The 56,519-nt window shown below is 61.2% G+C and carries 54 protein-coding genes, 1 tRNA gene and 1 pseudogene (1 of these 56 running past the window's edge); 47 read left to right on the top strand and 9 right to left on the bottom strand.

The window, feature by feature from the left end:
- The 20 genes from rpsQ to dsbD all read left to right on the top strand — a co-directional run.
- Nucleotides 1-8, top strand: the 3' portion of a protein-coding gene (gene rpsQ / locus IGS58_RS26180) for a 30S ribosomal protein S17 (protein ID WP_010394415.1). 265 nt of this gene lie to the left of the window's left edge; only the last 8 of its 273 coding nucleotides appear in the window; the start codon falls outside the window, past its left edge; its stop codon occupies nt 6-8.
- Nucleotides 9-261: 253 nt separating this feature from the next.
- Complete coding sequence (rplN, locus tag IGS58_RS26175; protein WP_008444317.1) at nt 262-630, top strand: 50S ribosomal protein L14; 369 nt, start codon at nt 262-264, stop codon at nt 628-630.
- Between the two features lie 9 nt (nt 631-639).
- On the top strand, nt 640-954 hold the full coding sequence (gene rplX, locus IGS58_RS26170) for a 50S ribosomal protein L24 (RefSeq protein WP_034753204.1): 315 nt from the start codon (nt 640-642) through the stop codon (nt 952-954).
- A gap of 6 nt (nt 955-960) precedes the next feature.
- The gene (gene rplE / locus IGS58_RS26165) at nt 961-1,500 is read left to right on the top strand and encodes a 50S ribosomal protein L5 (protein WP_010394421.1); all 540 of its coding nucleotides are present in this window, start codon (nt 961-963) and stop codon (nt 1,498-1,500) included.
- A 2-nt stretch (nt 1,501-1,502) separates the two neighbouring features.
- A complete protein-coding gene (gene rpsN, locus IGS58_RS26160; RefSeq protein ID WP_010394423.1) occupies nt 1,503-1,808 on the top strand; it encodes a 30S ribosomal protein S14 in 306 nt (101 codons plus the stop codon).
- A 14-nt stretch (nt 1,809-1,822) separates the two neighbouring features.
- Nucleotides 1,823-2,218 carry a 30S ribosomal protein S8 gene (rpsH, locus tag IGS58_RS26155; protein ID WP_034753208.1) on the top strand — a complete coding sequence of 132 codons (396 nt, stop codon included), beginning with the start codon at nt 1,823-1,825 and terminating at the stop codon, nt 2,216-2,218.
- A 10-nt stretch (nt 2,219-2,228) separates the two neighbouring features.
- Nucleotides 2,229-2,762, top strand: coding sequence for a 50S ribosomal protein L6 (rplF, locus tag IGS58_RS26150; protein ID WP_034778281.1), 534 nt, complete (start codon nt 2,229-2,231; stop codon nt 2,760-2,762).
- Between the two features lie 13 nt (nt 2,763-2,775).
- Nucleotides 2,776-3,138 carry a 50S ribosomal protein L18 gene (gene rplR / locus IGS58_RS26145; RefSeq protein WP_010394431.1) on the top strand — a complete coding sequence of 121 codons (363 nt, stop codon included), beginning with the start codon at nt 2,776-2,778 and terminating at the stop codon, nt 3,136-3,138.
- A 9-nt stretch (nt 3,139-3,147) separates the two neighbouring features.
- Nucleotides 3,148-3,666 carry a 30S ribosomal protein S5 gene (rpsE, locus tag IGS58_RS26140; protein ID WP_010394433.1) on the top strand — a complete coding sequence of 173 codons (519 nt, stop codon included), beginning with the start codon at nt 3,148-3,150 and terminating at the stop codon, nt 3,664-3,666.
- 10 nt (nt 3,667-3,676) lie between these two features.
- Nucleotides 3,677-3,856 carry a 50S ribosomal protein L30 gene (gene rpmD / locus IGS58_RS26135; RefSeq protein ID WP_010394435.1) on the top strand — a complete coding sequence of 60 codons (180 nt, stop codon included), beginning with the start codon at nt 3,677-3,679 and terminating at the stop codon, nt 3,854-3,856.
- Between the two features lie 30 nt (nt 3,857-3,886).
- Nucleotides 3,887-4,318: a 50S ribosomal protein L15 gene (rplO, locus tag IGS58_RS26130; RefSeq protein ID WP_034753211.1), complete on the top strand. Its 432-nt coding sequence runs from the start codon at nt 3,887-3,889 to the stop codon at nt 4,316-4,318.
- 32 nt (nt 4,319-4,350) lie between these two features.
- Nucleotides 4,351-5,685, top strand: a complete 1,335-nt coding sequence (secY, locus tag IGS58_RS26125) for a preprotein translocase subunit SecY (protein WP_010394438.1) — start codon at nt 4,351-4,353, stop codon at nt 5,683-5,685.
- 18 nt (nt 5,686-5,703) lie between these two features.
- The gene (infA, locus tag IGS58_RS26120; RefSeq protein WP_005663428.1) at nt 5,704-5,922 is read left to right on the top strand and encodes a translation initiation factor IF-1; all 219 of its coding nucleotides are present in this window, start codon (nt 5,704-5,706) and stop codon (nt 5,920-5,922) included.
- Nucleotides 5,923-5,964: 42 nt separating this feature from the next.
- The gene (gene rpmJ, locus IGS58_RS26115; protein ID WP_010394471.1) at nt 5,965-6,078 is read left to right on the top strand and encodes a 50S ribosomal protein L36; all 114 of its coding nucleotides are present in this window, start codon (nt 5,965-5,967) and stop codon (nt 6,076-6,078) included.
- A gap of 14 nt (nt 6,079-6,092) precedes the next feature.
- A complete protein-coding gene (gene rpsM, locus IGS58_RS26110) occupies nt 6,093-6,458 on the top strand; it encodes a 30S ribosomal protein S13 (protein ID WP_046681666.1) in 366 nt (121 codons plus the stop codon).
- A gap of 17 nt (nt 6,459-6,475) precedes the next feature.
- Complete coding sequence (gene rpsK / locus IGS58_RS26105; protein WP_010394475.1) at nt 6,476-6,880, top strand: 30S ribosomal protein S11; 405 nt, start codon at nt 6,476-6,478, stop codon at nt 6,878-6,880.
- A 258-nt stretch (nt 6,881-7,138) separates the two neighbouring features.
- Nucleotides 7,139-7,762 (top strand): 30S ribosomal protein S4, encoded by a 624-nt coding sequence (gene rpsD / locus IGS58_RS26100; RefSeq protein WP_010394478.1) that lies wholly within the window; start codon nt 7,139-7,141, stop codon nt 7,760-7,762.
- Nucleotides 7,763-7,870: 108 nt separating this feature from the next.
- Nucleotides 7,871-8,848, top strand: a complete 978-nt coding sequence (locus tag IGS58_RS26095) for a DNA-directed RNA polymerase subunit alpha (protein WP_008444343.1) — start codon at nt 7,871-7,873, stop codon at nt 8,846-8,848.
- A 148-nt stretch (nt 8,849-8,996) separates the two neighbouring features.
- The gene (rplQ, locus tag IGS58_RS26090; RefSeq protein ID WP_034753219.1) at nt 8,997-9,389 is read left to right on the top strand and encodes a 50S ribosomal protein L17; all 393 of its coding nucleotides are present in this window, start codon (nt 8,997-8,999) and stop codon (nt 9,387-9,389) included.
- Nucleotides 9,390-9,545: 156 nt separating this feature from the next.
- Nucleotides 9,546-11,492: a protein-disulfide reductase DsbD gene (dsbD, locus tag IGS58_RS26085; RefSeq protein ID WP_230523079.1), complete on the top strand. Its 1,947-nt coding sequence runs from the start codon at nt 9,546-9,548 to the stop codon at nt 11,490-11,492.
- Between the two features lie 96 nt (nt 11,493-11,588).
- Here the strand turns inward: dsbD and IGS58_RS26080 are convergent, their stop codons facing one another.
- The gene (locus tag IGS58_RS26080; RefSeq protein WP_170846394.1) at nt 11,589-12,122 is read right to left on the bottom strand and encodes a Spy/CpxP family protein refolding chaperone; all 534 of its coding nucleotides are present in this window, start codon (nt 12,120-12,122) and stop codon (nt 11,589-11,591) included.
- Between the two features lie 186 nt (nt 12,123-12,308).
- On the opposite strand from IGS58_RS26080, the gene IGS58_RS26075 reads away from it, so the two are divergent.
- The 5 genes from IGS58_RS26075 (at nt 12,309) to IGS58_RS26055 (ending at nt 19,913) form a co-directional block, all read left to right on the top strand.
- Nucleotides 12,309-13,037 carry a response regulator gene (locus IGS58_RS26075; RefSeq protein ID WP_034753223.1) on the top strand — a complete coding sequence of 243 codons (729 nt, stop codon included), beginning with the start codon at nt 12,309-12,311 and terminating at the stop codon, nt 13,035-13,037.
- Nucleotides 13,034-14,392, top strand: coding sequence for an ATP-binding protein (locus tag IGS58_RS26070; RefSeq protein ID WP_034778284.1), 1,359 nt, complete (start codon nt 13,034-13,036; stop codon nt 14,390-14,392). The genes IGS58_RS26075 and IGS58_RS26070 overlap by 4 nt, the downstream gene beginning before the upstream one ends.
- 88 nt (nt 14,393-14,480) lie before the next feature.
- Nucleotides 14,481-15,653 carry an efflux RND transporter periplasmic adaptor subunit gene (locus IGS58_RS26065; RefSeq protein ID WP_070259520.1) on the top strand — a complete coding sequence of 391 codons (1,173 nt, stop codon included), beginning with the start codon at nt 14,481-14,483 and terminating at the stop codon, nt 15,651-15,653.
- Entirely contained in the window at nt 15,650-18,760 is a 3,111-nt protein-coding gene (locus IGS58_RS26060; RefSeq protein ID WP_230523078.1) for an efflux RND transporter permease subunit, read from the top strand. The genes IGS58_RS26065 and IGS58_RS26060 overlap by 4 nt, the downstream gene beginning before the upstream one ends.
- A gap of 271 nt (nt 18,761-19,031) precedes the next feature.
- Entirely contained in the window at nt 19,032-19,913 is an 882-nt protein-coding gene (locus IGS58_RS26055) for a hypothetical protein (RefSeq protein WP_225317160.1), read from the top strand.
- A gap of 76 nt (nt 19,914-19,989) precedes the next feature.
- Here the strand turns inward: IGS58_RS26055 and yihA are convergent, their stop codons facing one another.
- Nucleotides 19,990-20,733 carry a ribosome biogenesis GTP-binding protein YihA/YsxC gene (yihA, locus tag IGS58_RS26050; RefSeq protein WP_034778293.1) on the bottom strand — a complete coding sequence of 248 codons (744 nt, stop codon included), beginning with the start codon at nt 20,731-20,733 and terminating at the stop codon, nt 19,990-19,992.
- A 186-nt stretch (nt 20,734-20,919) separates the two neighbouring features.
- Here yihA and IGS58_RS26045 point away from each other — a divergent pair, with 186 nt between their 5' ends.
- The 5 genes from IGS58_RS26045 to IGS58_RS26025 all read left to right on the top strand — a co-directional run bounded on the left by IGS58_RS26045 (nt 20,920) and on the right by IGS58_RS26025 (nt 26,799).
- Nucleotides 20,920-21,591 carry a c-type cytochrome gene (locus IGS58_RS26045; protein ID WP_230523077.1) on the top strand — a complete coding sequence of 224 codons (672 nt, stop codon included), beginning with the start codon at nt 20,920-20,922 and terminating at the stop codon, nt 21,589-21,591.
- 185 nt (nt 21,592-21,776) lie between these two features.
- The gene (locus IGS58_RS26040; RefSeq protein ID WP_034778297.1) at nt 21,777-23,873 is read left to right on the top strand and encodes a cytochrome c biogenesis protein ResB; all 2,097 of its coding nucleotides are present in this window, start codon (nt 21,777-21,779) and stop codon (nt 23,871-23,873) included.
- Between the two features lie 49 nt (nt 23,874-23,922).
- Nucleotides 23,923-25,074, top strand: coding sequence for a c-type cytochrome biogenesis protein CcsB (gene ccsB / locus IGS58_RS26035; protein WP_034778299.1), 1,152 nt, complete (start codon nt 23,923-23,925; stop codon nt 25,072-25,074).
- 84 nt (nt 25,075-25,158) lie between these two features.
- Nucleotides 25,159-26,136, top strand: a complete 978-nt coding sequence (msrP, locus tag IGS58_RS26030; protein ID WP_034778301.1) for a protein-methionine-sulfoxide reductase catalytic subunit MsrP — start codon at nt 25,159-25,161, stop codon at nt 26,134-26,136.
- 9 nt (nt 26,137-26,145) lie between these two features.
- Nucleotides 26,146-26,799, top strand: a complete 654-nt coding sequence (locus IGS58_RS26025) for a sulfite oxidase heme-binding subunit YedZ (RefSeq protein WP_230523076.1) — start codon at nt 26,146-26,148, stop codon at nt 26,797-26,799.
- On the opposite strand, the gene lptM is transcribed toward IGS58_RS26025, so the two are convergent.
- A complete protein-coding gene (gene lptM, locus IGS58_RS29110) occupies nt 26,796-27,020 on the bottom strand; it encodes an LPS translocon maturation chaperone LptM (protein ID WP_268989974.1) in 225 nt (74 codons plus the stop codon). The two genes, IGS58_RS26025 and lptM, sit on opposite strands and share 4 nt — an antisense overlap.
- Here lptM and cyaY point away from each other — a divergent pair.
- On the top strand, nt 27,019-27,348 hold the full coding sequence (gene cyaY, locus IGS58_RS26015) for an iron donor protein CyaY (protein WP_034778305.1): 330 nt from the start codon (nt 27,019-27,021) through the stop codon (nt 27,346-27,348). The two genes, lptM and cyaY, sit on opposite strands and share 2 nt — an antisense overlap.
- A gap of 175 nt (nt 27,349-27,523) precedes the next feature.
- Here cyaY and IGS58_RS26010 read toward each other — a convergent pair whose 3' ends face one another.
- Nucleotides 27,524-29,869 (bottom strand): penicillin-binding protein 1A, encoded by a 2,346-nt coding sequence (locus IGS58_RS26010; protein ID WP_046681678.1) that lies wholly within the window; start codon nt 29,867-29,869, stop codon nt 27,524-27,526.
- Nucleotides 29,870-30,170: 301 nt separating this feature from the next.
- Between IGS58_RS26010 and pilM the strand changes: the two genes are divergently transcribed.
- The 10 genes and pseudogenes from pilM (at nt 30,171) to IGS58_RS25960 (ending at nt 44,453) form a co-directional block, all read left to right on the top strand.
- Entirely contained in the window at nt 30,171-30,803 is a 633-nt protein-coding gene (gene pilM, locus IGS58_RS26005) for a pilus assembly protein PilM (RefSeq protein WP_230523074.1), read from the top strand.
- Nucleotides 30,800-31,372 (top strand): PilN domain-containing protein, encoded by a 573-nt coding sequence (locus IGS58_RS26000; RefSeq protein ID WP_230523073.1) that lies wholly within the window; start codon nt 30,800-30,802, stop codon nt 31,370-31,372. Before pilM ends, IGS58_RS26000 begins: the two co-directional genes overlap by 4 nt.
- A 2-nt stretch (nt 31,373-31,374) precedes the next feature.
- Nucleotides 31,375-32,412 (top strand): pilus assembly protein PilP, encoded by a 1,038-nt coding sequence (locus IGS58_RS25995; protein ID WP_070259532.1) that lies wholly within the window; start codon nt 31,375-31,377, stop codon nt 32,410-32,412.
- A 92-nt stretch (nt 32,413-32,504) separates the two neighbouring features.
- A pseudogene (locus tag IGS58_RS25990) lies at nt 32,505-33,830 on the top strand (type IV pilus secretin PilQ); the annotation flags it as partial.
- A gap of 112 nt (nt 33,831-33,942) precedes the next feature.
- Nucleotides 33,943-36,174 (top strand): Ig-like domain-containing protein, encoded by a 2,232-nt coding sequence (locus IGS58_RS25985; RefSeq protein WP_230523072.1) that lies wholly within the window; start codon nt 33,943-33,945, stop codon nt 36,172-36,174.
- A gap of 117 nt (nt 36,175-36,291) precedes the next feature.
- Entirely contained in the window at nt 36,292-37,911 is a 1,620-nt protein-coding gene (gene aroKB / locus IGS58_RS25980; protein ID WP_034778314.1) for a bifunctional shikimate kinase/3-dehydroquinate synthase AroKB, read from the top strand.
- Between the two features lies 1 nt (nt 37,912).
- A complete protein-coding gene (locus IGS58_RS25975) occupies nt 37,913-39,049 on the top strand; it encodes a deoxyguanosinetriphosphate triphosphohydrolase (RefSeq protein ID WP_230523071.1) in 1,137 nt (378 codons plus the stop codon).
- Nucleotides 39,050-39,406: 357 nt separating this feature from the next.
- Nucleotides 39,407-40,117 (top strand): sulfate reduction electron transfer complex DsrMKJOP subunit DsrO, encoded by a 711-nt coding sequence (gene dsrO, locus IGS58_RS25970; protein WP_230523070.1) that lies wholly within the window; start codon nt 39,407-39,409, stop codon nt 40,115-40,117.
- Between the two features lie 3 nt (nt 40,118-40,120).
- On the top strand, nt 40,121-41,233 hold the full coding sequence (gene nrfD / locus IGS58_RS25965; protein WP_230523069.1) for an NrfD/PsrC family molybdoenzyme membrane anchor subunit: 1,113 nt from the start codon (nt 40,121-40,123) through the stop codon (nt 41,231-41,233).
- A 10-nt stretch (nt 41,234-41,243) separates the two neighbouring features.
- Nucleotides 41,244-44,453: a molybdopterin dinucleotide binding domain-containing protein gene (locus tag IGS58_RS25960; RefSeq protein WP_230523068.1), complete on the top strand. Its 3,210-nt coding sequence runs from the start codon at nt 41,244-41,246 to the stop codon at nt 44,451-44,453.
- Here IGS58_RS25960 and IGS58_RS25955 read toward each other — a convergent pair.
- From IGS58_RS25955 to mutM, 5 genes are read right to left on the bottom strand one after another with little or no spacing between them, the layout of a single operon-like run.
- The gene (locus IGS58_RS25955; protein WP_034778325.1) at nt 44,450-45,073 is read right to left on the bottom strand and encodes a response regulator transcription factor; all 624 of its coding nucleotides are present in this window, start codon (nt 45,071-45,073) and stop codon (nt 44,450-44,452) included. The two genes, IGS58_RS25960 and IGS58_RS25955, sit on opposite strands and share 4 nt — an antisense overlap.
- Nucleotides 45,070-46,836: a sensor histidine kinase gene (locus IGS58_RS25950; protein ID WP_230523067.1), complete on the bottom strand. Its 1,767-nt coding sequence runs from the start codon at nt 46,834-46,836 to the stop codon at nt 45,070-45,072. The genes IGS58_RS25955 and IGS58_RS25950 overlap by 4 nt, the downstream gene beginning before the upstream one ends.
- Before the next feature lie 38 nt (nt 46,837-46,874).
- A complete protein-coding gene (mutY, locus tag IGS58_RS25945; protein WP_070259546.1) occupies nt 46,875-48,050 on the bottom strand; it encodes an A/G-specific adenine glycosylase in 1,176 nt (391 codons plus the stop codon).
- A 44-nt stretch (nt 48,051-48,094) separates the two neighbouring features.
- Entirely contained in the window at nt 48,095-49,996 is a 1,902-nt protein-coding gene (locus tag IGS58_RS25940) for a dynamin family protein (protein WP_230523066.1), read from the bottom strand.
- Nucleotides 49,997-50,018: 22 nt separating this feature from the next.
- Nucleotides 50,019-50,855, bottom strand: coding sequence for a bifunctional DNA-formamidopyrimidine glycosylase/DNA-(apurinic or apyrimidinic site) lyase (mutM, locus tag IGS58_RS25935; RefSeq protein WP_034778336.1), 837 nt, complete (start codon nt 50,853-50,855; stop codon nt 50,019-50,021).
- A 168-nt stretch (nt 50,856-51,023) separates the two neighbouring features.
- On the opposite strand from mutM, the gene IGS58_RS25930 reads away from it, so the two are divergent.
- The 6 genes from IGS58_RS25930 (at nt 51,024) to IGS58_RS25905 (ending at nt 56,459) form a co-directional block, all read left to right on the top strand.
- A complete protein-coding gene (locus IGS58_RS25930; RefSeq protein WP_230523065.1) occupies nt 51,024-52,808 on the top strand; it encodes a tetratricopeptide repeat protein in 1,785 nt (594 codons plus the stop codon).
- 86 nt (nt 52,809-52,894) lie between these two features.
- A complete protein-coding gene (locus IGS58_RS25925; RefSeq protein WP_034778337.1) occupies nt 52,895-53,545 on the top strand; it encodes an outer membrane lipoprotein LolB in 651 nt (216 codons plus the stop codon).
- Nucleotides 53,542-54,426: a 4-(cytidine 5'-diphospho)-2-C-methyl-D-erythritol kinase gene (ispE, locus tag IGS58_RS25920; protein ID WP_034778338.1), complete on the top strand. Its 885-nt coding sequence runs from the start codon at nt 53,542-53,544 to the stop codon at nt 54,424-54,426. Before IGS58_RS25925 ends, ispE begins: the two co-directional genes overlap by 4 nt.
- Nucleotides 54,427-54,504: 78 nt before the next feature.
- Nucleotides 54,505-54,581: transfer RNA gene (locus tag IGS58_RS25915), tRNA-Gln, on the top strand.
- 150 nt (nt 54,582-54,731) lie between these two features.
- On the top strand, nt 54,732-55,682 hold the full coding sequence (locus tag IGS58_RS25910; protein ID WP_034753270.1) for a ribose-phosphate pyrophosphokinase: 951 nt from the start codon (nt 54,732-54,734) through the stop codon (nt 55,680-55,682).
- Between the two features lie 168 nt (nt 55,683-55,850).
- On the top strand, nt 55,851-56,459 hold the full coding sequence (locus IGS58_RS25905; protein ID WP_070259557.1) for a 50S ribosomal protein L25/general stress protein Ctc: 609 nt from the start codon (nt 55,851-55,853) through the stop codon (nt 56,457-56,459).
- Nucleotides 56,460-56,519: the final 60 nt, after the last annotated feature.

Below are 56,519 nucleotides of genomic sequence, written 5' to 3'. Positions count from 1 at the left end.
CCGTTTAAATAAAAACCACCGTTTCGGCGGTGGGTTTTAATTAGTACTTGCAGGCCCGCAAATTGTATGTAATACTTGCGGGCTTCGTTCATGTAACGCCGCAAAGTGTCTGGCCACAGACAGTAGCATTCGCGGTCAGTTGATGTATGAAGGTCATGCACCCAAACAGTGAAGCCCAGCAGGGCGGCTCTGGCGGGACCAAGACTGACCGTGGGTCTACATTGTGTGGATTCTTCGGCTTAAGTTGGGAAAGAGAATACTATGATTCAAACTGAAAGCCGGCTCGAAGTGGCTGACAATACCGGTGCCAAAGAAGTAATGTGCATCAAGGTATTGGGCGGCTCCAAGCGCCGTTATGCTGGCATTGGCGATGTGATCAAGGTAACCGTTAAGGTTGCTGCGCCACGTGGCCGTGTCAAAAAAGGTGAAATTTATAACGCCGTGGTTGTGCGCACCGCTAAAGGTGTTCGCCGCCAAGACGGTTCCCTGGTGAAGTTCGACGGCAATGCCGCCGTTCTGTTGAACGCCAAGCTGGAACCGATCGGTACCCGTATTTTTGGACCTGTCACGCGCGAACTGCGCACTGAGAAGTTCATGAAAATCGTGTCCCTGGCACCGGAAGTCCTGTAAGGAGTCGTAATGGATAAGATTCGTAAAAACGACGAAGTCATCGTTCTGACCGGGAAAGACAAGGGCAAACGTGGTGTGGTACAGCAGCGTATCGATGCTGAACATATCGTGGTTGACGGCATTAACATCGCTAAAAAAGCGACTAAGCCAAACCCGATGACTGGCGTAACTGGTGGTATCGTCGATAAGACCATGCCAATTCACGTGTCCAACGTTGCATTGTTTAATGCAGCGACTGGCAAGGCAGATCGCGTGGGTTTCAAAGAAGTGGACGGCAAGAAAGTTCGCATCTTTAAATCCTCCGGCGAAGTAGTGAAGGCTTAAGAAATCATGGCACGTCTCCAAGAATTCTATAAAGAAAAAGTCGTTGCCGACCTGACCAGCAAGTTTGGTTACAAGTCGGTAATGGAAGTTCCACGCCTGACCAAGATCACCCTGAACATGGGTGTTGGTGAGGCTATCGCGGATAAAAAAGTTCTCGAGCACGCAGTTGCTGACTTGACCAAGATCGCCGGCCAGAAGCCAGTGACCACCAAGTCCCGCAAAGCGATCGCAGGCTTCAAAATCCGTGAAGGTTACCCGATCGGTACGATGGTCACCCTGCGCGGCGCTCGCATGTACGAGTTCCTGGATCGCTTCATTACCGTGGCTCTGCCGCGCGTACGCGATTTCCGTGGTGTGAACGGCCGTGCATTTGATGGTCGTGGCAACTACAACATCGGTGTCAAGGAACAGATCATTTTCCCTGAAATCGAATACGACAAGATTGACGCGTTGCGCGGTATGAATATCAGCATCACGACAACCGCTAAGACCGATGACGAAGCCAAAGCTTTGCTCGCCGCCTTTAAATTCCCTTTCAGGAACTGATCATGGCCAAACTGTCACTGATTAATCGTGAGATCAAGCGTGCTGACCTGGTGGCGAAATTCGCCCCTAAGCGCGAAGCTCTCAAGGCCATCGTCGATGACCAATCGAAATCGGAAGAAGAGCGCTACGAAGCTCGCCTGAAATTGCAGGCGCTGCCACGTAACTCGAACCCGACGCGTCAACGTAACCGTTGCGCCATCACTGGTCGTCCGCGCGGCACATTCCGTAAATTCGGTCTGGGTCGTATCAAGCTCCGTGAATTCGCCATGCGTGGTGAAATTCCGGGTATGACAAAAGCAAGCTGGTAATAGGAGAATATGCAATGAGTATGAGCGATCCTATCGCCGATATGCTGACCCGCATTCGCAATGCACAAGGCGTGCAAAAGACGACCGTGGCCATGCCATCGTCGAAAGTCAAAATTGCGATTGCCAGCGTCCTGAAGGACGAGGGTTACATTGAAGATTTCGCTGTTGCCGAAGCTGGTGGCAAAGCGGAACTGAAAATCGGTTTGAAGTATTATGTTGGCCGTCCCGTTATTGAGCGCTTGGAGCGCGTGTCCCGTCCGGGTCTGCGCGTCTACAAGGGTAAAGACGAGATCCCTGTTGTGATGAATGGCTTGGGTGTGGCGATCGTGTCGACTCCGCAAGGCGTCATGACTGACCGCAAAGCACGCGCTACCGGTGTCGGCGGCGAAGTTATTTGCTACGTGGCTTAAGGAGTTACACATGTCTCGAGTAGCTAAAATGCCTATCGTAGTGCCAGCTGGCGCCGAAGTCGCCATCTCCGCACAAGCGATCACCGTAAAAGGCCCGCTGGGCGTACTTTCCCAGGCCCTCACCGGCCAGGTTAAAGTGGAAAACAATGCAGGAACCCTGAGTTTCGACGTGGCGAACGACAGCCGCGAAGCCAATGCCATGTCCGGCACGCTGCGCGCACTGGTCAACAACATGGTTGTTGGCGTCACCAAGGGTTTCGAGAAAAAGCTGAACCTGGTAGGCGTGGGTTACAAGGCGCAAGCTCAAGGCGACAAGTTGAATCTGTCCCTGGGTTTCTCGCACCCTGTAGTGCATGACATGCCAGCCGGCGTTACCTGCGCAACACCAACCCCGACCGAGATCCTGATTAAAGGTATCGACCGTCAACAGGTTGGCCAGGTAGCCGCTGAAGTTCGTGCTTACCGCGCTCCTGAGCCTTATAAAGGCAAGGGCGTTCGCTATGCGGACGAAGTGGTTAAGCTTAAAGAAACCAAGAAGAAGTAATTAGGGGCTGACGATGGATAAGAAAGAATCACGGCTTCGCCGCGGACGCCAAACCCGCATCAAGATTGCGGAATTGAAAGTAAATCGCTTGTCGGTGCATCGCACCAACCTGCACATTTACGCCAACCTGATCAGCCCGGACGCTAAAGTCCTGGTTTCGGCCTCGACGGCTGAAGCGGAAGTTCGCGCTGAACTGGCAGGCCAATCCGGCAAAGGCGGCAATGCCGCTGCTGCAGCCTTGATCGGCAAGCGCGTCGCTGAAAAAGCGTTGAAAGCAGGGATTACCGAAGTTGCGTTTGACCGCTCCGGTTTCCGTTACCACGGCCGTGTGAAAGCGTTGGCAGAAGCCGCACGCGAAGCCGGTCTGAAGTTCTAAGGATCAATCATGGCAAAAATGCAAGCAAAAATGCAAAGCGACAAGCCGGATGATGGCATGCGCGAAAAAATGATCGCGATCAACCGCGTGACCAAAGTGGTCAAGGGTGGTCGTATCATGGGTTTCGCCGCGCTGACCGTAGTTGGTGATGGCGATGGCCGCGTCGGCATGGGCAAGGGCAAATCGAAAGAAGTGCCAGTTGGCGTGCAGAAGGCAATGGAAGAAGCCCGTCGCAACCTGATCAAAGTACCGCTCAAAAACGGTACCTTGCATCACACGGTTGTTGGTCGTCACGGCGCCTCCAAGGTCCTGATGAACCCAGCTAAGCCTGGTACTGGCGTTATCGCTGGTGGCGCAATGCGCGCTATCTTCGAAGTGATGGGCGTGACGGACGTGGTGGCGAAATCCACCGGTTCGAACAACCCATACAACCTGGTACGCGCTACGCTGGACGGCCTGTCGAAAATGAGCACTGCTTCCGATATCGCTGCCAAACGCGGCAAGTCGGTCGAAGACATTCTGGCTTAAGGTGGACAAAATGACAAACACAGTCAAAGTGCAATTGGTCAAGGGCTTGATCGGTACGCGCGAATCGCATCGCGCTACCGTGCGCGGTCTGGGTCTGCGTCGTGTAAATTCGGTTTCCGAATTGCAAGACACCCCATCCGTACGCGGCATGATCAATAAAGTATCGTATCTCGTTAAAGTTGTCGGGTAAGCCTTCGGGCTTACACGAACGGAGCAAATCATGGAATTGAATACTATTGCACCAGCCGAAGGCGCTAAGCACTACAAGCGTCGCGTCGGTCGCGGTATCGGCTCCGGCCTGGGTAAAACCTCGGGTCGTGGTCACAAAGGTCAGAAATCGCGTTCGGGCGGCTTTCATAAAGTCGGTTTCGAAGGCGGTCAGATGCCTCTGCAACGCCGTCTGCCTAAGCGCGGTTTCAAATCGATGCACGCAACCTTCAAAGCTGAAGTGCGCCTGTCCGATCTGAACAACCTGGCTGTTGGCGATGTCGACATTCTGGTCTTGAAGCAAGCTGGCGTTCTGGGCGTGTTGGCCCGTGACGTGCGCGTGATCTTGTCCGGCGAAATCACCAAAGCGGTGAATTTGAAGGGCTTGAAAGTGTCCGCTGGCGCGAAAGCAGCCATCGAAGCAGCCGGCGGCTCGGTAGCCTGAGTTGACCGCTAACAGCTTGATCGGAGCGAAAATTGGCGACTAATCCACAACTTGCTAAAAGTGCAGCGGCCGGTTTCCCTTGGGGACGGCTCTGGTTTTTGCTTGGCGCATTGGTGGTTTATCGTATCGGTGCTCACGTCCCGGTTCCCGGGATTGACCCGACACAATTAGCCTCGCTGTTCAAGGAGCACGAAGGCGGCGTCCTGGGCATGTTCAACATGTTCTCGGGCGGTGCCTTGTCTCGTTTTACAGTGTTTGCGCTGGGTATCATGCCTTATATCTCGGCCTCGATCATCATGCAATTGCTGTCGATCGTGTCACCGCAGATGGAAGCGTTGAAAAAAGAAGGCGAAGCAGGTCGTCGCAAGATCACCCAGTACACCCGGTATTTCACGGTTGCCCTGGCACTGTTCCAAGCGTTAGGCATTGCAGTCGCACTGGAGTCGCAAGCTGGTCTGGTGTTGGAACCTGGTCTTGCATTCCGCTTCGTGACGGTCGTCACTTTGTTGACCGGAACAATGTTTTTGATGTGGTTGGGTGAGCAAATTACCGAGCGTGGCTTGGGGAATGGCATCTCGATCATCATTTTTGCCGGGATTGCAGCAGGTCTGCCGTCGGCGTTGGGTGGCTTGTTCACTCAGGTGTCGAATGGTTCGATCGGCAGCTTCAGCGCGATTTTCATCGTGATCCTGGTAGCACTGGTAACGTACTTCGTTGTATTCGTTGAACGTGGTCAGCGCAAAATATTGGTCAATTACGCGAAGCGCCAGGTAGGCAACAAGATTTATGGCGGTCAAACCAGCCATTTGCCGTTGAAGCTGAACATGGCCGGCGTGATCCCGCCGATCTTTGCTTCTTCGATCATCTTGTTCCCGGCCACTATCGTGGACTGGTTTTCAAAGGGCGCCGACAACGCTAACCCTGCGGTGCGGTTCTTGAAAGATTTGGCAGCATCGATGGGGCCTGGTGAGCCTATCCATGCGCTGTTGTACGCAGTGGCGATCGTGTTTTTCTGTTTCTTCTATACAGCGCTGGTATTTAACAGCAAGGAAACAGCGGATAACTTGAAGAAAAGCGGTGCGTTCATTCCCGGGATCCGTCCAGGCGAGCAGACAGCCCGTTACATCGACAAGATCCTGACACGCTTGACACTTGCCGGCGCAGTCTACATCACCCTGGTGTGTTTATTGCCGGAATTTATGCAAGCCCAGTGGAAAGTACCATTCTATTTCGGCGGTACTTCTTTATTGATTATTGTAGTTGTCACCATGGATTTCATGGCGCAAGTACAGAACTACGTGATGTCGCAGCAATATGATTCGCTGCTGCGCAAAGCAAATTTCAAGGGCGGAATTCCGACGCGTTAAGCGCGGTAAACATACCGAATGGCAAAAGACGACGTCATACAGATGCAGGGCGAGATTCTTGAGAATCTCCCAAATGCAACATTTCGAGTGAAGCTGGAGAACGGACACGTGGTGCTCGGGCATATTTCAGGTAAAATGCGGATGAACTATATTCGCATTCTCCCTGGAGACAAGGTGACGGTGGAGTTGACGCCGTATGACCTGAGCCGAGCCCGCATTGTGTTCCGTACCAAGTAACACACTGAATCAAACCAAAGAAGCGAAAGAAAGAGCCCAAAAATGAAAGTTCTCGCATCAGTCAAGCGGATCTGCCGCAACTGCAAGATCATCAAGCGCAAAGGCGTAGTCCGCGTTATCTGCGTGGAACCACGTCACAAGCAGCGTCAAGGTTAATCGAGGAATAACAAATGGCACGTATTGCAGGGGTTAATATCCCAAATCATCAGCATACCGTTATCGGCCTGACGGCCATCTACGGTGTGGGCCGTCCACGCGCAGAGAAAATCTGTGCATCGACCGGTGTAGCAACCAACAAAAAGATCAAAGATCTGGATGACAGCGAACTGGAAAAGCTGCGCGATGAAGTAGGTAAATTCATCGTCGAAGGCGATCTGCGTCGTGAACTGTCCATGAACATCAAGCGTTTGATGGATCTGGGTTGCTACCGCGGCATGCGTCATCGTAAGGGTCTGCCTTGCCGTGGCCAGCGTACGCGTACGAACGCACGTACCCGCAAGGGACCGCGTAAAGCCGCTCAATCGCTGAAAAAATAATCCGCTAGGGAATAATTATGGCTAAGTCGCAAAATAACGCCGCATCAGCACGCGTGCGTAAAAAAGTTAAAAAGAACGTCGCTGAAGGCATCGCACATGTCCACGCTTCGTTCAATAACACCATCATTACCATCACCGATCGTCAAGGCAATGCCTTGTCGTGGGCTACCTCCGGCGGTGCAGGCTTCAAGGGTTCGCGTAAATCGACCCCGTTCGCAGCGCAGGTCGCCGCGGAAGCCGCTGGTAAAGTGGCTGTTGAGTGTGGCGTGAAGAACCTGGAAGTACGTATCAAGGGCCCAGGTCCTGGTCGTGAATCCGCCGTTCGCGCGCTGAACAACCTGGGCATCAAGATCACCGAGATCCAGGACGTGACGCCGGTACCGCACAACGGTTGCCGTCCACCGAAACGTCGTCGTATCTAAGATAGTGTTGCAGAGGGCGCTTCGGCGCCAGCTGCTTTGCTGTCTGTTGTAACTCAGTACAGTTGTGTGAAAACGCTGGAGCAGGGAGCCGGAAACGGTTATACTGCCCGGCTGTTCTTGCCTGTCAAATTCTGTTTGACGGGTTTTTCGTTTTCAGCCACCGTCTGATTGAAACCAAATCAGACTAGCGCCTAACCGCATCAGTGTGTTTGATCATGCATGTGGCTGGGGCGTTATCATTTAAAAAAAGGAAGTATCGTGGCACGTTATATCGGACCTAAAGCAAAACTTTCCCGCCGTGAAGGTACAGACCTGTTCCTGAAGAGCGCACGTCGCTCGCTGGACAGCAAGTGCAAACTGGACGTCAAGCCAGGCCAACACGGTGTCAAATCCGGCGCCCGCACCTCGGACTACGGTAACCAACTGCGCGAAAAGCAAAAAGTCAAGCGCATGTACGGCGTGCTGGAACGTCAATTCCGCCGCTACTTCGCTGAAGCAGACCGTCGTAAAGGCAACACCGGCGAAACGCTGTTGAAGTTGCTGGAAACGCGTCTGGACAACGTTTGCTACCGCATGGGCTTTGGCTCGACCCGCGCTGAAGCGCGTCAATTGGTCAGCCACAAAGCGTTCACCGTGAACGGTATCGTTGTGAACATCGCTTCGTACGCAGTCAAAGTTGGCGACATCGTTGCTGTTCGTGAAAAATCGAAAAAGCAAGTGCGTATCGTTGAAGCACTGTCGCTGGCTGAACAAGTTGGTATGCCTAGCTGGGTTTCGGTTGATGCCAAGAAAATGGAAGGTACTTTCAAGTCCCTGCCAGAGCGTAACGAAATCGCTAACGACGTCAACGAATCGCTGATCGTCGAGCTGTACTCGCGTTAATAGCAGTTAGCACCATCACCGCCCACTCGTTTTCTTTCGGGTGGGCGTTTTACTAATGCCATCAGCCTTATCGGTGTAATGAGCCGAGGGTATTGAAAAGGACATTTCATGCAAAACAGTTTGTTGAAGCCACGTATTATCGATGTTGAAGCTCTCGGTGCAGGTCACGCCAAGGTCGTGATGGAACCGTTCGAGCGCGGCTATGGCCACACATTGGGTAACGCGTTGCGCCGCGTTCTGCTGTCGTCGATGGTAGGCTACGCGCCGACCGAAGTGACGATCGCTGGCGTCGTCCACGAATATTCCTCCCTCGATGGCGTGCAAGAAGACGTCGTCGATCTGTTGCTGAACTTGAAGGGTGTGGTTTTCAAAGTCCACAACCGCGATTCGGTAACCCTGACCCTGAAAAAAGAAGGCGAAGGCGCGATCCTGGCCTCCGATATCGACCTGCCGCATGACGTCGAACTGATCAACCCTGACCACGTGATCGCCCACCTGACCGCTGGTGGCAAGCTGGACATGCAGATCAAGGTTGAAAAAGGCCGCGGCTACGTTCCTGGTAACGTGCGTCGCCTGTCCGAAGACACGAACAAGACCATCGGCCGCATCATTCTGGATGCGTCGTTCTCGCCAGTGCGCCGCGTATCGTACTTCGTTGAATCGGCCCGCGTTGAACAGCGTACCGACCTGGACAAGCTGATCATCAACATCGAAACCAACGGCGTGATCTCGCCGGAAGAAGCGATCCGCCAGTCGGCCCGCGTCCTGGTGGACCAGTTGAATGTGTTCGCTGCCCTGGAAGGCACGGAAGCCGCCGCCGAAGCGCCATCGCGCGCTCCGCTGGTCGATCCTATCCTGTTGCGTCCAGTCGACGACCTGGAGTTGACCGTGCGTTCGGCGAACTGCCTGAAAGCGGAAAACATCTACTACATCGGCGACCTGATCCAACGTTCGGAAAACGAACTGCTGAAAACGCCAAATCTGGGCCGCAAGTCCCTGAACGAAATCAAGGAAGTGCTGGCATCGCGCGGCTTGACCTTGGGCATGAAGCTGGAAAACTGGCCGCCTGCCGGCCTGGAAAAGTAATCGCAGTAAAAGTAAGTTGTAGCAAACTGCCTGGGACAGGTGTCCCAGGCTTTTATTTTGTAGTACCAAACCGGTCCGCGGCTGTAAGGGGTTTCCCACTCAGCTGATCGAAGAACTGGAATTTAAACACTCACCGAAAGGATTTATCATGCGTCACGGTCACGGCCTCCGTAAACTGAATCGTACCTCGTCCCACCGTCTGGCAATGCTGCGCAACATGACAGTATCGCTGCTGCGTCACGAAGCGATCAAAACCACCCTGCCAAAAGCAAAAGAACTGCGCCGCGTTGTCGAGCCAATTCTGACCCTGGGCAAAACCGACTCCCTGGCAAACAAGCGTCTGGCCTTCAACCGCCTGCGCGACCGTGAAATGGTCGTCAAACTGTTCGCTGAACTGGGCCCACGTTTCGCCAACCGTAACGGTGGTTATGTGCGTATCCTGAAAATGGGTTTCCGCGTCGGCGATAACGCTCCTATGGCGTTCGTTGAACTGATGGATCGTCCAGATACGACCGAAGCAGTTGAAGTTGCTGGCGAGTAATCCCAGTAATTGCTTCAATGAAAGCCAGGCCTAGCCTGGCTTTTTTGTTTTCTGCTGCAGCTATCCTTGCTGCGGTGTACTATTCTTCTTTCGCGCCGGCCCTGCAGCCACTGCACGCCCCGCGCGTCCTCTGTCGAATGGTTGAAAAGGTAGTTCATGTCCCGTTTCCCCTCCAGCGCCACCGCGCGCGCCGCTCCCCTACATCAACTGCTGATCTGGTTTGCCACCTGTTTGCTGCTGGCCATGGCCGTCTTTGGCACGGGGCAAGCCCGCGCCGACGATGAATTCCTGGACCCCGAGCTGGCCTTCAAGTTTTCCGCCCGCATGCAGGATCCGGCCACCATCGCCGTCACGTATGTGATTGCCGATGGCTACTATATGTACCACGAGCGCTTCAAGTTCGAGGCCGTGGGCGCCAAGCTGGGCACGCCGGTGTATCCGGCTGGCAAGGTCAAGTTCGACGATACCTTCCAGAAGAACGTGGAAACCTTCCGCAAGACCCTCACCATCACGATTCCCGTGGAAGCTGCCGGGCCGTTTACCTTGAAGGCGACGGGACAGGGCTGCTCCGACAAGGGCTTGTGCTATGCGCCGCAGGATGCGACAGCCCAGCTGGTGGGCGGTGGCGGCGGCCAGAGCATGGCGCCGGGCGGCTTGCCGTCGAAGTTTGCCTTGCCGGCCGCGCCCGCAGTCGACACGGCGGCCGTCAACGGCCCGCAGGCGCAAGCGTCGCCTGGCGTGTCCGTGATGAGCATTCCGCAGGCCGACATCACCAGCACGCCCGAGCCGGTCGCGGCGGCGCCCGTGGCGGCAAGCCCCGCGCCCACGCAAAGCGAGATGGGCAAGATCGAAGCGGCCCTGAAGGGCGGCAAGCTGCTCGTCATCGTGCCCCTGTTCATGCTGCTGGGCCTGGGCCTCGCATTTACGCCGTGCGTGCTGCCGATGGTGCCGATTTTGTCGTCGATCATCATCGGCGATGGCGGAAAGGTCAGCCGCTCGCGCGGTTTGCTGCTGTCGCTGACGTACGCGCTGGGCATGGCCATCGTCTACACGGCGCTGGGCGTGGCGGCCGGTCTGGCGGGCGAAGGTCTGGCGGCCCAGCTGCAAAACCCGTGGGTGCTGGGTTTCTTTGCCCTGTTGATGGCGGGCCTGGCGCTGTCGATGTTCGGCTTGTATGAACTGCAAGTGCCGGCTTTCCTGCAAGGCAAGCTGACGTCCGTATCGAACCAGCAATCTTCGGGCCGCCTGGCGGGCGTGTTCGTCATGGGCGCCATTTCCGCCCTGATCGTGGGGCCCTGCGTGGCCGCGCCGCTGGCCGGCGCCTTGCTGTACATCAGCCAGACGCGCGACGTCGTCATCGGCGGCAGCGCCCTGTTTGCCATGGCGGTGGGCATGAGCGTGCCTTTGCTGCTGGTGGGCGTGTCGGCTGGCACCTTGCTGCCCCGTGCCGGCGCCTGGATGGATGCCGTCAAGCGCTTCTTTGGCGTGCTGCAACTGGGCGTGGCCTGGTGGCTCGTCTCGCCCGTGCTGCCGGGCGCCGTGCAGATGCTGGGCTGGACGGTCTTGTTCGTCGGCTATGGCATGTATTTGTTGGTGGGCAAGAGCGGCGCGAAGAACGCCTGGGTAGCCAAGGCCTTCGGCCTCGTGTTTGCCTTGCTTGGCGCGATGCAATTGGTGGGTGTCGCCAGCGGTGGCCGCGACCCGCTGGCACCGCTGGCCCACCTGGGCGGCGGGCAGGTGCATGCCCAACCGTTTACGCGCGTGAAGACCGTGGCGCAGCTGGACGCGGCGCTGGCGCAGCTCAATGGCAAGCCGGCCCTGCTGGACTTTTATGCGGACTGGTGCGTGTCGTGCATCGAGATGGAAAAACTGACCTTCGTCGATCCCGCCGTGCGCGAGAAGATGGGGCAAGCCGTACTGCTGCAAGTGGACGTGACGGCCAATGACGCGGACGACAAAGCCATGCTGAAACGTTTCCAGCTGTTCGGCCCGCCGGGCATCATCATGTTCAACCCGCAAGGGCAGGAAATTGCCCAGTCGCGCGTGATCGGCTTCCAGAATGCAGCCACCTTCCTTAACTCCTTGCGCAAGCTCGACGAGTAGGCCGGGTAGGTCGGGTTAGCCCGTGAGGGCGTAACCCGACACCACCATACACGCCAACAAAGTTGTCGGATTACGGGCCTGCGGACCTAATCCGACTTACCCGGCTTTCGGCTGCTGATGCATGCCATGGTGGCCGCCGCGATGGCCGCCGTGCTTGCCGCCAGGCACGCTGTCATCAAACACTTTCTTTTGCTCCGGCGTCAGCACGGCGTAGAAGGTTTTCAGCGAGGCCAGACGGCTTTCCTGGCTGGCGATGCGTTCCTTCGACATGGCGATCCATTGCTCCATGCGTTCCGGCGCCGACAGCTTGGCCATCGCTTCGCGCTTGGCCTTCCAGTCACCCATCGGTTTTTTCGGCGCGTTGGCGGCCGTGAATGTGGCCCAGGCCGGTTCCTGCGCGGCCGTCAGCTTCAGCTTGTCATGCAGGCGGGCCTGGTACTTGGCCATGCGCTCGGCAGGATTGCCGCCGCGGTGCTGGCCGCGGTGGCCATCGTGTTGCATCTTGGTACTGGCGGCAGGCGCGCTGGCGGCCGCTTCCTGGGCGTGGACGGTCAGCGATGCCGCACCCATGCCGAGTACGCTCATGGCGATGATCAAGTTCTTGCGCAAGGTTGTCATTGAGGCGTTCATCTGGATTCCTTTGTAAAAGTGAGGGATGTACATGTTGCTGCACATGAATCCATGTTGGACGCGCCATGTTTCCCCGAAGTGTCCGCTGCCAGACAGTTTGTATCTATATGTTTCTTCGGGTCTTCTATATACAAGACGATACAAATGCGTTGTGCAAGGGCGGGGGAAGTGGGGATAATTCGTACCATGGAACCCACTTCTACAATTCTCATCGTCGATGACGACCGCGATATCCGCAGCTTGCTGGCGGACTACCTGGAAACGAACGCCTACCGCACCCTGGGTGCGGCGGATGGCACGGCCATGTGGAAAATCCTCGATGAAACGCGGCCCGACCTGATCGTGCTCGACTTGAACCTGCCTGGCGATGACGGCCTGACCTTGTGCCGCAAGCTGCGCGCCCAATCGACCGTGCCGGTGATCATGTTGACGGCGCGCAACGAGCCGCTGGATCGCATCCTGGGCCTGGAAATGGGCGCCGACGATTACTTGCCGAAACCGTTCGAGCCCCGCGAATTGCTGGCGCGCATACGCAGCGTGCTGCGCCGCAGCCATGCCATGCCGTCGAACGTGCCGTCGGACAAGGCGCAGCAAATCCGCTTTTCCGGCTGGACGCTGGACCTGACGGCGCGCCACCTGCTCAATCCCAGCGGCCTGGTGATCATGCTGTCCGGCGCGGAATTCCGCTTGCTGCGCGTCTTCCTGGAACACCCGAACCGCGTGCTCAACCGCGACCAGCTGCTGAATCTGACGCAGGGCCGCGACGCCGATCCGTTCGACCGCTCGATCGATATCCAGATCAGCCGTCTGCGGCAAAAGCTCGGTGAAGATGCCCGCTTGCCGCAAATTATCAAGACCGTGCGCAACGGCGGCTACGTGCTGGCTGGCCAGGTCAATGTGGAGCCGCACGCGTGAAGGCCTTCCTGGGCTCGATGACGGGCCGTGTCTTCATGTTCTTGTTGATCGGCATCGTCGCTTCGGCCGCGCTGACGCAGTGGCTGGCCGTGGGCGAACGCCAGCGCGCCATCGAGCAATACCGCGACTACCACGCCGTCGAGCGGGCCGAGCAGCTGGTGATGGCGGCCGACGTGGTGCCGCTGGCCTCGCGCGCCGCCTACCTGAAAGTGGCCAACAAGGGCAGCGTGCGCCTGGAGTTGCGTCCCGATACGGAACATAGGCCCGGTGCGCCGACGGAATTTTCCACCGCCCTGCAAGCCAAGCTGGGCGAAGGCTTCAAGGTCAGCGCGCTGGCCGAACGTCCGGCCGCCTGCGTCAAGCCGCGCCAGTCGCCGGGTATGTTTTCCGCCAAGCCATGGGGCGGCACCTGCGAAAACCTCGACGTGCGCATGCAGGATGGCCACGTGCTGCGCCTGATGGTCTTGCCACCGCGCCAGCAGCCACCGTTCAATGAACATAACGACTGGATGACCCTGCTGCCTTTCCTGATCAGCATCGCCATCCTCGCCTATCTGGTGACGCGCATGACCATGCGCCCGCTCAAGCAGCTGGCGCAGGCGGCGAAAGACCTGGGCAATGACATCAACCATCCGCCGCTGACCCTGTCGGGCGCCAGCGAGATCCGCCAGGCCAGCGCCGCCTTCAATGCCATGCAGGCGCGCATCCGCCAGCATATTTCCCAGCGGACACAGATGCTGGCGGCCATCACGCACGACTTGCAGACGCCGCTGACGCGCTTGCGCTTGCGCCTGGAAAAAGTGGCGGATACGGAATTGTATGACCGTCTGGTGGGCGACCTGTCGGCCATGCAAAGCATGGTCAAGGAAGGGTTGGACCTGGCCCGCTCGATGGACAGCACGGAAGCGATGCAGGCGCTCGATCTCGATTCCCTGCTCGATAGCGTCTGCTCCGACGCGGCCGATGCCGGCCAGAAAGTCACCCTCAGTGGACAGGCGGGCATGGCCCTGATGGCGCGGCCCATTGCCATGCGGCGCTGCCTGGTGAACCTGATCGACAATGCCGTCAAATATGGCCTGTACGCGCAGGTCACCGTCGAGCGCATCGCCGGCGCCGCGCGCATCTGCATCCGCGACGGCGGGCCGGGTATTGCGCCAGATCAACTGGCTAAAGTGTTCGAACCGTTTTACCGCATCGAGACGTCGCGTTCGCGCGAATCGGGCGGCACGGGCCTGGGCCTGACCATCGCGCGCAATATCGCCGAGCAGCACGGCGCCACGGTTTCACTGCTCAATCACGTCGACGGTGGACTGGAAGTCACCCTCATCGTGCCAGAGTATTACGCAGGAAAGTGAGCATTTCCGTGCGACAATATTGTGCTTTATGCCCCCCTGGCAACTACATTCAACCTGCAGCCCTGCGCTGCAACAGCGTGACAGAACAATGAAAAAGACTAGTCTGGCAATCCTCGTGGGTGCGGCCCTGTGTATCGGTGGCGGCATCTGGTATTTCAATCATCAATCCGGTGCGGCGACCAGTGGGCAGGATGGCAAAGGGGGCAAGGGTGGACAGGCGCCGACGACCGTGAGCGTGGTCGCGCCGGTGCGCCAGGATGTGCCGATGGTGCTGCAAGCCAACGGCAGCGTGATGCCCATCAGCAGCGTGGACTTGCACCCGCAGACGACCAGCACGATCACCAAAGTGCATATCCGCGAAGGCCAGTTCGTCAAGCAGGGCGAGCTGATGTTTACGCTGGACGCGCGCAGCGAGCATGCGAATGTCGACAAGGCGCAGGCGCAGGTCTTGCGCGACCGCGCCTCGGTGCAGGACTTCGAGCGCCAGCTCAAGCGCAACCAGGATTTGCTGAGCAAGAATTTCATCGCCCAGGGCGCCGTCGATACCCTGCAAAGCCAGCTCGACGCGGCACGCGCCTTGCTAGCCGCCGACCAGGCCGCGTTGCGCGCGGCCCAGGTCGACTCCAGCTACACCGTCCTGCGCGCCCCGCAGGCGGGCAGGGTGGGCGCCATCAATGTCTACGCCGGCAGCCTGGTGCAGCCGACCACGTCGCTCACCAGCATCACCCAGCTCGACCCGATCGACGTGTCGTTCACCTTGCCGGAAAGCAGCCTGTCCGGCTTGCTGGCGGCGCAAAAGGCGGGCGAGGTGCCTGTCACGGCGCTGCTGTCCGATGCGGGCGGCAAGCAGCTCGATGGCAAACTGAATTTTATCGACAATGCCGTCGATCCCGCCACGGGCGTGATCAGGATCAAGGCCCGTTTCAATAATGGCGGCACCGATTTGTGGCCCGGCCAGTACGTGAATACGCAGCTGACCGTGCGCACCCTCAAGGATGCGCTGGTGATCCCGCAAAACGCCATCATCACGAGTACTGCCGGCACCTTTGTGTACTCGATGGAGGCGGACAGCACGGCCAAGATGCGCAAGGTGACGCGCGTGTATGCATTCGGACCGAACGCCGTCGTCACCGGCCTGGCGGGCGATGAAAAAGTCATCGTCGATGGCAAGCAGAACTTGCGTCCAGGTAGCAAGGTGCGCCTGGTGGAAAAACACAAGGCTGCCGATGGCGCCGCCGCACCGCAGGGCAAGCCAGCATGAACCTGTCCGAACTGAGCATCCGGCGCCCCGTCATGGTGGTGCTGCTGTCCCTCTCCATCATCCTGGCCGGCGTGCTGGCCTATCTGCAAATTCCCGTGGCGGCCTTGCCGAGCTACAACACGCCCGTCATCAATGTGAGCGCCGACCTGGCCGGCGCCAGCCCGGAAACCATGGCCTCGTCGGTGGCCTTGCCGCTGGAAAAGCAATTTTCCACGATTTCCGGCCTGAGCCTGATCACCTCCACGAGTACGCTGGGCAATACTTCGCTGACCCTGGAATTTGACGCCAGCATCAATGTCAACGAGGCGGCCGTCGACGTGCAGGCGGCCCTGCTGCGCGCGCAGCGCCAGTTGCCGACGGAAATGACGGACTTGCCGTCCTACCGCAAGGTCAATCCGGCCGATGCGCCGGTGCTGTTCATCCAGATGACGTCGCCATCGCTGAACTTGTCGGACCTCAACGATTACGCGGAAAACCTGATCGCCCCCAGCCTGTCGACCTTGCCGGGCGTGGCCCAGGTCATCGTCAATGGCCAAAAGCGCTTTGCCGTGCGTGTGCGCGCCCGTGCCGACCTGATGAATGCGCGCAATCTGACGATGGACGAGCTGGCCACCGCCTTGCGCACCTCGAACACGAATTCCCCGCTGGGCATCCTTGACGGCCCGAGCCAGACCCTGACCATCCAGGGCAATCCGCAAATGATGAAAGCGGCCGATTTTGCCGAACTGATCGTCGCCAGCCGCAACGGTCAGCCCGTGCGCCTGAAAGACGTGGCCGAGGTGGAAGACAGCTTTCAATCGATCAAGGCCGTCGGCAGTTTCAATGGCGAGCGCTCGATCAGCCTGATGGTGCAGCGCCAACCGGACGCCAACACCGTGCAAGTGGTCGATGGCGTGCGCCGTTTGCTGCCGGGCTTCAAGGAACAATTGCCGCAGTCGATACAGATCAGCCTGGTCAACGACCGTTCGCTGTCGATCCGCGAAGCCATCCACGACGTGAATCTGACCTTGGCCCTGACGGTGGTGCTGGTGGTGCTGGTGATCTTCCTGTTCCTGCACCGCGCGGCGGCCACCTTCATTCCTGCCGTCACCATGCCGATTTCCCTGCTCGGCGCGCTGGCCCTGCTGTACTGGCTCGGCTACAGCCTCGACAACGTTTCCCTGCTGGGCATTACCCTGGCCGTGGGCCTCGTCGTCGACGATGCCATCGTGGTGCTGGAGAACATCGTGCGGCATATCGAGATGGGCAAGAAACCCATACGCGCGGCGCTGGAAGGGGCGAAAGAGATGGGCTTTACCATCATCTCGATCTCCGTCTCGCTGGTGGCCGTGTTCATCCCTATCTTCTTCATGCCGGGCGTGATCGGCTTGCTGTTCCATGAATTCGCCGTTGTCGTCTCGCTGGCCGTGCTGGTGTCGGCCGTCGTGTCGCTGACCCTGGTGCCGATGCTGGCCAGCCGCTTCCTGCCGGCCGATTCGCGCGAGCACAATGACAGCGACCCCAGCCATGGCGAAAAAACCTTCATCGGCCGCCATTTCGAAGCGGGTTTCACGAAATTGCGCAACGGTTATGTGCATCTGCTCGACAAGGCCCTGGCGCACCGCAATGTGGTGCTGTTCGTTGCCGTGTGTACCTTTGCGCTGACGGTGCTGTTGTACGCGACGATACCGAAAGGTTTCTTCCCTGAAGAAGACTTGGGCCAGATCCAGGTGAATACGGAAGCGTCGGAAGATATTTCCTCGGCGGCACTGCAAGACTTGCAAGCCCGCGTGGCTGCCGTGCTCAAGGCGGACCCCAGCGTGCAGGACGTGACCTCGTTCGTCGGCGGCGGCAACACGGGCCGCATGTTCATGGTCTTGAAACCGCGCAGCGAGCGGCCGAAAATGCCGGTGGTGCTGGAAAACCTGCGCCGCGCGGCGGGGACCGTGCCAGGCATGGCCGTGTATTTCCGGCCCGTGCAAAACTTGCAACTGGGCGGGCGCCAGAGCAAGAGCCGCTACCAGTACACCTTGCAAAGCGTCAGTCCCGACGCCTTGAATGACTGGGCGGAAAAGTTTATTGCCGGCATGCGCACGGATCCCGCCTTCCGCGACGTCACCAGCGATTCGCAGATCAAGGGCTTGCAGGCATCGCTCAGGATCGACCGCGACAAGGCCAACCTGCTGGGCGTGCAAATGTCCGACATCCGCACGGCCCTGTACAGCGCCTTTGGCGAGCGGCAAGTGTCGACCATCTATTCGTCGGCAGCCAGCTATTACGTGATCCTGGAAGCGGCTACGGCGGACCGCCAGTATGACGATGCGCTCACGCGCGTGTCCGTGCGCAGCAAGACGGGCGAACTGGTGAGACTGTCGAGTATTGCCTACGTGGAACGCACGATTGGCCCCACTTCCGTCAATCACCAGGGACAGTTGCAGGCCGTCACCATTGCCTTCAACCTGGCGCCGGACGTGCCGCTGGGCATCGCCACAGGCAAGATCGATGCGATGGCCAAGGACATGAGCTTGCCAGCCTCCATCATCACGCGCTATGGCGGCGACGCGGCCGTGTTCCAGAGCTCGCAGTCCAGCCAGATCATCCTCATCATTGCCGCGCTGGCCGTGATCTATGTCTTGCTCGGCGTGCTGTATGAAAGCTATATCCACCCGCTGACCATCCTGGCCGGCTTGCCATCGGCGGCCGTGGGAGCGCTGCTGACCCTGCGCCTGTTCGGCATGGACCTGACCATGATCGCCATCATCGGCATTTTGATGCTGATCGGCATCGTCAAGAAAAATGCGATCATGATGATCGACTTCGCCCTGCATGCGCAGCGCAACGACGGGCTGGCGCCGGCAGAGGCCATCCGCCAGGCGTGCATCCTGCGTTTCCGCCCCATCATGATGACGTCGGCGGCGGCCTTGATGGGCGCCTTGCCGATCGCCCTGGGTCTGGGCGCCGGCGCCGAGCTGCGCCAGCCGCTGGGCCTGGCCGTGGTCGGCGGCTTGCTGTTTTCGCAAGTGATCACCCTGTTCATCACCCCCGTGATCTATCTGTTCCTGGATAAGTACAGCGGCACGGGACCGTTGACGGACGAGCAATTGGTGGCGCTCGACAACAAGGCCTGAGCCGCCACACGGCCAGCACCGGCGCCCCGTTCCTCGTGAATGCGGCGCCGGTTTTGTATGGGCCGTGATACATACGGTAACAACCGTCAAGCGACGGCTCGGGTACTCTGGTTACCGCTGCAAGGAATGCCGCTATCCTGTACGCTTCGGGTTGGATATGCCGAGGAAGTGTTCCCAAAAGCAAGGGACTCTGGCACTATGGCTGCCCTGTAAGATTACTTTTGTCGCTACACAGAAAGCACGATTCATTTTGCATGACACGACCCATTTGATGGCTGCCGATTCCGATGTTTGCCCCACCTGCGGGCAAGTGATCCAGCCACCACCGGCCTACGGGTCCACGACCAGCACCATGCGCAAGGTGGCGCTCGGCGTGTCCGTCTTGCTGCACGTGCTGCTGGCGGCGTATGCATTGTTTCGCAGCGATACGATCGAAAAGATCCCGCCGCCGAAGAAGGAAAGCGCGATGGTCTACATTGCGCCACTGAAAGACAAACCGCAGCCGCAGCCGAAACCCACGCCGAAACCGAAGGACACGAAAGTGGCCAAGGTCAAACCGCCACCGGCGCCGAGCAAGCGCGTGGTCACAAAAGACGTGCCGCGCGACAAGCCAAAACTGGAAACATTCACGCCGCCGCTGGTGTCGAAAGTGCCGTTGCCGCCGCCGCCGGCTGAAGACATGAGTTCGATGATCGAGCAGCGCCGCAAGCAGCGCGAGGCGCAAAACCCCGCGCCGCCGGCCGAGGAAAGCGAAAACGACCGCGCCATGCGCGTGGCCAAGGCGAATATCGCCGGCGCCCAGGGACGCAATTCCGGCAGCGACCGCGAGGATTCGGGCGGCGTGTTTTCCATCGTCAACCAGACTTCGTTCAGTGCCGAAGTCAAGTTCAAGGGCTGGAACGGCAACTTCAAGCGCAACTGGCTGAAGCAGGAAAAAGTCGAGCTGGGCAATGAGCCCGATATCGAAACGGCCATTTTGAAGAAGATGATCCAGCTGATCCGTGCCGAAAAGCCCGGTGATTTCGTCTGGGAATCGCGCCGCCTGGGGCGCAACGTCAACCTCAGCGCCCGCGTGGAAGATACGGCCGAGCTGATGGCCTTCCTGCGCCAGGAGTTCTTTTCCGAGAAACGGCCAGGGCCGGGACGGCGCTAGGCGCTCGTAAAACTGGCAATAAAAAAGGCTGCACCGTGTGAACGGGCAGCCTTTTTTTACGCAGCGTTGATCTCGATCAAGCCGGTTTGTCGGTTCCCGCTTCCGGTTCGACGTCGTCTTCCATGTCGATCAGTTCGACCATCTGGGCCGCGCCATCTTCGCTGATGCCGGCCAGTTCCATGATCTTGTCGTTGGCTTCGTCGATGCCGACGCGCTTTAGGGCCGAGAACAGTTGCACGGTGAACGGGAAACCGACGCCGTCTTCATCCACGTAGCTGTCGAGCTTGGCTTTCGCCTGGCGCAAGGCATTCACGGATTCATTGCGGTTCAGCTTATCGACTTTCGTCAGGATGCAGTGGATCGGTTTGCCCGTCGGGGCGAACCATTCCAGCATCTGGATGTCCAGGTCGGTGAACGGACGGCGCGAATCCATGATCAGGATCAAGCCCGCCAATTGCTCGCGGCGCTGCACATAGTCGCCCAGCAGGCGCTGCCAGTGCAATTTGGCCGAGCCCGAGACTTCCGCGTAGCCGTAGCCCGGCAAGTCGACCAGCAGGCATTCGATCTCTTCGACGATGGTGGCATCCTTGCGGTGCTGCGCCACGTGGGCGCCGCCGATGGAGAAGTAGTTGATGTGCTGGGTACGGCCAGGTGTCTTGGAGGCGAACGCCAAGCCTTTCTGATTACACAAGATGTTGATGGCGGTCGATTTACCGGCATTGGAGCGGCCGGCAAAGGCGATTTCCGGCACCGTGGTATCGGGCAGGTCACGCAATTGGTTGACGGTCGTAAAGAAGCGGGCTTGCCAGAGTTTTGACATGGGAGTAGTAAAGCAACAAAAGGGAGCGATAAGGGAGCGATAACGCCAAGAAGCTATTGTACAATAAGGGGTTGTTTATTGTTGCCGGCGTAGCAGCGATGCGGCTTGCGGCCCTGAAAATAAAGCAAAAATCCACAGGGCGCGGCAATGTCCACCACTAATTTCTCACTGTCTCAGGGTGCCTGAATGAATCGTGCGTTTTCACCGTTTATCAAATCCATGCTGCTCGCTTTGCTGGCTGTATCGGCAACTGCCTCTGCGGTCGAAGCAGCGAAACCGGCCGTCAAGGTCGACGCGGCCAAGGGCGCTACCCTGTACGCCGATGGCGATGCGGCACGCGGCCTGCCTGCCTGTGTCTCCTGCCATGGCGTGGCCGGCAATTCGACCATCACGGTCAATCCGAAGCTAGCCGGCCAGCACGAAAGCTATATCTACAAGCAACTGGTCGACTTCACCACGCCGGAGCGCAACCAGCCCGTCATGACGACGTACGCGAAGATGCTCAGCGACGCCGACAAGAAGAATATCGCCGCCTACCTGGGCGCGCAGCTGTCCAAGCCGGGCGCCGCGAAAAACAAGGATACGATCGACCTGGGCAAGAAAATCTACCGTGGTGGCATTGCTTCCAAGCAAGTTGCTGCCTGCGCCAGCTGTCATGGCGCGACGGGCAATGGCATTCCCGTCCAGTATCCGCGCATCGCCGGCCAGCACCAGGACTACACGGTGGCCCAGCTGGCCATGTTCCGCAGCACCAAGGCTGATGCCCGCAAGAACAGCGCGCAAATGCACACCATCGCCGCCCGCATGTCGGATGACGAGATCGCCGCCGTTGCCGATTACATCGCCGGCCTGAAGTAAGTTTTCATAGTGGCAAGAGATTGCCAGGCGCACCAGCGCGCATGAACCAGGGCGGCCGTCTCAACAGGCTGCCCTTTTTTATGGCAGGGGCCAAACAGGAGTATGCTGCCGCCTTGCGCGGAGAAACACTCTGCTCCATGCCTAAATTTTCTTGAAGATTGCATATCCCGTATGAGTATCAACGTATGAGCACAGGCACGACCGGAATCGAGTTAAAGACCCAACGCCGCAGCCTGGCTGAATTCGTCGAGCTGGTCTCGTCGATGCGCTTTGCCATCAGCCTGCTGACCCTGATCGCCGTCGCGTCCATCATCGGCACCGTGCTCAAGCAAAATGAGCCCATGCCCAATTATGTGAACCAGTTCGGCCCGTTCTGGTTCGCCGTCTTCGACAAGCTGAGCCTGTACTCCGTGTATTCGGCCTGGTGGTTCCTGGTCATCATGGGTTTTCTCGTCGCCTCGACCTCGCTGTGTATCGTGCGCAATGCACCGAAGATGCTCAAGGATATGCGCAGCTGGCGCGACAATGTGCGCGAACAATCCCTGCGCAATTTCCATCACAAGGCGGAATGGCAGGCACCGCTGCCACGCACCGTGCTGGCGCAGCAGATGGTGATGCGCCTGAAAGACGCCGGCTACGCGGCCAAGGTGGTCGAGAAGGACAACGCCACCCTGGTCGCTGCCAAGCGGGGCGCGGCCAATAAATGGGGCTATATCTTTGCCCACGGCGCCATCGTCATCATCTGCGTGGGCGGCTTGCTCGATTCGGAAATGCCCATCCGCGTACAGCAATGGTTCTTTGGCAAGACGCCGTTTTCCGGCAGCGGCGTGATCGCCGACATTCCCGCCCAGCACCGCCTGAGCCTGTCGAACCCCACTTTCCGCGGCAACACCATGATCCCGGAAGGCGCGTCGAGCAACACGGCCATCATTCCCCAGGCCGATGGCGTGCTGATCCAAGATTTGCCCATCACCATCCTGCTGAAAAAATTCCACATCGATTTCTACAGCACGGGCATGCCCAAGCTGTTCGCCAGCGATGTCGTGGTGACGGATCATGAAACAGGGAAAAGTTTCCCTGCAACCATCAAAGTCAACCAGCCGCTGCTGTACAAGGGCCTGGCCCTGTACCAGTCCAGCTTTGAAGATGGCGGCAGCAAGCTCAAGCTGACGGGCTTTCCCATGACGGGCAAGACGACGAAACGCTTCGATATCGGCGGCGAAGTGGGCGGCAGCACCCCGCTCGAGCGCAGCGACGGCAATTCCTACACGGTGGAGTGGTCGGGTTTCCGCCCGTTCAACGTGGAAAACCTCAGCGCCGGCCAGGACGTGCGGGCCGTCAGCAAGGCGGAAAGTTTCAACGATAAGTTTGCCGTCGGCCTGGACAAGCGCCTCGGTTCGGCCGCCAAGAATGCGAACAACAAGGATCTCAAGAACGTCGGTCCTTCGGTGCAATACAAATTGCGCGACAAGACGGGCCAGGCGCGCGAGTACCAGAACTACATGCAGCCTGTCACCGTGGATGGCACGACGGTGTTCCTGGCCGGCATGCGCGTCAACCCCAGCGACCCGTTCAGCTATCTGCGCATTCCCGCCGATGACAATTACAGCGTGAACGAATGGATGCGCTTGCGTGCCGCGCTGCAAGATCCCGCGCTGCGCCAGCAGGCCGCCACGCGCTATGCGGCGCGCGCCATGCCGCAACCGGGCGCGGAAGCCTTGCGCGGCCAGTTGCAGGAATCGGCGGCGAAAAGCCTGGGCATCTTTGCTGGCAATGGGCAAGAGGGCGGCTTCCTCGCCATTTCGCGTTTCCTGGAGAAAATTCCTGCCGCCGAGCAAGAAAAAGCGGCCGATATCTTCATGAAGATACTGAATGGCAGCCTGTGGGACTTGTGGCAGGCGGCGCGCGCCCAGGATGGCTTGAAAGCCATCGAGGCCGATGACAAGCATGGCCGCTTCCTGCAACTGGCCACGAATGCGCTGTCCGACAGCTTCTTCTATGGCGCGCCCGTGTATCTGCAACTCGACGACTTCACGGAAATCAAGGCGTCCGTGCTGCAGGTGACGCGTTCGCCGGGCAAGAGCGTGGTCTACCTCGGCTGCCTGTTCCTCGTGATCGGCGTGTTTTCCATGTTTTATATCCGCGAGCGCCGCCTGTGGGTGTGGATCAAGGATGGCGAGGGCGGCAGCGATGCCTTGATGGCCATGAGCACGCAACGCAAGACGCTGGATTTTGAAAAAGAATTTGAGAACTTGAAGGCAAAGCTGCCGCAATCGGCGTAAGCTGCGCTGTGTCTGGGACGCTTGCGCGTCGCCTGCAATGGAGAAAATGATGGAATTGGCAAACAAGCAAATATATACGCAGGAACCAGGATTTTTCAAGCGCCTGAGCCTGATCGATTGGCTGTATGGCGCCGGCTTGCTGGCCGCATCCCTGTTCGGCCTGGTGCGCTTTGGCGCCTTCATGGATATCTATGAAAAAGCCATCTTGCTGGCCGCGGCGCCCACGTTCGCGTGGCTGGGCTGGTACTGGAAGCCCGTGCGCTGGCTGATCCCCGTGGCAGCCGTGCTGTCGCTGTTCGCCATCGAGCTGTACGCTGGCCACCTGGAGATGGCGAACCAGAAATTCTTCCTGAAATATATCTTGTCGAGCCAATCCGCCATCTTGTGGATGGGCACCCTGTTCGTGCTGTCGACCCTGTTCTACTGGATCGGCCTGGTGGCGCGCTCGGAATTCGGCTCGTCCGTCGGCTCCCTGTTGTGCTGGGCCGGCGTCGTGCTGGGCCTGACGGGCATGCTGGTGCGCTGGTACGAGTCTTACCTGATCGGTGCCGACGTGGGCCACATTCCCGTGTCGAACCTGTATGAAGTGTTCATCCTGTTTTCCTTGATCACGGCCATGTTTTACCTGTACTACGAGCAGCATTACGCGACGCGCCAGCTGGGCGCCTTCGTCATGCTGGTCATTTCCGCGGCCGTCGTGTTCCTGATGTGGTACACGGTCACGCGCGACGCGGCCGAGATCCAGCCGCTGGTGCCGGCCCTGCAAAGCTGGTGGATGAAGATCCACGTGCCGGCCAACTTCATCGGCTATGGCACCTTTGCCCTGTCGGCCATGGTGGCGGCGGCCTACCTGCTCAAATCGAGCGGTTACCTGGTCGACCGCCTGCCGTCGCTGGAAGTGCTCGATGACGTCATGTACAAGGCTATTTCCGTCGGCTTCGCTTTCTTCACGGTAGCGACCATCCTGGGCGCCTTGTGGGCGGCCGAAGCATGGGGCGGCTACTGGTCGTGGGACCCGAAAGAAACGTGGGCGCTGATCGTCTGGCTCAACTATGCAGCCTGGCTGCACATGCGCCTGATGACGGGTTTGCGCGGCCGCGTCGCCTCGTGGTGGGCGCTGGTGGGCTTGCTGGTGACGACCTTCGCGTTTTTGGGCGTGAATATGTTCCTTTCTGGATTACATTCTTACGGCAAGCTTTAATTGTTTTTTGCATGACAGAAGCGTCATGAACGGTCCGGGAAAACTGGTGTAAGGTACAAACAATCACCTTTTCCCGGAGCCGCCATGTTGATCAAGCGCAGTCCCAACGGCATTGAGTTGCCGTATTCTTCCGAAATCACGCCGCGTGCCGTGTTTGAATCGCGCCGCAGCTTCATCAAGCAAATCGCCCTGGGCTCCGTGTCCAGCGCGGCCTTGCTGGAAATGGCCAGCCGCGAAGCGTTCGCGCAAGGCACCAATCCCAAGCTGGCCGCCAAGCTCAATCCTGCCTATTCGGCGCTGGAAAAGCAGACGGCCTATAAAGACGCCACCAGCTACAACAATTTCTACGAATTCGGCACGGACAAGAGCGATCCGGCGCAAAACGCGGGCACCTTGCGCACGCGGCCATGGACAGTCAGCATCGAGGGCGAAGTCAAGAAGCCCATGACCCTGGACCTCGACGCGCTGCTGAAGCTGGCGCCGCTGGAAGAGCGCGTGTACCGCTTGCGCTGCGTGGAAGGCTGGTCGATGGTCATCCCGTGGGTCGGTTATTCCTTCTCGGAAATCATCAAGAAGGTCGAGCCGACGGGCAATGCGAAGTATGTGGAATTCATCACCCTGGCCGACAAGAAGCAGATGCCAGGCGTGGGCAGCCGCGTGCTGCAGTGGCCCTACACGGAAGGCTTGCGCATCGATGAAGCGAATCATCCGCTGGCGCTGCTCACCCTGGGCATGTATGGCGAAACCTTGCCGAATCAGAATGGCGCGCCCGTGCGCATGGTTTTGCCGTGGAAATATGGTTTCAAATCCGCCAAATCCATCGTCAAGATCCGTTTCGTCAAGGAGCAGCCGCGCACCTCCTGGAACCTGTCGGCGCCGTCCGAATACGGTTTTTACTCGAACGTGAATCCGAACGTCGATCATCCGCGCTGGTCGCAAGCTTCCGAGCGGCGCATCGGCGAAGACGGTTTTCTCACCCGCAAGCGCAAGACCCTGATGTTCAATGGCTACAACGATGTCGCTTCCTTGTATGCGGGCATGGATCTGAAGAAGTTCTTTTAAGGAAATACCATGGCCATCAATCCCACGGGCAGGCAGTTGTCGCTGCTGAAAAGCCTGATCTTCTTGCTGGCGCTGCTGCCGTTCGCGCGCATGGTCTGGCTGACGTACACGGGGCAACTGGTGGAGCCGCTGGAATTCATCACGCGCGGCACGGGCGACTGGACCCTGTATTTCCTGTGCATCAGCCTGGCTGTCACGCCCTTGCGGCGCTTCACGCAATGGAATTGGCTGATCAAGCTGCGGCGCATGCTGGGCCTGTTCGCCTTTTTCTACGCGGCGCTGCACTTCACCACTTTTTTATGGTTTGATCACTTTTTCGACGTGCAGGAAATGTGGAAGGATGTGCTCAAGCGTCCGTTCATCACGGTGGGTTTCATCGCCTTCGTGCTGCTGATTCCGCTGGCCGTGACGAGCACGAACGGCATGGTGAAACGCCTGGGGGGCAAGCGCTGGCAGTGGCTGCACCGCTTGATCTATGTCATCGCGCCGCTGGGTATCTTGCACTTCTGGTGGATGAAGGCGGGCAAGAATAATTTCGCGCAACCGATCCTGTTCGGCAGCATCGTCGCGCTACTGCTGTTAATCCGCGTGGTTTTCGCCTGGAGCAAGCGAGAGAAGAGCGCCAGGGCGGCCAAGGCTGCCACCCCGGTACGCTCGGCTTAGCTTGCTGGCACGATCACCGGTGGTGGCGGCACGGGCGCCGGTTCGACCGGGCCTTTGGCTGGCGCGCCCTTGGCCGCCGGCGGCTTGGGCAGGTACAGGGGGCCGGGCTGGCCGCAGCCGGCCAGGACGCTAGAAACCACAATGGCGGTGCCGATATAAAACGCTGAGGATGACTTCACGATTAGAATCACGGTTTGATTAAGATCTTTGGAGTGTAGCATGAGCGAATCGGAATTCCTGGCCCTGGCCGAAGCCACCCTGACCCAGATCGAGGCGGCGCTGGACCGGCTGAACGATGAAGACGTGCTCGACGTCGAATGCAGCCGCAGCGGCAATGTGCTGGAAATCGAGTTCATCGATAACGGCACGAAAATCATCGTCAACAGCCAGGCCCCCATGCGTGAAATGTGGGTGGCTGCCCGTTCCGGCGGTTTCCACTACAAGCGCGTGGGCGACGAGTGGATCAACACGCGCGACAGTTCGGAACTGTTTGCGGCTTTGTCGGCCATGGCCAGCGAGCAGGCGGGCGCGGCAGTTGTATTGAAGTAAGTGTTTGAAGTGATGCATAAAAAATGGGCAGCCTTTGCGGGCTGCCCATTTTTTGTGGTCCAGTGTCGGGTAGGTCGGGTTAGGCCGCAGGCCGTAACCCGACACCACCACCGGCGCCAACGATGTTGTCGGATGACGCGCTTGCGCGCTAATCCAACCTACCCGGCCTACGTGTTTAAAATAGCTCGTTCTTCACAGCCTCTTTCGCTTTCTCTTCCTCCGGCGTGCCACGCGCCGCGCCTTCCAGGCTGCCCACGCCCGTGCCCGGTGGATTTTCCGCATAGTAATACTCGTCGCCCACATGGATCAGGCCTTCCGGCACGGCGCGTTCCTCGACGGGGATGCTCTTCAGGGCTTTCGCCATGTAGCTGATCCAGATCGGCAAGGCCAGGCCGCCGCCCGTTTCCCGGTTGCCCAGGTTGCGCGGCTGGTCGTAGCCGATCCAGGCGATGCCCACCAGCTTGGCCTGGTAGCCGGCGAACCACGCGTCGATCGAATCGTTGGTCGTGCCCGTCTTGCCGGCCAGGTCGGGACGCTTCAAGGCCATGGCTTTATTGGCCGTGCCGAAGCGCACGACGTCGTTGAGCATGCTGTTCATCATGAAGGCGTTGCGCTCGTCGATGACCCGGTTGGCTTCCTCTCCCGCCAGGTCCGGCTTGGCTTGCGACAACACATTGCCGTCGCTATCGGTCACCTTGGCGATCAGGTACGGGTTGATCTTGTAGCCGCCATTGGCGAACACGGCATACGCGCCCGCCATCTGCAGCGGCGTCACGTTGCCGGCGCCCAGGGCCAGGGTCAGGTACGGCGGGTTCTTGTCCGCGTCAAAGCCGAAGCGCGTCGCGTATTCCTGGCCATACTTGGCGCCGATCTTGTGCAGGATGCGGATGGAAATCATGTTCTTCGATTTCATCAAGCCTTTGCGCATGGTCATCGGACCATCGTATTTGCTGTCGTAGTTCTTCGGTTCCCACGCCTGGCCTCCCGTCTGGCCCGCGTCGAACGAGATCGGCGCATCGTTGATGATGGTGGCCGGCGACAGGCCCCGTTCCAGCGAAGCGGAATAGATGAAGGGTTTGAAGGCGGAACCTGGCTGGCGCCACGCTTGCGTGACGTGGTTGAACTTGTTGCGGTTGTAATCGAAGCCGCCCACCATGGCGCGAATGGCGCCGTCCGTGGTGCTGGCCGAGACGAACGCCGATTGTACTTCCGGCATTTGCGTCAAGACCCAGGCATTGCCTTCTTGCATGACGCGGATCACGGCGCCGCGCTTGATGCGGCGGTTCGGCGCCGCTTTTTCCGACAGCCAGGCCGCGCCGAAGGTCAGGCCGGGGCCCGTGATCGTGATTTCCTCGCCGGCCGACGTGACTGCCTGCAGCGATTTGGGCGACGCTTGCAGCACCATGGCGGCGATGATGTCGTCGCTGTCCGGGTGGTCGGCCAGTTCCGTCTCGATCGCGTCGTCCGCTTCGGCCTTGGTTTTCGGAATCTCGATATACGCTTCCGGGCCGCGGTAGCCGTGGCGCTTTTCGTAATCCATCACGCCCTTGCGCAAGGCGATGTAGGCGGCGTCCTGGTCTGCCTTGGTGATGGTGGTGTAGACATTCAAACCGCGCGTGTAGGTGTCTTCCTTGAATTGCTCGTAGACCAGCTGGCGCGCCATTTCCGACACGTATTCCGCGTGCACGCCGAAGGCGCTGCTGTCGGTTTTCACTTTCAGCTCTTCATTCTTGGCTTCCGTGTATTGCTCTGGCGTGATGTAGCCCAGCTGCGCCATGCGCTGCAGGATGTATTGCTGGCGCATGCGCGCGCGTTTCGGATTGACGACAGGATTGTAGGCCGACGGCGCTTTCGGCAAGCCGGCCAGCATGGCCGCTTCGGCCACGGTCAGGTCCTGGATGTTCTTGCCGAAATAGATTTGCGCGGCCGAAGCGAAACCGTAGGCGCGCTGTCCCAGATAAATCTGGTTCATATACACTTCGAGGATCTGGTCCTTGCTGAGATTTTTCTCGATCTTCCAGGCCAGCAAGACTTCATACGCCTTGCGCTTCAGGGTCTGTTCGCTGGACAGGAAGAAATTGCGCGCCACCTGCTGCGTGATGGTCGAGGCGCCTTGCTTGGCGCCGCCCGTCAGGTTGTGCAGGGCCGCGCGGGTGATGCCCAGGTAATCGACGCCGCCATGTTCATAGAAGCGGTCATCTTCGATGGCCAGCACGGCTTTCTTCATGACATCGGGAATATCCTTGATGTGCACCATGTTGCGGCGCTCCTCGCCGAATTCGCCGATCAGCACGCTGTCGGACGTGAACACGCGCAGCGGCATCTTTGGCTTGTAATCGGTCAAGGTATCGAGCGCCGGCAGGTTCGGATAGGCCATGGCCAGGCCAAAGACCACCAGCAAGACGCCGACGATGCCCAGGCCCAGCAGCGATGCCAGGGCCATCAGCAGGAAACGTTTGGGTTTGCTGCCCTTGGTGGGCGGCTTTGAGCCAGCGGGGCCAGCGGATTTTGAAGATGTCATGCGTCGTATGTCTTTCGGTTAATTATGCCGGCCAATTATAAGCGAGCTTGCCGGGGTGGCAGCGCGCTGTGGCGCTTGCCGGGGGGAGTGTCGAAACTTGCCGATACTCTATATAAGCGTGTATTGGCCCGCTGGCAACCAGGATTTGGTAACAATTATTCTGCGCCAGATCACGGCCCGGCCAGATAGGCGCCGCGCGCAGCACACTCCGGCGTGAAATCCGTTTACAAGCCAGCGCTGCCGGGACTAGGCTTTCGGATGGCAGGAACCCTTCCCACGCTGACGTTTCTCTATGAAAAACATGCCCATTAGCAATTTTCTTGGCACCAGCTTGCTGGGCGTCGACATCGCGGACGATGCCGTGCGCGTCGTCGAGTTGAGGCGCCGGCGGGGAAAGCTGTCGTGCCGGCATTGCGGCGCCGCCACGCTGGCGCCCGGCGTGATACTGGAAGGTAATGTCGAGGACATGCTGGGCCTGGCCGATGCCCTGCGCCATGCACACCGCGACAGTGGCAGCGCCTGCACGCGGGTGGCGCTGGCCATGCCGGCCACGGCCCTGATCACGCATGCGATCCGCTTGCCCGCCGGATTGGCGGAAGAACAGCTGGAAATCCTCGTGGAACTGGAAGCGGCGCAATACATGCCGTTCGCGCTGGAAGACGCCAGCCTGGATTTTTTCATTCTCGGCCCCGCGCCGCCGCTGCCCGGCACGGCAGGCAAGGAGGTCGACGTGCTGCTGGTGGCGGCGCGGCGCGCCAGCGTGCAGCGCCGTCTCGATGCGGCCAGGGCCGCGGGCCTGCTGGCCGTCGTCATGGATAGCGAGGCGCTGGCCTTGCAGGCGGCGCTCGCGCAGGGTGGCTGGCAAGCCTTGCCCGACGGTGGCGTGGCATACCAGCTGGCCTGGGGCCTGGCCTTGCACCGGTACGCCCGATGACGGTCCGGGGGCAAGTCCAGCGCATCAACCTGTTGCCGTATCGCCCTGCGGCACGGCGCAGGCGTATTCAGCTGCTGCTGGGGCAACTGGCGGGCGGGGCGCTGCTGGGATTGCTATTGGCCCTGGCGACAGGCGCTTGGCAGCGGCACGAGCTCGACGCGCAGCTGCGCCGCCAGGAGGGCTGGCGCAGTGCCATGCAGCAAGTCGATGCTGTCCTTGCCACCAGCAAGCGGGTGCAGGGCGAGACGGCGGCGCTGCTGCTGCGCCAGCAGGCCATTGCCAGTTTGCAAGAGCAACGCAATGCCTGGGTACGCATGCTGGATGTGCTGGCCCGGGCGATGCCGGCCGGCGTGGCCTTGCACAGTGTGCGCCAGGAAGCGGCGATGGTGCGTCTGCAGGGGCAGGCTGCGTCGCAGGACAAGGTCGCGGCACTGCTGCTGGCGCTGGAACAGGCGGCGCCCTGGTCCCGGCCGGAATTGGTGGAAGTGCGACTGGAAGTGCGCGGCGCGGCCGATGGCGCCGTGGAATGGACGGTACGGCTGGCTTTGGCACCTAGTCCTGGAGGTTGATCATGCTGAGCTTGAAGACTGCATCGCTGTGGCCGCTACCTGCGCGCCTCGCTTGTGCTGCCCTGGCCGGTACGCTGGTGGCGGCCGTACTGCACCTTGCATGGCTGGATGGCCTGAGTGTTGCCGTGCAGGCGGCGCAAGGCGAGCAGGCCCGCTTGCGCGCCGCCTATCTGTCGGCGCAGGCCAGGGCGAAGCAGTTGCCGCAATGGCGCGCACAGCAGCGCCAAGCCGGCGCCGAACTGGCCCTGCTGGAACAGCAACTGCCCGACCAGCAGGCGATGGCGCTGCTGTTGACGCAGATTAATGCCGCAGGCCAGTCGCGCGGACTGCAATTTTCCCTGTTCAAGCCCGGTGCGGCCCAGCCGCAAGCGCCCTATGTCGCCTTGCCGATCGCCATACAGTTGCGCGGCGGCTACCACGCTATGGGCGCGCTGCTGGCGGACCTGGCGCGCCTGCCGCGCATCGTCACGGTGCATGGGCTGGCCTTGACCCTCGGCAAGGATCGCTTGCTGACCCTCGATGCCGTGCTGCACGCGTATCGCTTGCCCGCAGCGGGGGAGCGGTTGGTACAAGCGGCTTTGGCCCCCAAGGCCGGCGCGCCGGCAGCGGCGCCGGCATGGCGTCCGCTTGCCGCTGTCGCGCCGCATCCCTACGAGGCCGCCGCCTTGCCCGATCCTTTTAATGCATTGCCGCCGGCCAGCGCGACGGGGCCGCTGGGTACTGTGGCGGAGCCCGACCCACGCCGCGTGCGCGAAGCGCTGGAAAGCGTGCCCTTGCCAGCCATCAGCATGGTCGGCAGCGTGCAGCAGGACGGGCGCCTGAGCGCGCTGCTGCTGGCGGGCCAGCGCGTGTACCGGGTAGCGGTGGGCCAGTACCTGGGGCAAGACCACGGCGTGGTGACGGGGATCAGTGAACAGGCTGTGCAGTACCGTGAATTGCTGCGCGAGGCGGATGGTCCCTGGCGCGAGCGGCGCGGCAGCCTGGCCTTGCAGTTGGCGGGAGCGGGGCCGAAGGCCAGCGTGCCCGAGGCGGCGCCATGAGGCCGCGCCCCATGCTCCTGGCCGCCCTGCTGTGTCTGCATGCCTGCGGGCTTGCCCAGGAGGCCGTGGTGCACGTGTCGGCCCCGCGCCTGTATGCGGGCGAGAAGATTTCCGTCGACTTCCAGAACGTGGGCGTGCGCGCGGCCCTGCATATCCTGGCCGATGCGTCGGGCCAAAACATCATCGCCAGTGACAGCGTGGCGGGCAATGTGACCCTGCGCCTGCGCGACTTGCCGTGGGACCAGGCGCTCGACGTGCTGCTGCAGGCCAAGGGCCTGGACATGCGGCGCAATGGCAGCGTGCTGTGGATCGCGCCGCGCGAGGAAATGCTGGCACGCGAAAAACTGGAACTGGAACAGCGTGCGCAGATCGCGGAACTGGAGCCGTTACAGTCGGCCATCTTCCAGCTCAATTACCAGAAGGCCGAAGCGTTCCGCACCGTGTTCGGCCTGGACGCGGGGGAAGGGCGCAGCCGGCTGCTGTCGCGCCGTGGCAGCGTGCTGATCGAGCCGCGCACGAATCAGCTCTTCGTCACCGACGTACCGGCGCGCCTGGAGCAGATCCGTCAACTGATCGCCAAGACAGATATTGCGACACGGCAAGTAATGATCGAGGCGCGCATCGTGGAGGCGAACGACAGTTTCAGCCGCAACCTGGGCGCGCGCCTGGGTTTTACGGACCAGCGCCTGGCGGCGGGCCAGCTGCCCGGTTTTTCCCTGGGGGGCAGCGGGCGCCGCGCGGCCATCGGCGGCAGCTACCAGGGCGTGGGCGAGGCGACGGGGCAAACGGTGGCAGGTAGCGGCGCCTTCGTGCCGAACACGCAATTCGTCAACTTGCCAGCCGCCAGCATCAATGGCTTGCAGCCGGCCAGCTTCGCCCTGAGCCTGTTTTCGGCGGCCGCCAATCGCTTCCTGAACCTGGAACTGTCCGCGCTGGAAGCGGACGGCAGGGGCAAGATCATTTCCAGCCCCCGCGTGGTGACGGCCGACAAGGTGCTGGCGCTGATCGAACAGGGCATCGAACTGCCGTACCAGGTGGCCACCAGCAGCGGCGCCACGTCGATCACATTCCGCAAGGCGAACCTGCGCCTGGAAGTGACGCCGCAGATCACGCCGGACGGCAACGTGGTACTGGAAGTGGATGTCAACAAGGATAGCGTGGGCCAGGAAACCCGTTCCGGCTTCGCCATCGACACCAAGCACGTGCGCACGCAGGTGATGGTGGAAGACGGCGGCACGGTGGTGCTGGGCGGCATCTATCAGCAATCCGAACGGGGCACGGACAGCAAGGTGCCACTGCTGGGCGACATCCCCGTGCTCGGTGTTTTTTTCCGCAGCACGGGCCGCAGTCAAGAAAAAACGGAACTGATGGTGTTTATTACGCCGAAAATAGTGGCAGATCGGCCAGCAACACGTTAATGTCACATCTTTACGTTTAAGTAACAATGCACACGAAAGCGGACTGATGGCGACTATGCGGAATGTATCTTGGGGCAACACTTATTGGAGTCGGGTATCGAATTGGCTGGTCTTGCTGGCGCTGGGCACCTTGCTGGCCGCGTGTGGCGGCGGTGGTGGTGATCCCACCATCGATGGCGGCAGCAGTGGCGGCACGACGGGTGGCGTGGCCGCGGCGGTCAGCGTGACCTTGTATAACGGGGCGGGCCTGCCCAGCAATGCATTGAGCAGCACGACACCGTTGACGGCCAAGGCGCTTGTCAGCGACAAGAATGGTGCGCCCATCGGCAATGCGGTGGTCACGTTTTCAAGCGATGCCACGCTGGTATCGTTGTCGTCAACCAACGGCACGGCGCTGACCGATGCCAAGGGCTATGCCAGCATCACCATTTCGGCCTTGAATGCGACGGTCACCGGCGCGGGCAAGCTGACGGCGACTGTCGCGGCGGGTACCGCCACGGTAAGCGGCGACGCGAGCTATGCGATCAAGACGGAGCAGGCTGCGGGTGCAAAAATGACGCTGTCGCTGCTCAACGGCGGCAGCGCCAGTAACGCGCTGTCGAGCGCGACTCCGCTGACGGCCAAGGCCGTAGTCACCGATCTGAGCGGGAAACCGATCAGCGGTGCGCTGGTATTGTTTTCTACCGACAACGCTTTGGCCACGCTGTCGTCCTCGACGGGCACGGCGCTGACTGACGACAATGGCATGGCCAGCGTCATCTTGCGGCCAGTCAGCCTGCTGGTCAGTGGTGCCAGTACATTGCAGGCCACCACCAGCGTCAATGGCGCCACCGCCAATAGCCAGGCCAACTATGTGCTCGGGGCCACCGAATTGTTTGCGTTGAACTTGACATTCCTGCCGAATAGTATCGCTGCGTATGGCTCCACGACCATGTCGGTGGATATCTATTCCGGCGATATTATGACGGGCGGAACCCCATACCTGGGGCCTGGCGCGACGGTCCGATTTAGCTCGCCCTGCATTTTGGCAGGAAAGGCCAGTGTGGCAACGGACGTTGCTGCCAATAACGGCAAGGCAACGGTCGTGTATCGCGATCTCGGTTGCAGCAACACCGACAAGATCAATGCCAGCGTGGTTGGCAGTAACAGCGCCACGCACTCGTCCCTGCCTGTTGGCTCCCCCGCGCCGGCATCGATACAGCTGTCAGCCGTCAGCCCGGCAGGCAAGTCCATCGTGATCAAGGGACAGGGCGGCCTGCTGCGCACGGAAACTGCGACGCTCACGTTCCGCGTGTTCGACACCTTTAACAAGCCGCTTGCCGGCCAGGATGTGACGTTCTCGCTGGACGACGGGGCTGCCGTCACCCTCAATAAGTTGACGGACACCACCGATGCCAATGGCGAGGTCATTACCACGGTCAATTCCGGTACTACGCCGACCACGTTCCGCGTGAAGGCGGCGCTGAAATCCTCGCCGTATATGAATACGTATTCCGACTCCATCCTCGTCACGACCGGCAAGCCCGTGCAGTCGGGATTCTCGATCAGCGTGGGCAAGTCGAATGTGGAAGGCTGGTCGTATGACAGTACCTTGAACACGCCGGCGACCACTGTCACGGTGTTGCTGGCCGACCAGGCGGGCAATCCTGTTCCTGACGGTACGCCCGTCGCATTCCAGAGCAGCCTGGGCGCCATTGGATCGTCCAGCATGGGCGGGTGCATCACCTCCAATGGCGGTTGCTCGGTCGACTTCCGCAGCCAGGAGCCGCGCACGGCAAGCAATCCTCCCGTCACGCCCTGCAATGATGTCAGCAATGGCGGTACGGCAGACAAACCATGGCCAGGCCTGGCGTTGATCTGTGCCAGCACGACCGACGGCAGCAAGCCGCTGTTTGTCAGAACGGCCATTTTCCTGAGCGGCAGTCACGCCGAGAATGTCACATTGCTCGATGGCGCACATAGCGTCAGTCTCGACGGCAGCGCCTATGATCTGGGCACCGTGAAGGCTGCGGATGTGCGTCAATTCAGTGTGCGGCTCAGCGATGCACGCCAGAATCCCATGCCTTCCGGCAGCACGGTGTCGATTACCAACATGGTCAACGGTAGCGCCACCATATCGCCCACCAGCGTGCAAAATGTCTTCCCGCATAACGCCTTCGGTGTCGATGACAGGACCGGAAGCAACATTCAGGGTAACCAGGGAAGCTGGCATGCCGTTACAATTAACAGCCTGACGCCGACCAGCTGTACGATCCCGTTGACCAGCACGTTTAATTTGACGGTGACCACGCCGCTGGGCAATACCACCAGTTATCCGTTTAAACTGGCATTCTCTTGTCCTTGACGCTAGGGGAACGGGCAGTACTGCGCAGGGGGCAGGCTGCTCGTGGTGTGCGTTTATTTTCTGATTGATATAAAAGTGTCCGAAATTTCCAACAGTAATATCTTTCTTGTCGGCCTCATGGGCGCAGGCAAAACCACGATCGGGCGCATCCTGGCCCGCAAGCTGGGCTTGCGCTTTGTCGATTCCGACCACGAAATCGAGGCACGCACGGGAGCGACCATTCCGTGGATCTTTGAAATCGAGGGCGAGGCCAGCTTTCGCCGGCGCGAGGCCGAGGTCATCCGCGACCTGAGCGCCCAGGAAGGCATCGTCATGGCCACGGGCGGCGGGGCCATCCTCAACGCCGACAGCCGCGCCTACCTGAAGGAGCGGGGCACGGTCGTCTACCTGCGCGCCAGCGTCAGCAACATCCTCGCGCGCACCAGCCACGACAAGAACCGTCCCCTGCTGCAGACGGCCGACCCGCGCGGCAAGCTGGAAGAATTGACGTCGCAGCGCGAGCCCCATTACATGGAAGTGGCCGACATTGTGATCGACACGGGCCGTCCTAACGTACAATCGATGGTCCAGACCATCCTGATGCAGCTGGCCAGCCTCGAATGCGAGGCCTCGCCCAACTGCGTCATTCATGCAGAGCCTTCGATGAACGAGCAATCCAAAATGTTGTTGAGCGTAGACCTCGACGAACGCAGTTATCCGATCGCCATCGGTCCTGGCCTCCTGGCCGACGCCGACGCGCTGCTGCGCCATATCAGCGGCCACAAGGTGGCCATCGTCACCAACACCACCGTCGCCCCCCTGTACCTGGGCCGCCTGCAGGCGGCGCTGGCCAGCGATGGCCGCGAAGTGATCAGCATCGTCCTGCCGGACGGCGAAGAATATAAAAACTGGGCCAGCCTGATGCAGATCTTCGACGCGCTGCTGGCCAACAAATGCGACCGCAAGACCACTCTCGTGGCGCTGGGCGGCGGCGTGATCGGCGACCTGACCGGCTATGCGGCGGCCAGCTACATGCGCGGCATCGGCTTCGTGCAGGTGCCCACCACCCTGCTGGCGCAGGTCGATTCCTCCGTTGGCGGCAAGACGGGCATCAACCACCCGCTGGGCAAGAACATGATCGGCGCCTTCTATCAGCCGCGCGCCGTGATCGCCGACACCTCGACCCTGGAAACCCTGCCGGCGCGCGAGCTGTCGGCCGGCCTGGCCGAAGTGATCAAGCACGGCGCCATCATCGATGCGGCCTTCTTCGACTGGATCGAGGCGAACATGGCCAAGCTGATGGCGCGCGACAAGGGCGCCCTGGCGTATGCGATCGCCCGCTCGTGCGAAATCAAGGCCGACGTGGTGCGCCAGGATGAGCGCGAAGGCGGCTTGCGGGCCATCCTGAATTTCGGCCACACCTTCGGCCACGCCATCGAGGCGGGTCTGGGCTACGGCCACTGGCTGCACGGCGAAGCCGTCGGCTGCGGCATGGTGATGGCGGCCGACCTGTCCTGCCGCATGGGCTATATCGACCAGGCGGCCGTGGAGCGCGTGCGCAAGCTCGTCGCCGCCGCCGGCCTGCCGATCAAGGCGCCGGACCTCGGTGTCGAGCGCTGGCTGGAACTGATGGAAGTGGACAAGAAGAACGAGGGCGGCGCCATCAAGTTCATCTTGCTCAAACCCTTGGGCAGCCCGAACATCACCTCCGCGCCGCACGAACTGGTGCTGGCCACCCTGGCCGCCGGAGTGCAATAACATGCTGCCAGAAGACTTCCTTGCTCCCTACGCAGCTCACTCGGCACAGGGGCAGGGACGTCGCTTTGCCGAGGCGCCGCACGCCTCGCGCAGCCAGTTCCAGCGCGACCGCGACCGCATCATCCACTCCTCGGCCTTCCGCCGCCTCGAATACAAGACGCAAGTTTTCCTCAACCACGAGGGAGACCTGTTCCGCACGCGCCTGACGCACAGCCTGGAAGTGGCGCAGGTCGGCCGCTCCATCGCGCGCAACCTGCGCCTCAATGAAGACCTGGTGGAAGCCATCGCGCTCGCGCATGACCTGGGCCACACGCCATTCGGCCATGTGGGCCAGGACGTGCTCAATGAGTGCATGCAGAAGCATGGCGGCTTCGAGCACAACCTGCAAAGCCTGCGCGTGGTCGACACACTGGAAGAGCACTACGGCGCTTTTGATGGCTTGAACCTGATGTTCGAGACGCGCGAAGGCATATTGAAACACTGCTCGCTGGCGCATGCGCGCGAACTGGGACCCGTGGCGCAGCGCTTCATCGACCGCACGCAACCGACCCTGGAAGCACAGCTGACTAACCTGGCCGATGAAATCGCCTACAACAGCCACGATATCGACGATGGCCTGCGTTCCGGTCTGATCACCATCGACCAGCTGGAAGAGGTGGAATTCTTCGGCCGCCTGTGGCGCGAGGTGCAGCAGGCGTTTCCCGGCCTGTCGGGCCGCCGCGCCATCTATGAAACCCTGCGCCGCCTGATCACGGCGCTGGCCGACGATCTGATCGTCACGTCGAATGCCCTGATTGGTGACGCCGCTCCCCGCGACGTCAGCGAAGTGCGCGCCAGTCCTCCGCTGATCCGTTTTTCGGATGCCATGCGCCGTGATGCGACGGAGCTGAAACGCTTTTTAAGGGCGAACCTGTACCGCCACTACCAGGTCAACCGCATGCGCGTAAAAGCGAGCCGCATCGTGCGCGAACTGTACGACAGCTTCATGGCCGAACCGGCCCTGCTGCCGCCCGATTATCAGGTCAACGGCGATGATGTGACAAAGCAGGCGCGCAAGATCGCCGACTATATCGCCGGCATGACGGACCGCTACGCGATCCGCGAGCACCGCCGGCTGTATTCGCTCGACGAGCTGTAACGGTCACTGCGTGGACTGACATGCCCGCGCGACGCTTCATGTCGGGTTACGCCGTGCCGGCTAACCCGACCTACCAATGCAAGCGGTCATGGGGAATCTGACGTAGGTCGGATTAGCGCAGCGTAATCCGACATGTCTGCGCGATACCACGACACTTCATGCCAACAATGTTGTCGGATTACGCGCTGGCGCGCCTCGGCGGCCCCGCTAATCTGACCTACTCCGCATTGTTGATCCTGTCAATCGGCATGATCATCTAGGTTCCCGCACGATCACCCCAATATCCGTACGGCAACTTCTTTTCTATCATGGCAGCAAGTCAACAAGGGCTTGCCGCCCATAGTCAAGGAGAGTGCCATGATTGAATCGCGCCGCAGTTTCTTGCGCGCCTTGCCAGCCGTAACCATCGGAGCGGCCATCGCGCCGCTACCCAGCAAGGCGGCCACCAAGGGCGAAGGCGGCCAGCGCTGGGCGATGGTGGTCGATGTGCAGAAATGCATCGGCTGCCAGGCTTGCACGGTCTCCTGCATCATGGAAAACGCCGTGCCGGAAAACAGCTTCCGCACCGTCGTCTCGACCTATGAAGTCAAGGAAGAGAACCGTTGCGGCACCTACATGCTGCCGCGTCTGTGCAACCATTGCGCCAATCCCCCCTGCATTCCCGTCTGTCCCGTGGGCGCCACCTTCCAGCGCAAGGACGGCGTCGTCGTCGTCGACGGCGACCGCTGCGTGGGCTGCGCCTACTGCGTGCAGGCCTGCCCGTACGACGCGCGCTTCATTAACCACGAGACGGGCAAGGCCGACAAATGCACGTTCTGCGCGCACCGGGTCGACGAAGGCTTGCTGCCGGCCTGCGTGGAAACCTGCGTGGGCGGCGCGCGCATCTTCGGCGACCTCAATGATCCGGAAAGCCTGGTGCACCAGCTGCTCAGCGAGAACAAGGTGAAGGTGCTGAAACCCGAGCAGGGCACCCAGCCCCACGTGTTCTACCTGGGACTGGATACGCGCTTCGCCGGCCACGTCGAGGGCGAAGCGACTCTTTGGCAACCGAGCAAACACGGGAAATAAACCATGGACAGCCACATCACCGAAATTGTCAACGTCACGCGCGAAGCGGCATGGCTGCCGTGGGCAGTGCAGTATTTTTTCCTCATCGGCCTCAGTTATGGCAGCTTCATGCTGACCTTGCCGTACTTCGTCTTCGGCCGCAAGGCGTATGAACGCCTGGGGCGCATAGCGCTGCTGGCGTCGCTCGTCTGCGGCATGACGGCGCCCGTGGCGCTGCTGGCCGACTTGCACGGGCCGGGCCGCTTCTACCACTTTTATCTTTACTTCCAGCCGCAGTCGTGGATGTCGTGGGGCGCGTTCTTCATTCCCCTGTATCTGGGCTGTTTGATGCTGTACGCGTGGCTGGCGCTGCGCGTGGACTTCGCCGCGCGGGGACAGGGCCAGGACCGTTTGGCCTTTGCCTATCGCCTGCTGGGGCGCGGTGGCGCCGCATCGCGCAAGGCCATCATTACCGCTGCCGCCTTCACCTTGCTGGCCGCCTTTGTCGTGGGCCTGTACACGGGCATGGAAGTGATGGTGGTGCGTGCCAGGCCCCTGTGGTTCACGCCTTTCCTGCCGGCGCAATTTGCCGCCACGGCCTTTGTCGGAGCGGTGGGCCTGGCGCTGTTGTTCAACCGCTTCCTGCCGGGCCGCGACCAGGTGCTGGAAGTGGCGCTGAACCGCGCGCTGGCCCTGTCGCTGGCGCTGGTGCTGGCGCTGGGCGGCGGCTGGCTGTTCGTCAGTCTCTCCGGCGTGAGCGCCAGCCACAGCATGGCATTTACCCAGGTGGCCGGCATGCCGCAATGGCAGTTCACTGCCGTCTGGGCCGTGCTGTCGTCCATCGTGCCGATGGCTCTGGCCATCTGGCGCCCGGTCAGCAGTGGCCTGGTCAATGGCCTGATCGCGCTGCATAGCGCCTGGATGATGCGCTGGACGATTTTCATCGGCGGCCAGACGATCCCGAAAACGGGCGCGGGCCTGTACGACTACCACCTGCCGATGGGGAACGATGGCTTGATGGGGATTATCGGCACGGCCGGTTTGTGGATCGCGCTGCTGTTGCTGATGCTGGAATTTTTGCCATGGGCCGGACGCGTTGTCGCTGCACGCACCCGTCCTGCCATGGCCACGCACTGAGGAGTCAACCATGAACGAACACATACACAACGACGTCCCTGAAGACGAGAATGAAAAACGCCGCAAGCTGCTGCGCTACGGCGCCATCGGCGGCGGGCTGGCCGCATTTGCCGCCAGCTTTTCCACCACGGCCGGCCGCATGGTCGACCATGCGCTGGGCAAGGATAAACCCGTGCAGAAACTGCATGGCAATTCCCTGCAACCCGAGTTTTCCGTCGACACGGCGACGGGGAAATTGACGGTCAATCCCGACCAGCAGGTGAGCTACACCATGTGCATGGGCTGCACCACGTTTTGCGGCGTGCGCGTGCGCCTCGACAAGAAAAGCGGCAAGGTGCTGCGCGTGGCGGGCAATCCCTACAGCCCCCTGTCGGCCGACCCGGCACTGCCATATCAAACCTCGGTACGCGACAGCTTTGTGTCGCTGTCGCGCTTCCAGGAACAGGGCTTGAAAGGGCGCTCGACCGCTTGCGGCCGCGGCAATGGCGTGCTGGAACAGATGGAGTCGCCGTTCCGCGTGCTGGCGCCCATGAAGCGCGTGGGACCGCGCGGGGGCGGCCAGTGGGAACCGATCGCCTTCGACCAGCTGGTGAAGGAAGTGACGGAAGGCGGCGACCTGTTTGGCGAAGGCCACGTGCAGGGGCTGCGCGCCTTGCGCGAGCTGGAAAAGCCGATCGATCCGGCGCAGCCGGAGCTGGGTCCGCAAGTCAACCAGGTGGGCCTGATGTGCAGCACCGACGATGGCCGCCTGGCGTTCGGCACGCGGTTTTTCAAGCAGTCGTACGGCAGTTTGAACCTGGTCAACCACGGTTCGTATTGCGGCGGCGCCTACCGCAGCGGCTCGGGCGCCATGTTCGGCGACATGAAGAAAATGCCGCACGCGAAAGTGGACCTGGAAAACACGGAGTTCTGCATTTTCGTCGGCACGGCGCCGGGCAATGCGGGCAACCCGTTCAAGCGCCAGGGCACCCTGATCGCGAAAGCCCGCTCGGGCAAGCGCGAATTCAGCTACGTCGTCGTCGACCCCGTGTTGACGAATGCGGACAGCCTGGCCGCGGGCGACCGCAGCCGCTGGGTACCGATCAAGCCTGGCACGGATGGCGCGCTGGCCATGGCCATGATCCGCTGGATCATCGAGCACGAACGCTATGACCGCAACTTCCTCGTGCAGCCGAACCTGAAGGTGGCGGAAGCGGCGGGCGAAGCCGCCTGGTGCAACGCCACGCATTTGATCATCAACGAGAAGGGCCATCCGCGCGACGGCCGCTACCTGCGCGCGTCCGATATCGGTGAGGTGGAACTGGCGGAAGACGAGCGCTACAAGGATGGCGACGCTTTCTGCGTGATCGATGCCGCCACCCAAGCCATCGTGCCGCACAATGCCGCCAAGGGCGAGGCGCGCCTGTTCTTCGACGGCCCGCTGGACGTGGCCGGCGCGCCGCTGCACCTGAAGACGGCCATGACGATGCTCAACGAGGAAGCGCAGCGCCACAGCATGGATGACTATGCCGCCGCCTGCGGCATCGCGCGCGACATCATCGAAGGCCTGGCGCAGGAACTGACCAGCCATGGCAAGCGCGCCGCCGTCAATGCGCACGGCGGCATGATGTCGGGCGCCGGCTTTTATAACGCGTACGCGCTGGTCATGCTCAACACCCTGATCGGCAATTTGAACCGCAAGGGCGGCACCCTCGTCAACGGCGGCAGCTTCAAGGATGCGGGACCCGGTCCGCGCTATAACCTTGAGAGTTTCGACGGAGAGATCAAGGCGGCCGGCATGCCGATCGGACGCAATGTGCCATATGAAAAAACCTCGGAATTCAAGCTGAAGAAAGAAGCGGGCAAGGCGTATCCGGCCAAGGCGCCGTGGTATCCGAACGCGCCCGCGCTGGCGACAGAATGGCTCACCAGCGCCATGAACGGCTACCCGTACACCCTGAAGGCGCTGATCCTGTGGAGCTGTAATCCTGTCTACGGCATCACGGGCTTGCGCGCGCAGATCGGCAAGGAGCTGGCCGATCCGAAGAAGATTCCCCTGATCGTCGCCATCGACCCCTTCATCAATGAAAGCTCGGCCTTTGCCGACTACCTGCTGCCCGACACCTTGCTGTATGAAAGCTGGGGCTGGGCCGGCGCCTGGGGCGGCATGCCCGTCAAAATGAGCACGGCGCGCTGGCCCGTGGTCGAACCGCGCGTGCAGAAAACGCCGGACGGCCAGACCATCTGCATGGAATCGTTCTTCATCGCGCTGGCAAAGACGATGGCCTTGCCCGGCTTCGGCCCGGACGCCTTGCAGGACATGGATGGCCAGCGCTTTCCCTTGCAGCGTGCGGAAGACTGGTATCTGCGCGGCGGCGCCAACATCGCCTGGCAAGGCAAAACATCCGTGCCGGAGGCCAGCGACGACGATATCGATTTGTCCGGCGTGGCGCGCATCCGCCCTGAACTGGAGCGCACCCTGAAGCCGGAAGAGTGGCGCAAGGTGGCCTTCATGCTGGCGCGGGGAGGGCGCTACCAGAGCTATGGCGAGATGTTCGGCCTGCGTTTGCCGCCGCCGGCGAATCCCAAGGCGCCGGCAGCGCCTGCACCCGTGATCGACGAGACGCCGTATCCGCAGGACTGGTCCACGCACCGCTATCTGAAACCGATGATGCTGTACAACGAGGGACTGGGCGTGAGCAAGAACAGCTTGAGCGGCAAGCGTTTCCCCGGCACGCCCGCGTGGAGAGTGGCGGCGTTTGCCGACGGCACGCCCGTGCGCAAAGCCTATCCTGCCAGCGAGTGGCCGTTCGAGTTGATCAGTTTTAAATCTGCGCTGCAGAACTCCTACAGCATCGGCGCGCGGCGCTTGCGCGGCATCCATCCGGACAACCCCGTCGCCGTGCATCCCGACGACGCGGCCCGCTTGAAGCTGGAAAATGGCGACGAGATTTATCTGGAAACGCCGGGCGGCAGGGCCAGGGCGACGGTGATGCTGCGCCATGGCGTGCAGCGGGGCGTGATCGCCATCGAACACGGTTTCGGCCACAAGGAGCATGGCGCGCGCGCGCACCGCATCGGCAAGCTGCGCCAGCCCGACGAGCCGGCCATCGGCGCGGGCATCAACCTGAATGACCTGGGGCTGACGGACCCGAGCCGCGGCGACAAGAACGTGTTTGTCGATCCTGTCTCGGGCACGTCGGTGCGGCAGGGACTGCCGGCGCGCATCGTGCGGGCCTAGATCTGGCCACCTGCCATCAGCAACCGGGCTACCTCGGCTGCCGAATGCAGGCCCAGTTTTTCCATCGTGTTATGGCGGTGCACCTGCACCGTCTTGTCGCTGATGCCCAGTTCGCGGGCGATGACTTTCGAGGCTTTGCCTTCGGCCATCAGCAGTGCCACTTCACGCTCGCGCGCGGTGAGCCTGGCCAGCGCTGATTGCGCCGTATTCGCGCTGGCGGCGCTGCGGCTTTCTTCCACGCTGCGGGCCACGGCGCGCGAGACGGCGTCCAGCAATACTTGGTCCTTGCACGGCTTTTCCAGAAAATCGCAGGCGCCCGCCTTCATCGTCTGCACGGCCATGGCCAGGTCGCCGTGGCCGCTGAGGAAAATCACGGGCAGCGATATGGCGTGCCCGGTCTTATTATTCAATTCCTGTTGCAGTTCCAGTCCGCTCATCAGAGGCATGCGCACGTCGAGCAGCAGACAGCCGGGTACATGGCCATCGTAACGCTGCAGGAAATCGCGTGCCGATTCAAACGTCTGCACTTGCCAGCCGGCTGAATCGAACAGATAGGCCAGCGAGCGGCGCATGGCGGCGTCGTCGTCGACGACAAAGATGATCGCATCGCTTTCATTCATGGTGTTTCCTCTTGTATTTCCTTGTGTGCGTCCATGCCGGTATCTTCGGGCAGGCGGAACCAGACCGTCAAGCCCGGCGTATCGGCATTGGCATGTGCCGACAGGCTGCCGCCGAACGATTCGATGATGCTTTTGCTGAGCGACATGCCCAGTCCCAGGCCTTCGGCCTTGGTGGTAAAAAACGGTTCGAACAGGCGCGCCATCTGCGCCGTCGGCAGGCCGCAGCCGGCGTCGCGCACGGCCACCGTGCAGGCGCCGTTTTCGCGGTGCAGCAGCACGCCGATGGCGTGCTGCGGATTGCCGTTTTCTACCTGCGCATCGAGCGCATTCTTGAGCAGATTGAGCAGCACCTGCTGCACCTGCTGCGGGTCGGCCAGCACGCGCGGTGCAGCGCTGACCGTCTCGTGGCGCCAGGCTATCCTCGCTTGCGGATGGGCCGCGCGGAACAGCGATACCGCTTGCTCGACGGCGTCGGCCAGGGCGAAGGCCGTGCTGTGCGCGGGACGCTTTCGCGCCATCGCGCGGATGTGGCGGATGATGGCGCCCGCGCGTTCACTTTGCGTGGCGATTTCCTGCGCGCCGTCGAGCAGGGGCGCCGCATCGAGCCGGCCCGCCGTGATGCGGCGCGCCATGCCGCGCGCGAAATTGCCGATGGCTGCCAGCGGCTGGTTCAATTCGTGCGCGATGGCGCTGGCCATCTCGCCCAGGATCGCCAGGCGCGCCGTGTGGTCGAGCGTGGCCTGGCGCTGGCGTGCCTGCTCTTCCAGCGCGCGCTGCTGGTGCTGGGCGGCGCGCAATTGCTCCGTGCGCCGGCTGACCAGGTATTCCACGCGCACCGTGTGCACGGCCCAGGCCACGAGCAGGGCCAGCACCAGCAGCATCCAGCCCCAGTAGCGGCGCAGCGCCGTCTCGAACGTCAGCTTGTCCAGGTAGGCGTAGGGGCCGATGCGCAAGTCGCGGAACAGCTCATCGACGATCTGGTAATCGCTGGGCACCGTCCAGCTGTAGCCTTCATCTGTGCGCGGCATGGCCAGCAGGGCCTGCGCCACTTTTTTCGCCAGCGCGGGCGGCGTCTGGCGCAGGGCCACGAAGGGCCAGTCCGGATACAGCCGAGACGAGCTGGCGCAGCGAAATCCGGGTATCGGGCGCGTGGTGATCACGCGCAGTTCATCGGTCCGCACTTCGCCGCGCGCCACCATCTGTTCCAGCAAACAGGTGCGCACGATGCCCGCATCCATGTGCCCTGACCGCACGGCGTCGACGATCTGCTGCGAAGGGAAACCGCTGTAGCGCAGGCTGGCAAAATCATGCGCGGGATCGATGCCCGCTTCGCGCAGTTCGCGCGCGGCGATCTGGTAGCCGCCAAACGCATCGGGCGCCACGGCCATCACGTTCTTGCCCGCCAGGTCGGCCAGATCGTGCAGCGGCGAGGCGTTGCGCACGACGATGGCCGAACCGATGGCCTGGCGCGGCGACTCCGTCCACGGCGATTCGAGCGTGGCGATGCGGCTGGCGCCGTCGCTGTGTTCGAGCGCCACGTAATGGCCGCTGCTGGTGATGGCAAAAGCGATGGCCTGCGACTGCACGGCGCGCGTGAGGCCCGCCTGGTCGTAGTCGGCCAGGATGAAGCGGATGCCGGGAATGCTGGCCTGCAGGTGGCGCGTCACGTACGACCAATCCTGCTGCACGGCGTCGCCACCCTTGTAGGCGAGTACACCGATGCGTACCTCCGGCAGCTCGTCAGCCGCTTGAGCGCCGTGCAAACACAGCGCCGTCAGTGCGAAGAGTAAAAAACGCCGCACTAGAACATGCTGCGCTGCGCCGAACGCGCATCGCCGAACAGGTCCAGCAGCAGTTTCTTGATGGGCGCTGGCAGTGGCGCGTCCGCGATTTTCGCGCCGTCGTACCAGACGTGCGTGGACTCTCCGGCCAGCGCCAGGCGCCGCGCCAGGGTGATGCGGCAGGGAACGATGTGCAGCTTGTAGTGGGTAAACACGTGCACGATGGGCAGCAGCCGTTCCTGCGTTTCGATCTGGCCGAATGGCGCCACGGCGCGCGCCAGCGCATCCTGGTCGATGTCGCGCGGACAGTCCTCGCCGGCCAGCACGTGGCCATCGAGTTCGGGCAAGGACAGCAAGCCGCCCCAGATGCCCGAGCCCGGGCGCTGCTCCAGCAGCACCTTGCCGTCGTCGATGATGACCAGCATGACGGCGTGTTTTTCCGGGCTGGTTTTCTTCGGTTTGCGCACGGGCAGATCCTTGGTGCGGCCGGTGGCGTAGGCCACGCAGCGCGGCTGCAGCGGACAGCGGCCGCAATCGGGACTGCTGCGCGTGCACAGGGTGGCGCCAAAGTCCATCAGGCCCTGTGTGTAGGCTTCGATGCCTGAATCTATTCCCGCTGCGGGCAGCAGTGCTTCGGCGCGGCGCCACATGGCTTCCTCGACGCGTTTTTCGCCGGGATAGGCGTCGATGCCAAACGTGCGCGCAAAGACGCGCTTGACGTTGCCGTCCATGATGGCTGCGCGCGTGCCGCTGGAAAACGCGGAGATGGCGGCCGCCGTCGAGCGGCCGATGCCGGGCAGGTCGGCCAGCAGGGCCGGGTCGCTGGGGAAGACGCCATCGTATTCGGCGACCACGCGCTGCGCGCACTTGTGCAGGTTGCGCGCCCGCGTGTAGTAACCGAGGCCGCTCCACTGCGCCATCACGTCTTCCACGGGGGCTGCCGCCAAATCGCGCAGGGTAGGAAAGCGTTCGAGGAAGCGCGCGTAGTAGCCGAGTACGGCGGTGACCTGCGTTTGCTGCAGCATGATTTCGGACAGCCAGATCAAATAGGCGTCGCGCGTGTTTTGCCATGGCAGCGCATGGCGGCCATGCTGCTTTTGCCAGGCGATGATGGTGGCGGAAAAACTAGGGTCGATATAGTCTTCTAAAGGTGCCGCGCCCGTGGCGGGCGAGAGCGGATGCAGCAGACGTTTCATGCAGGGTTCCAGTGTTCTGTTGTTTGATGTTGCTGATGTTGCGCTCAGCTTGCGCTGGCGGCGCGCAAGGCAGCGAGCAATTGCGCCAGCTGGGCCTTGTCGCGTTCGAGCGCCGCCAGGCTGGCTTCAAAGCCGGCGATTTTCTGTTCCAGGCTGCCCGTGGCGTCGTGGATGCGCTGGATCGAGGCAAAGCGCAGTTTCAGCTGTTCCTTGTACTCGACGATCTGCGCTTCGAGGGGCGCCATGATGACTTTCAGCCAGGCGCTGGCGTCGTCGTTGGCGTTGGTGAAACTGCGGCGCACGCGCGAGGCGATGGTGTCGAAGAATTTTTCCATCAGCACGACCCGGCTGGTGGTCAGCAGGGTGGCCGTGCCGAACTGCTTATGGTAGACGGCTTCGATATCGGCGATCTCCTGGCGGTAGCGGGCCAGGGAAAACGGCATCGGCAAGGCCAGCGCCAAGCCATGTTCGGTGGCGAATTTGCGGTACATCACGTTCATCATTTCCGTGATCTCGGCCGTCTTGCCTTCCGAGCGGTCCAGGTTACTGGCGATGCGCTCGAAATACTGGCGCACGGCTTCGCGCAAGCCCGTGAAAAAGCGGCTGCGCTGCATGGCCGCGCGCACGCCATCGATATCGTCGCGCACGATGTCCATGCCCAGGCTCGTGTACAGCTCCGTCGACAGGCGGGTAAACACGGCGCGCGTCGCTTGCAGCTTGAACAGGCTGCTGTCGAATTCCTTCTTCTCGATATCGATGCGGCGCATCATGTGCGCGATCACGCTCTGGTTCTTGCCGCGCAGGCTGTGCAGCTCGTGCAACTGCTCGGCGATGCCGCGCGCGCGTGCCGCCGCCTGCACCTGCTGCGCCGCTTCGATGGCGTCCAGGTCGAACGCCAGCTGGCGCCGGATGATCTCCTTGCGCGCGGGGATCAGCTCCTCGAACAGGGCCGTCTCCAGCGCCTGCAAGCGGCTCTTTTCCAGCAGCGCCGCGTCCTGGTTGATCTTGCCCACCAGGGCCTTTTGCGCCGAGACGGGAAACACCTGGCCAGCATCCAGCATCAGCAGGTGCGCCACGCTGGCCTGCTGGCGTTCGATGGCTTGCGCCACCTCGGCATCGCCGCGCAACTCATCCCACATGCTGTCGATCTTGTTGAGCACCACCAGGCGCCCCGCGCCGGCGCCGATATGGTTGCGCCATACCTCGATGTCGCTGCGCGTGACGCCCGTGTCGGCCGCCAGGATGAACAGCACCGCGTGCGCATTCGGGATCAGGTTCAGGGTCAGTTCCGGTTCCGTGCCGATGGCGTTCAGGCCGGGCGTGTCGAGGATCACCAGGCCCTGTTTCAGCAGCGGATGGGGGAAGTTGATGATGGCGTGGCGCCACATGGAGATTTCCACCTGGCCGTCCTCGTCCAGCATGGCGGGGGCGTCCGCATCGTCGGCGTCGTACAGGCCGTAGCGCGCCGCCTCTTCGATGCTGACTTTTTTCGTCAGGCTGACCTGGCGGATGGCTTCCTGCATGTCGCCGCCCGCGTCGATGTTCAGGGGCAGGACGGTCCAGGCGGCGGGCAGATCGCGGTAGTCGCTGGTCGACAGGTTCTGCGCGCGCGTCTCGATGGGCAGCAGGCGGATGGACGGCTGCCAGGCCGCGTCGTACAGCAGCTCGGTGGGACACATGGTGGTGCGGCCCGCGCCCGAGGGCAGGATGCGCTGGCCGTAGCCGGCAAAGAAGATGGCGTTGATCAGCTCGGATTTGCCGCGCGAGAATTCCGCTACGAAGGCGACCGATAAACGGTCGTCGGCCAGGCGGGAGCCACAGCGCGCCAGGCGCAGCGCGGAGGCGCCGTCGACCAGGCCCGCCGCGCTGGCGGCTTGCCGGTATGCCTGCAAGGCGGCCTGTACGTCCTGCCGCCATGCGCTGTATTGTTCCAGGTCTCTGACCATCTGGCTCCCTCTGTGAGTGTGGCTACTTTTGACAATTCACGCAGTAAAACGTGGAACGCTGTCCCTGGACGATCTGGCGGATCGGCGCGCCGCACACGCGGCATGGCTTGCCCGCGCGGTTGTACGTGAAATACGTCTGCTGGAAGTAGCCGGACTGGCCGTTCACGCCGATGAAATCGCGCAGGGTGCTGCCGCCCTGCACGATGGCTTCTGCCAGCACGTCGCGGATCGATTGCGCCAGTTTCTCATAGCGGGCCAGGCCGATGCGCCGGGCTGGCGTCTTCGGGTTGATCCCCGCGCGGAACAGGCTTTCGGAACAATAGATATTGCCCACGCCGACGACGATGTCGCCCGCCATCAGCACCTGCTTGATGTTGGTACCCTTGTTGCGCGTTTTCTCGAACAGCAGCTGGCCCGTGAAGCCGCCTTCCAGCGGTTCCGTGCCCAGGCCGCGCAGCAGCGCGTGGCCGTCGAGCGGGCCGTCGGCCTCGTCGTGCCACAACACGGCGCCAAAGCGGCGCGGGTCCGTCATGCGCAGTACCTGGCTGCCGCCTTCCGCGTCTTCCACGATGAGGTCGAAATGGTCGTGCTTTTGCGCCTCCGTCCCCGTCGGCAGCACGCGCAAATGGCCCGACATGCCCAGGTGGATGATCAGGGTGCCGTGGCGGAAGTGGATCAGCAGGTACTTGCCGCGCCGCCCCGTCAGGCCGATGGTTTGCCCCGACAGTTGCTCGCCCAGGGCAGGGGGGAAGGGCCAGCGCAGGCCGTCGCGGCGCAGCACGACGGAGCGCACGGCGCGGCCTTCGAGATGGGGCGCGACACCGCGCCGTGTGACTTCGACTTCTGGCAATTCTGGCATAGGGCTCGAATGGTGGAAAACCGGGTAAAAAAACAGGCGGGTTGCCGGCGGATGGCTGGCCCGGGCGCGCTACGCCGCCACGACGTATATATTTCGTTACATACGTGAAGTACGCGATAGCCGCGTTGGGCGTAGAATCAAACTTTGCCGTTCAGCCAGGATCAGCCTTTGAAAAACGCTTTCGCCATTGTAACCTTGTCCGCCCTGATGGCCACGCATGCCATGGCACAGACGCCTGTTGCCCCTGTCGATGGGGCGGCCAGTCCCGCTGCGGCCGCTGCGTCGCAAGCGCCCGGTACCGAGTCCGGCGACGACGCCAAGGGCGAGAAGCTGCCCAAGGTCGAGTTGAGCAGCGATTTGCTGTACAAGCTGACCAAGGCTGAAATGGAATTCAAGAGCGGCCAGTGGCAAGGGCCGTACGTGACGATGATGGTGGCGGCGCAACAGACGCGCGACCCGCGCCTGGCGCGCCGCGCTTCCGAAATGGCGCTGGCCGCCAAGCAGGGCAGCGAGGCGCTGGCGGCCATCCGCCTGTGGCGCGACCTGGCGCCCGAATCCGATGAGGCGACCCAGTTCTTCCTCGGCTTCGTCGTATTGACGGACAAGATCGAAGAAGCGGAACCGATTTTTGCCCAGCGCCTGGCCAATGCGCCGCAGGGCGCGCGCGGCGTGGCCCTGTTCCAGATGCAGCAGATCCTGTCGCGGGCGAATGACAAGCTGTATGCCTACGCGATGGTGACGCGCCTGGTGCAGCCCTACCTGGACATGTTCGAAGCGCACCTGGTGCTGGCGCAGGGCGCCCTGTCGCTCGGCGAGCGCGAGCGCGCCATCGGCGAAGCGAACAAGGCGCTGGCCATCAAGCCGAACTCCGAGCTGGCCGCGCTGACCCTGGCGCAGGTGACGGGCGAGCCCGAGGCTGCAGGCAAGGTGCTGGCCACTTTCCTGCAAAAGAATCCCGATGCCGTCGAAGTGCGCGGCGCGTATGCGCGCCTGCTGGTCGAGCAAAAACAGCTGGAGCCGGCGCGCGACCAGTTCCTGCTGCTGCTGAAAAGCCAGCCCGATAACGTGGGGGGCCTGTATGCGCTGGGCATCGTGGCGCTGCAGCTGGAAGACACCAAGGGCGCGGAGCAGTACTTCAAGCGCTTCCTGGCCGTGCTGGATAAAAATCCTGGCGACGCGCGCGATCCGTTCAAGGCCTTGATGATACTGTCGCAGATCGCCGAGACGCGCGGCGACACGGCCGGCGCCATCGCCTGGCTGGACAAGGTCGACAACAGCGCTTCCGCCGGCTATGTCGAGGCGCGCTTGCGCCGCGCCCAGCTGATCGCCCGCGGCGGCAATCTCGATGCGGCGCGCAAGGCGCTGACGGAAATCGAAACGGACGATCCGGCAAGCCAGGCGCAGGTGCTGCTGGTCGACGCGCAATTCCTGCGCGATGCCGGCTATGTGCAAAGCGCCTATACGGTGCTGGAAAACGCCTTGCTGCGCTTCCCCGACAATCCGGAACTGCTGTACGACTACGCCCTGCTGGCCGAGCGCCTGGATAAACTCGAGCTGATGGAAGCGAGCCTGCGCCGCGTGATGGCGCTGGCGCCCGACAATCAGCATGCGTATAACGCCCTCGGCTACTCGCTGGCCGAACGGGGCATCCGCCTTGAGGAAGCCCATGCGCTGATCGAAAAAGCCTTGCAGATGGCGCCGGGCGACCCGTTCATCATGGACAGCATGGGCTGGGTGCAGTTCCGCATGGGCAACCTGGCCGCCGCGGAAAATGCGCTGCGCCGCGCCTATGCCGTGCGCAGCGATCCGGAAATCGCCGTCCACCTGGGCGAAGTGCTGTGGCAGAAGGGCGACAAGGCCGAAGCGCAAAAGCTGTGGCGCGAGGCGCAGGGCAAGGACCCGAAAAACGATGCGCTGAAAAGTACGCTGGCGCGCTTGAATGTCAGTTTGTGATTGTTAACCCAAGGGCAAATTCTGGGGTCAGACCCTGAGGGTCTGACCCCGGGTTTTGCACTTGGGGTGAACTCAAAAAATTCCCCATGCCAAAAAACTTCATCCCTCTGACCGTCCTGTGCCTGTCCCTCTCGGCCTGCTCGACCCTGACTTCCCCCTTTTCGTCCGGCGCCGCGCCGTCCGGTAATGCCGTCGCGCCTTACCGCGAACAGGTGGAACTGACGGGCCGCCTGAACGTCGTGTACCAGAAGGATGACAAGCCTGAATCGGCCACCGTCAATTTCAACTGGCAACAGACGGCGCAGCGCACGGACGTGACCCTGTATTCGCCTGTCGGCAGTACGCTGGCGACGATTGCCGTCACGCCGCAGCAAGCCGTATTGACGCAGAGCGGCAAGGCGCCGCGCAGCGCGCCCGATGTCGATACCCTGAGCGCGCAGATGCTGGGCTGGTCCTTGCCCGTGTCGGGCTTGCGCGACTGGCTGCAAGGCTATGCCGTGGGCGCCGATGGCAAACGTTTCGTCGCTTCGCCGGCGAACGACAGCGTCACCACGAAAGATGGCTGGCGCTTGCGCTATGTGTCGTGGCAAGAAGTAGGGCAAAATGCGGCCGACAATACACCGGGCGCCTTGCCCCAACCGCGGCGTATCGATGCCGAACGCAATGCCAGTGCGCAGGCCGATGCCGTCTCGCTGCGCATCGTGCTCGATCCCGCCCCATCCGCTCAAGCACAATGACGTTGACTACCCTGAATAACTGCCCGGCTCCCGCCAAGCTGAACCTCTTTTTGCACGTCAACGGCCGCCGCGCCGATGGCTACCATCTGCTGCAGACGGTGTTCCAGTTGCTCGACCATGGCGACACCTTGCACTTCGCGCTGCGCGACGACGCGCTGATCCGCCGCGTGACGGCACTGGCCGGCGTGCCGGAAGAACAGGATTTGATCATCCGCGCCGCCAAGCTGCTGCAGGCGGAAGTGCTGCGCCGCACGGGCGCCTTGCCGCGCGGCGTCGATATCGCCATCGACAAGGTGCTGCCCATGGGCGGCGGACTCGGCGGCGGTTCATCCGATGCGGCCACGGCCCTGATGGCATTGAACCGCCTGTGGCAAGCGGGCTTGAGCCGCGAGGAATTGATGGCGCTGGGCTTGCCGCTGGGCGCCGATATCCCGTTTTTCATCTTTGGCGAAAACGCCTTTGCCGAAGGCGTGGGCGAGGCCTTGCAGCCCGTCGCCACGCCCGAATGCTGGTACGTGGTGATCGAGCCGGGCGTGCAAGTGCCGACCGCCGCAATTTTTTGCGCGGAAGGCTTGACGAGAAATACCGAACCCGTCACAATAGCGGACTTTTCCAGGCACCTCGCAGAAGGAAACGATGCGGGCGGGTTTGGCAAGAATGATTTACAGCAAGTGGCATGCAGTCTTTTCAAGCCGGTAGCAGATGCGGTAGAATGGCTGGGTGCTTACGGTGAGGCCAGGATGACTGGCTCCGGTGCTTGTGTATTCAGTGCGTTTGGCAGTCAGGAAGAAGCGGATGCGGTGCTCAGCAATGTGCCACCGGTCTGGATCGCCTGGAAGGCAAAAGCGCTGAGCCGCCACCCGATGCTCACCATGTTGTAGAGAGCAAAAAAAGATTTTGCTTAGCGTCAAATAGTCGGTATAATACTGGCCAACATGACGGCAAGCAGTCAGTAACGTAGGGGAATCGCCAAGCTGGTTAAGGCACTGGATTTTGATTCCAGCATGCGAAGGTTCGAATCCTTCTTCCCCTGCCACAATTTCACCGTAGTCTGTCGATGCGAAGTTGGCGTCCAGTACGGGAAAAAGCAGATATGTTGCCACGCGGCATATTCTAAACAATGACTGACCGGGCCTATGCCCGGTTAGTGCTTTTCAAGACTTCTATATCACCTCTTGGGACTCCCATGGCTTACGAAAACCTGATGGTTTTTACCGGCAACGCGAATCCAGCGTTGGCAGAGGGGGTCGCAAAAAACCTCGGCATCCCTCTCGGTAAAGCAAACGTTTCGAAATTCTCCGACGGCGAAGTAATGGTCGAGATTAACGAAAACGTGCGCGGCAAGGATGTTTTTGTTTTGCAATCCACCTGTGCTCCAACCAACGACAGCCTGATGGAAATCATGCTGATGGTTGATGCCTTGAAACGTGCTTCCGCTGGCCGCATCACCGCCGCAATTCCTTACTTCGGCTACGCCCGCCAAGACCGTCGTCCACGCTCCGCGCGTGTGGCGATTTCGGCCAAGGTGGTGGCGAACATGCTGGAAGAAGCCGGTGTCGAGCGCGTCCTGATCATGGACTTGCACGCTGACCAGATTCAAGGTTTCTTCGATATTCCAGTCGACAATATTTACGCTTCGCCAATTTTGCTGGGCGACCTGCAAAAGAAAAACTACCAGGACCTGCTGGTGGTGTCGCCGGACGTCGGCGGTGTGGTACGTGCGCGCGCCCTGGCAAAACGCCTGGGCTGTGACCTGGCCATCATCGACAAGCGTCGTCCAAAAGCGAACGTGTCCGAAGTGATGAACATCATCGGTGAAGTCGAAGGCCGCAACTGCGTGATCATGGATGACATGGTTGACACGGCAGGCACCCTGACCAAGGCTGCCGAAGTGCTCAAAGAGCGCGGCGCGAAAAAAGTCGTGGCGTATTGCACGCACGCGGTGCTGTCGGGCCCGGCGATTGACCGTATTTCGGCATCGCCACTCGATGAGCTGGTCGTGACCGATACGATCCCCCTGTCCGAAGCGGCCCTGGCCTGCGGCAAGATCCGTCAATTGACGTGCGCGCCGCTGCTGGCCGAGACGTTCAAGCGCATCATCAAGGGTGATTCGGTTATTTCCCTCTTTATCGATTAATTCGACAAGAGCAGCAACAGACGTAATGCCTGCGGCGCGACCGGCTTTTTGCCTGTTGCGCCGCAGTGTTTTCATTTTCGGGGTGTTTTTCACCCCATTTTCGAGGATTCCTGGTCGCGGGAGTCTTCATAACACAAGGCGCAAGCCTTGTTCTTCTTGGAGTTTCACATGAAAGTTATCGCATTTAAACGCGAATTGCAAGGTTCCGGAGCGAGCCGCCGCCTGCGCATTTCCGGCCAAACCCCTGGTATCGTCTACGGTGGCGCTGAAGCCCCGGTGCTGATCTCGCTGGATCACAACGCCCTGTACCACGCGTTGAAAAAAGAAGTGTTCCACTCGTCGATCCTGGACCTGGAAATCGACGGCGTTTCCCAGCAAGTTCTGTTGCGCGACTTCCAAGTCCACGCATACAAACAACTGGTTCTGCACGCTGACTTCCAGCGCGTTGACTCGAAGCAAGCTATCCACGTGAAAGTGGCGCTGCACTTCATCAACGCTGACGTTTCCCCAGCAGTCAAACTGCACGGCGCGACCATCAGCCACGTAGCCAACGAAATCGAAGTTTCGTGCCTGCCAGGCCAACTGCCAGAATTCATCAACGTTGACCTGTCGAACATCGACGTCGGTCACTCGCTGCACGTTGGCGACCTGGTCCTGCCAGCTGGCGTGACCGCTGTCACCCACGGCGCCAACCTGACCATCGCTACCGCTTCGGTACCGGCTGGCCACGTTGCTGCTGAAGCCGCTGCTGCTGAAGTTGTTGCTGACAAGAAGTAATTTTGCCGCCGCAGTAATGCGGTAGTCGCAAGGAAAAACCCGTCCGGTTCGCTCCGGACG

Source organism: Janthinobacterium sp. EB271-G4-7A, assembly GCF_020858075.1.
Classification (GTDB): Bacteria; Pseudomonadota; Gammaproteobacteria; order Burkholderiales; family Burkholderiaceae_D; genus Janthinobacterium; species Janthinobacterium lividum.
This window is presented reverse-complemented; position numbering and strand designations above follow the sequence as displayed.

Coding starts and splice junctions, on each gene's coding strand:
- rplN (WP_008444317.1), top strand. CDS start 262: ATGATTCAAACTGAAAGCCGGCTCGAAGTGGCTGACAATACCGGTGCC.
- rplX (WP_034753204.1), top strand. CDS start 640: ATGGATAAGATTCGTAAAAACGACGAAGTCATCGTTCTGACCGGGAAA.
- rplE (WP_010394421.1), top strand. CDS start 961: ATGGCACGTCTCCAAGAATTCTATAAAGAAAAAGTCGTTGCCGACCTG.
- rpsN (WP_010394423.1), top strand. CDS start 1,503: ATGGCCAAACTGTCACTGATTAATCGTGAGATCAAGCGTGCTGACCTG.
- rpsH (WP_034753208.1), top strand. CDS start 1,823: ATGAGTATGAGCGATCCTATCGCCGATATGCTGACCCGCATTCGCAAT.
- rplF (WP_034778281.1), top strand. CDS start 2,229: ATGTCTCGAGTAGCTAAAATGCCTATCGTAGTGCCAGCTGGCGCCGAA.
- rplR (WP_010394431.1), top strand. CDS start 2,776: ATGGATAAGAAAGAATCACGGCTTCGCCGCGGACGCCAAACCCGCATC.
- rpsE (WP_010394433.1), top strand. CDS start 3,148: ATGGCAAAAATGCAAGCAAAAATGCAAAGCGACAAGCCGGATGATGGC.
- rpmD (WP_010394435.1), top strand. CDS start 3,677: ATGACAAACACAGTCAAAGTGCAATTGGTCAAGGGCTTGATCGGTACG.
- rplO (WP_034753211.1), top strand. CDS start 3,887: ATGGAATTGAATACTATTGCACCAGCCGAAGGCGCTAAGCACTACAAG.
- infA (WP_005663428.1), top strand. CDS start 5,704: ATGGCAAAAGACGACGTCATACAGATGCAGGGCGAGATTCTTGAGAAT.
- rpmJ (WP_010394471.1), top strand. CDS start 5,965: ATGAAAGTTCTCGCATCAGTCAAGCGGATCTGCCGCAACTGCAAGATC.
- rpsM (WP_046681666.1), top strand. CDS start 6,093: ATGGCACGTATTGCAGGGGTTAATATCCCAAATCATCAGCATACCGTT.
- rpsK (WP_010394475.1), top strand. CDS start 6,476: ATGGCTAAGTCGCAAAATAACGCCGCATCAGCACGCGTGCGTAAAAAA.
- IGS58_RS26095 (WP_008444343.1), top strand. CDS start 7,871: ATGCAAAACAGTTTGTTGAAGCCACGTATTATCGATGTTGAAGCTCTC.
- rplQ (WP_034753219.1), top strand. CDS start 8,997: ATGCGTCACGGTCACGGCCTCCGTAAACTGAATCGTACCTCGTCCCAC.
- dsbD (WP_230523079.1), top strand. CDS start 9,546: ATGTCCCGTTTCCCCTCCAGCGCCACCGCGCGCGCCGCTCCCCTACAT.
- IGS58_RS26080 (WP_170846394.1), bottom strand. CDS start 12,122: ATGAACGCCTCAATGACAACCTTGCGCAAGAACTTGATCATCGCCATG.
- IGS58_RS26075 (WP_034753223.1), top strand. CDS start 12,309: ATGGAACCCACTTCTACAATTCTCATCGTCGATGACGACCGCGATATC.
- IGS58_RS26065 (WP_070259520.1), top strand. CDS start 14,481: ATGAAAAAGACTAGTCTGGCAATCCTCGTGGGTGCGGCCCTGTGTATC.
- IGS58_RS26060 (WP_230523078.1), top strand. CDS start 15,650: ATGAACCTGTCCGAACTGAGCATCCGGCGCCCCGTCATGGTGGTGCTG.
- IGS58_RS26055 (WP_225317160.1), top strand. CDS start 19,032: ATGGCTGCCGATTCCGATGTTTGCCCCACCTGCGGGCAAGTGATCCAG.
- yihA (WP_034778293.1), bottom strand. CDS start 20,733: ATGTCAAAACTCTGGCAAGCCCGCTTCTTTACGACCGTCAACCAATTG.
- IGS58_RS26045 (WP_230523077.1), top strand. CDS start 20,920: ATGAATCGTGCGTTTTCACCGTTTATCAAATCCATGCTGCTCGCTTTG.
- IGS58_RS26040 (WP_034778297.1), top strand. CDS start 21,777: ATGAGCACAGGCACGACCGGAATCGAGTTAAAGACCCAACGCCGCAGC.
- ccsB (WP_034778299.1), top strand. CDS start 23,923: ATGGAATTGGCAAACAAGCAAATATATACGCAGGAACCAGGATTTTTC.
- msrP (WP_034778301.1), top strand. CDS start 25,159: ATGTTGATCAAGCGCAGTCCCAACGGCATTGAGTTGCCGTATTCTTCC.
- IGS58_RS26025 (WP_230523076.1), top strand. CDS start 26,146: ATGGCCATCAATCCCACGGGCAGGCAGTTGTCGCTGCTGAAAAGCCTG.
- cyaY (WP_034778305.1), top strand. CDS start 27,019: ATGAGCGAATCGGAATTCCTGGCCCTGGCCGAAGCCACCCTGACCCAG.
- lptM (WP_268989974.1), bottom strand. CDS start 27,020: ATGCTACACTCCAAAGATCTTAATCAAACCGTGATTCTAATCGTGAAG.
- IGS58_RS26010 (WP_046681678.1), bottom strand. CDS start 29,869: ATGACATCTTCAAAATCCGCTGGCCCCGCTGGCTCAAAGCCGCCCACC.
- pilM (WP_230523074.1), top strand. CDS start 30,171: ATGCCCATTAGCAATTTTCTTGGCACCAGCTTGCTGGGCGTCGACATC.
- IGS58_RS26000 (WP_230523073.1), top strand. CDS start 30,800: ATGACGGTCCGGGGGCAAGTCCAGCGCATCAACCTGTTGCCGTATCGC.
- IGS58_RS25995 (WP_070259532.1), top strand. CDS start 31,375: ATGCTGAGCTTGAAGACTGCATCGCTGTGGCCGCTACCTGCGCGCCTC.
- aroKB (WP_034778314.1), top strand. CDS start 36,292: ATGGGCGCAGGCAAAACCACGATCGGGCGCATCCTGGCCCGCAAGCTG.
- IGS58_RS25975 (WP_230523071.1), top strand. CDS start 37,913: ATGCTGCCAGAAGACTTCCTTGCTCCCTACGCAGCTCACTCGGCACAG.
- dsrO (WP_230523070.1), top strand. CDS start 39,407: ATGATTGAATCGCGCCGCAGTTTCTTGCGCGCCTTGCCAGCCGTAACC.
- nrfD (WP_230523069.1), top strand. CDS start 40,121: ATGGACAGCCACATCACCGAAATTGTCAACGTCACGCGCGAAGCGGCA.
- IGS58_RS25960 (WP_230523068.1), top strand. CDS start 41,244: ATGAACGAACACATACACAACGACGTCCCTGAAGACGAGAATGAAAAA.
- IGS58_RS25955 (WP_034778325.1), bottom strand. CDS start 45,073: ATGAATGAAAGCGATGCGATCATCTTTGTCGTCGACGACGACGCCGCC.
- mutY (WP_070259546.1), bottom strand. CDS start 48,050: ATGAAACGTCTGCTGCATCCGCTCTCGCCCGCCACGGGCGCGGCACCT.
- IGS58_RS25940 (WP_230523066.1), bottom strand. CDS start 49,996: ATGGTCAGAGACCTGGAACAATACAGCGCATGGCGGCAGGACGTACAG.
- mutM (WP_034778336.1), bottom strand. CDS start 50,855: ATGCCAGAATTGCCAGAAGTCGAAGTCACACGGCGCGGTGTCGCGCCC.
- IGS58_RS25925 (WP_034778337.1), top strand. CDS start 52,895: ATGCCAAAAAACTTCATCCCTCTGACCGTCCTGTGCCTGTCCCTCTCG.
- ispE (WP_034778338.1), top strand. CDS start 53,542: ATGACGTTGACTACCCTGAATAACTGCCCGGCTCCCGCCAAGCTGAAC.
- IGS58_RS25910 (WP_034753270.1), top strand. CDS start 54,732: ATGGCTTACGAAAACCTGATGGTTTTTACCGGCAACGCGAATCCAGCG.
- IGS58_RS25905 (WP_070259557.1), top strand. CDS start 55,851: ATGAAAGTTATCGCATTTAAACGCGAATTGCAAGGTTCCGGAGCGAGC.